This window comes from Oscillibacter valericigenes (genome assembly GCF_021531915.1).
Lineage (GTDB): Bacteria > Bacillota > Clostridia > Oscillospirales > Oscillospiraceae > Oscillibacter > Oscillibacter valericigenes_A.
Genome location: NZ_JAFBIV010000001.1, coordinates 287,583 through 337,880, shown reverse-complemented (window position 1 = coordinate 337,880; position 50,298 = coordinate 287,583). Strand labels below are relative to the sequence as shown.

Below are 50,298 nucleotides of genomic sequence, written 5' to 3'. Positions count from 1 at the left end.
GCAACGCTAAAGGGCTTGCCGCCTGCACTTCACAGACAACAAGCCCTCTCGGTTGCTTGAACAATTTTTGATTGCAATTATTGTCTAACTTTTCGGGGTCACTTCACCGGGAGCGGACGCGTCATTTTCCTACATCTGGGGGTATTTATCTACTGTCCGTTTTTACTGGTCCCGTTCAATTGCTTCAGGGTTTTCTCCCTTTGGCGCACAAAAGGCACTGCGATTTTCAGGATATCTTTGGCGATCCAGGACCCGCATCACACGGGCAGCAGGCCCAGCACGATGCAGGAAACGATGGCCGCGGCCACCAGAACACCGCAGAAAATGGCCGGGACAGCGCTTTTCAGCCGCAGGTCCATGAGCGCCGCCACCAGCGCTCCCGTCCAGGCGCCGGTCCCCGGCAGCGGAATGGCCACCAGGACCAGCAGGCCCCAGAACTCATACTTCAGGACCAGCTTCTTTTTGGATTCCGCCTTTTTTTCCAGCCTGGAGATGAACCCCCCCAACGCCGGAATATGGCGCCGCAGCCACGCGAAGACCCGCCGGGTGAACAGGATCAAAAACGGGATGGGCAGCATATTTCCAACGATGGATGCCAGCACCGCCAACGGCAGCGGCAGCCCGATACCGACACCGAAGGGGATCCCGCCCCGCAGCTCCACCACGGGGAGCATGGAGACCAGTCCCGTAAACACCAGTTCTCCCCCGAGGGTCTGATTCAGCCAAATCTGTAACTCTGTCATCTGTATCTATCCGTCATCCTCCGCGTTTGGTCCAGGTTTTCATACACATGCCGGGGTGTGGTGCGATCCGGGATCAGACCGCTCCTATTTTGTCACTCCGATAGAAAGGTTTGTTTATTGTACCACGAAAATCCGGATCGTTCAAGGTTCCGGGCGTTTTCTCCCGGCGGTCTGCGCAGAAAAACCGCCAGCCCATTGCGCTGCAACGGGCTGGCGGTTTTTACTTTAGCCGTGATCAAATCAGGGGGGCAAACATGCGCCGCTGTTATCCCTTGTACTCCACATACAGCTCCCGGACCGCGTTGGGGTCGGCGGGGGCTGCTGCCTTGGGAGCTTCGGCGGGCTTAGCAGCGGGGGCCTCGTCGTGGGGGCCGTCCCGCCAGGCCAGGAACTTGGGCGCCACCTGGGGGAACAGGGCCAGGGAGAGCACATCCTCGTCGCTCTTGGCGATGTCCTTGAACTCCTCCCGGTACTTCTCCACCTCCGGCTCCAGCAGGTCCGCCGGACGGCAGGTGATGACATCTTCCGGCTTGATACCGGCCTTGGCCCGGATCTCCTCGTTGACGGTGCCGGGCAGCTGGCCGTACTCGCCCCGGAGCATGGCCTTGGACTCCTTGGTGAAGGTCTTGTACCGCTCGCCCATGATGACGTTCATGACGGCCTGGGTGCCCACGATCTGGCTGGAGGGCGTCACCAGCGGGGGATAGCCGTAGTCCTCGCGGACCCGGGGGATCTCCGCCAGCACGTCGTAATACTTGTCCTCCTTCCCCGCCTGCTTCAGCTGGGAAATAAGGTTACTCAGCATGCCGCCGGGCACCTGATACAGCAGGGTGTTGGTGTCCACGTTCAGCACCTTGGGGTCCAGGCTGCCCTGGTCCTTCAGCTTCTGGGCCACCTTGCGGAAATGGGCGGCGGCCTCGCTCATTTTGTTCAGGTCCAGTCCGGTATCCCGGCCGGTGCCCTGAAGCGTCGCCACCAGGGACTCCGTGGCGGGCTGGGAGGTGCCGTTGGCCAGGGGGCTGAGGGCGGTGTCCACGATGTCCACGCCGGCCATGGCGGCCATGAGATACACCATGTCGCCGGTACCGGTGGTGTTGTGGGTATGCAGATGGATGGGGACGCTGACCGTCTCCTTCAGCCGCTTTACCAGGGAATAGGCGGCGGAGGGCAGCAGCAGATTGGCCATATCCTTGATGCAGATGACGTCAGCGCCCATCTGCTCCAGTTCCTTCGCCAGCTTGACGAAGTATTCCTCATTATGGATGGGAGAGATGGTGTAGCTCATGGCTGCCTCCACCATGCCGCCGTACTTCTTGGTGGACTTGATGGCCTGCTCCAGATTGCGCACGTCGTTCAGGGCGTCGAAAATGCGGATGATGTCGATGCCGTTCTCAATGGACTTGCGGCAGAAGGCGTCCACCACGTCGTCGGCGTAGTGCTTGTAGCCCAGGATGTTCTGGCCACGGAACAGCATCTGCAGCTTGGTGTGAGGCAGGGCCTTGCGGAGCTTCCGCAGCCGCTCCCAGGGGTCCTCGTTGAGGAAGCGCATGCAGGAGTCGAAGGTAGCGCCGCCCCAGCACTCCAGGGACCAGTAGCCGATGGAGTCCAGCACCTCGCAGGCGGGGAGCATGTCCTCCACCCGCATGCGGGTGGCCGCCTGGGACTGGTGGGCGTCCCGGAGGATGGTATCCGTGATATACAGGGGCTTGTTAGACAAAAATTCCATAGAAAACCTCCAGCTTGCCACCAGGGTATCGTTGCCGGGCGCAAAGCCTGCGCAATTTCAGGCCTAGTGGCGCGTTAAAGTTCTTTTTGGTCCTTTTTCTTTCAAGAAAAAGGATCAGCCAAAGAGGGAGATCAGGACGCCTGCCGCGATGGCGGAGCCGATGACACCGGCCACGTTGGGACCCATGGCGTGCATCAGCAGGAAGTTGCCGGGATTGGCCTCCTGTCCAACCTTCTGGGACACGCGGGCGGCCATGGGCACGGCGGACACGCCGGCAGAGCCGATGAGGGGATTGATCTTCTCCTTCAGGAACAGGTTCATGAACTTGGCAAGCAGCACGCCGCCGGCGGTGCCGCAGCCGAAGGCCACGATGCCCATGACCATGATCTTGATGGTCTGGAGGGACAGGAAGGTGGCGCCGGTGGCGGTGGCGCCCACGGACACGCCCAGGAAGATGGTGACGATGTTGATCAGCTCGTTCTGGACGGTCTTGCTGAGCCGCTCGGTAACGCCGCACTCCCGGAACAGGTTACCCAGCATTAGGCAGGCGATCAGGGGACCGGCAGAGGGCACCAGCAGGGCCACGAAGATGGTGACCACGATTGGGAAGATGATTTTTTCCTTCTTGGAGACCTGGCGCAGGGGCTTCATGACGATCTGCCGCTCCTTCTCGGTGGTCAGCAGCTTCATGATGGGGGGCTGGATGACAGGCACCAGGGCCATGTAGGAGTAAGCCGCCACGGCGATGGGACCCAGCAGGGCCGGGGCCAGCATAGCGGTGACGAAGATGGCGGTGGGGCCGTCGGCGCCGCCGATGATGCCGATGGAGCTGGCCTCCGGGCCGGTAAAGCCCATGAGACGGCAGCCGGCATAGGTCAGGAAGATGCCCACCTGGGCGGCAGCGCCCAGCAGCAGGCTCTTGGGATTGGCAATCAGGGGGCCGAAGTCGGTCATGGCGCCCACGCCCATGAAGATCAGGCAGGGATAGATGCCCAGCTTCACGCCTAAGTACAGGATGTCGATGAGGCCGGTGGAGACCGTGACGTCGGACATGGTCACGCCGTAGTAGGCAGCCGCTTGCTCTGCCTGGACCAACGCCTGGAGCTGCACCTCAAGGGTGCTCAGTGCGCTGCCGGCGGAGGCGGTGATCTCCGTCATGGCACTCTCAAGGGCTTCCGGGGAGAATACGGCCTGCGCCGCTGCCATCAGCTGCTCCACATAGGGAGCGAGGACGTTCTGGGATACGCCCAGCTCCTGCATCTCGGCCAGGAACTCCGCGGTAACGGGAGCACCGCCGATCAGGTCCCAGTGGATGTGTCCGCCGGCAAAGAAGATCTCATGGAACATGCCGGCGCCGGGCAGGTTGGTCATCAGCATGCCGAAGGCAATGGTGACCATCAGCAGAGGCTCGAACTTCTTGCCGATACCCAGATACAGCAGGAAGCAGGCAATGCACAGCATCACCAGGTTCTTCCAGCCGCCGGCCTGCAGAAACAGGACGAAGCCGGTATCGTTGATAAAATTCAGGATAGCTTCCATTGTTTGTCCTCCAGTCCCTTACTGGATGACGCACAGCAGGGTGCCGGACTCCACGGACGAACCCTTGGAGGTGTTGACGGAGGTGACCTTGCCGTCGCAGGGGCACATGATCTCGTTTTCCATCTTCATGGCCTCCAGGATCATCAGGACCTGGCCGCGCTTCACGGTGTCACCGGCGGCCACGTTGATGGACAGGATGGTGCCGGGCATGGGGGAAGTCACCTGCTCACCACCGGCAGGGGCAGCAGCAGGGGCAGCCGCGGGGGCAGGAGCAGGCGCTGCAGCGGCAGGAGCGGGGGCGGCTCCGGTCAGCTCCTCCAGTTCGATCTCATAGGCGGTGCCGTTGACGGTCACTCTGTACTTTTTCATAGGTATGTTCTCCTTATTCGTTCTGTGTTGGATGGCTTACAGTTTTTTGATGGACAGGATGCGAATGCCGGTGATATCGGTGCCGAGCTCTTCCGCGATGGCGGCGGAAACGGCGGCGATCAGTTCCTGCTGGTTGACGGCAGGTGCGGCTGCCGGAGCGGGAATAGCCGCTGCCGGGGCTGCCTGCTGCTTCCGGCTGCAGAGCCGGCCCAGCAGTGTCGTCAGCACGATCAGGCAGATCAGGCCGAAAAACACCGTTCCCATTCCCATCAGACAGACAAAGATGGTGGAATAGTCCATAGCTTCCTCCTATTCTAAATTTTAATAAATCTCAGAATCATATGTTTTCTCAGGTTTTTACTGGAAAACGCATCACACAGCAATATCCTCCGCGTATTTTTCACGCAGGAGGCAGCCAGCCCAGGCACGGTACGCTGCCTGCTGTCCCGAAGAGGTACCTCCTATAAGATACCACACATTCAATGGAAAAAACAGAGCAAACATTCTATTGTGAAAAAAAGAGGATCTTTCAAGCTCCTGCAATATTCAGGCTCCTCCGGTCACTCCAGGATGCCGCTTTGGCCGGTGCTTTATTTAGTGCTTTAAAGCGGGCCGTTGAGACTTTAAGGAGTATAGCACGGACGCAATAAATTGTCCACAGGTTTTGCCATTTTTTCACGCAAAGCGCAAGGAAACAGGCGGATGACGTTCTTTTGTTCCATAGGAATAAAAGAACGTCGGAGCAAAGCGGACTTTGCTCCGACGTGGTGCGGGCATGGGGACTCGAACCCCAACGCATTGCTGCACGAGAACCTAAATCTCGCATGTCTACCAATTCCATCATGCCCGCCAATATGAACGCAGGTACATCCTGCCGCTGTTTATGATCCAAAACCTTTGCTGAGGTGACACCACCTAACTCCTATGCGTCTTCCAATCCCGCCATATCAGCGGAACAAGTGCAGTATAACACAACTTCCGTCCTTGAACAACAGGAAAATCTGCGGTACAATCAATTTATATCTGAAACCGATGAAACGAGGACTGATCCCATGCTGACACCCCGCGTTGCCGCCATCCACGATATGTCCGGCTTTGGCCGCTGTTCCCTGACGGTCGCCATCCCCATTCTGTCCGCCATGGGCCTGCAGTGCTGCCCTCTGCCCACCGCCTTCCTCTCCACCCACACTGGTGGCTTTGAGGGCTTCACCTTTCTGGATATGACGGACGAAATGCCGAAGGTCGCCCGCCACTGGAAGTCCCTGGACCTGGACTTTCAGGCCATTTACAGCGGCTTTCTGGGCAGTGAGCGCCAGATCGGCATGGTAGCGGACTTCATCCGGGACTTCCGGAGCCCGGAGACCATCGTGGTAATCGACCCAGTCATGGGAGACCATGGGAAGGTCTATCAGACCTACACCCCCGCCATGTGCGAAGGCACCGCACGCCTGGCCATGCAGGCCGATGTCATCACCCCCAATCTGACGGAGGCCGCCCTGCTGCTGGACATGCCTTACGAGGCGCTCCCCTCCGGCGAGGCCGGCTGCCGGGAGATCGTGGAACGGCTGAGCCTGGAGGGACAGCGTTCCGTGGTGCTGACGGGAGCCTCCTGCGAACCGGACCTGACCGGCGCCATGTGCTTTGACGCCCGGACCGGCTGCACCGAGGCGGTCCAGACCTGCCGGGTGCCCCAGGAATTTCACGGCACCGGAGACGTGTTCACCAGCGTGCTGACCGGCGCTCTGGTACAGGGGGCATCCCTGCCCGAGGCCGCCCGTCAGGCGGTGGACTTCGTCCGGGCCTGCGCGGAGCGGACGGCCCTGGAGGCGCTCCCCATGCGGGAGGGTGTGGACTTTGAACCCCTTCTCGGTCTTTTGGCCAGTAAACCCTGAACCCTCACACACGAAAGGAACACCGCCATGCAAGCGGAATACCAACTGTGCATGGACGGTCAGTGGGTCCCCCAGACCGACGGCTGCGTCCAGGGCCAGATCGACGACGCCGTGGCACAGGGCGCCAGGGTCATCGCCGGCGGCGTCAAGGAGAGCGGCGTAGGCCGGGAGTGCGGCCGCTGCTCCATGGACGACTATACGGAGCTGAAATGGCTGACCTTCCAGACTAAGGGCCGCTGGTAACATCTGCAAGGGTCCCCGGAGTATCTCCCGGGGGCCCCTATCTTACCTTTTCGGCGGCTGGCGGAAGTTTTTTCAAAATTTCCCTTGACCTTCCCCCTGCTGGAAGGCTTATGATGACAGCATGAAACCGATGCGCTCCTCCGGGGCGGGAAAGGAATGCTTATGAAACTTTGGAAACGCGGAAGCGCCCTGCTGCTGGCGCTGGTCCTGGCTCTGAGCCTGTCGGTCTCCTCCATGGCGGAGGAAGCGGTGCCCTCTCCGGAGGAAACCGCCCAGGCCGCCGCCCAGGGGGCCCTGACCTACGGTGCCGCCGACAGCGTCCAGTACGCCCTGTGGCAGGACGGCCAGGTGGTCCTCACCGGCAGCTGCGGCAATTACTCCCGGACGGAGAACCGGGCCCTGACCGACGATATTCTCTACGGCATCGGCTCCGTCAGCAAGATCTACACCACCGTGGCGGTGATGCAGCTGGCGGAGGCGGGACGGGTGTCTCTGGACGCCCCGGTGACCCGGTATCTGAAAAACTTCAAAATGGCGGACGAACGGTACAAGCAGATCACCGTGCGGATGCTGCTGAACCACTCCTCCGGGCTCATGGGCTCCCACTTTGAAAGTGCCATGCTGTTCGATGACACCGATCCCGTGGCCGCTGACAGCCTGCTGGAGCAGCTCTCCACCCAGCACCTCAAGGCCGATCCCGGCGCGTACAGCGTCTACTGCAACGACGGCTTCACTCTGGCGGAGCTGGTGGTGGAGGCCGTCACCGGCATGGAGTTCATGGACTATGTGCGCGCCCGCATCTTAAAGCCCGCAGGGCTGGAAAACACCTTTGCCCCCGGCGATGATTTCGATACGGAGCGGCTGGCAAAAACCTATCACGGCGCGGACACCCGGGCCCTGCCCCAGGACTGCCTGAACCTGGTGGGCACCGGCGGCATCTACGCCACCGCCAGTGACCTGGCGTCTTTGGGCGGCGCCCTGACCGGGACAAAGCTGCTGCGGCAGTCCTCCCTGAAGGCCATGGCGGCACCGGAGTATGACCGGGGCATCTGGCCCGACACGGACGCCCCCGACGCCTTGAGCTACGGCCTGGGCTGGGACGCCGTGGAATGGCTCCCCTTCAGCCAGAGCGGCATCCAGGCCCTGGTGAAGGGCGGCGATACCCTGCGGTATCACGCGGGGCTGGTGGTGATCCCGGAGTATCACATGGCGGCTGCTGTCCTGTCCTCCGGCGGCTCCTCCGCCTATAACGAGATGGCCGCCGCCCAGATGCTGGCAGCCGCGTTGAAGGTCCAGGGCGTGGCGCTGGACGAAAGCGTCCCCCTCCTGCCCGAGGCCGCCCCCGCCGCCATGCCAGAAGAACTGACAAAACACAGCGGATACTATGGCTCCACCGCCGCCCAGTACCGGGTGGACGTGACCGCCGACGGCACCCTGACCATGCACGTCCTCACCATGCCCAGCATCCCCGCCATGACCTTCACCTACCGGGACGACGGCACCTTCCGGGATTCCACCGGGCAGGCCGCCATGCGCTTCGTAACGGAGTCCAACGGCCAGACCTATCTCTATCAGCAGGGAGCGGGGCAGCTGCCCGGCCTGGGCATCCTGCCCACCGCCAACTATGCGGCGGTAAAGCTGCCGGAGAATCCCATCGCTCCGGAGGTTCAGACAGACTGGGACCGGTATCTCTCCATGTCCTTCCTGCCCATGGGAGAAAAATACTCCTCCCAGACGTATCTGGCTCTGGCGGACAGCGCCGCCCAGGAACGGGCGGAGATGGTCCCCGGCTATGCCGGCGGCAGCCGCATCGTGGACAGTACCTCCGCCCGGTATGAGCTGCAGCTCCCCGGCGCGGGCGGCCGGGACGGCCAGGAGATCAATGTCTTTGAGCAGGACGGCATCACCTGGATGGAGTCCAATAACGCTCTGTACATGTCGATGGAGGGGGCCCCTGTGCTTTACACCGGCGCCGGCTGGTCCTATTCCACTGTTCAGGCGGACGGCTATGCCCGCTGGTATCAGGTGGGCCGGCACGCCGGAACGACCATGACCGTGCAGATGCCGGAGGATGCCGGCTTCTGGGTCTACGACGGCAGCGGCCAGGTGACCGCCTCCTCGGTGCTGTGGGGAGACACCGCAGCAGTGCTGCCCCAGGACGGCTTCGTGGTCTTCGCCGGAGACCCGGGTGCCCGGTTCCATCTGCGCTTTCAATAAAGAAAATTGCCCCGGACCCATGCGGGTCCGGGGCGTTCTTCACTTCATCAGGTTTTCCACGTAGGCCTGCATCTCCTGCTTGGAGCGGACGGCATGGGTGCCGTCGATGATGGCCTGCTGCTCCGCTTCCGATAATGCGGCAAAGCGGGCCATGGCCTCCGGATGCTGGGCCAGGGCCATGCCGAAGCCCAAGGGCAAATCCTCCATGTTCATCACCTCGGCCTTAGTGTGCGCCGGGGATGAAAAATCAATACACGGGAAACAGGTTCAGTAGCCGCACCAGGTCTATGGCGGGCAGATAGGTGGTGCCCTTTTCGAAATAACAGTTACCCGTGAGCCATGTTTCGCCGTCGGCAGTGCGGGCCACATCCTGTCCCGGCAGGACGGAGAACACCAGGTTTTCCCCGTCGGTCACCACAGCGCCCTGGCCGGGGACCCAGTTCACCGTATACCCGGCGGCCTCCGCCACGGCCCGGATGGGCAGCAGGACCTCTTCCTCCGTCTCCTTGGCCGCCACCGTCAGATAGCCGTTGGGCGTCTTGGGAAAGCCCTCTCCGGGCATATCGATGCCGCCGTAGCCGTCATACCGCAGCCAGGTCCGGTAGGCGTAAGGGAACAGCAGAACTCGTGTCACCTGGCCATGGCTGTCTGTCCAGGCCAGGAATTGGGAGCCCGGCTGCAGGTCCTCCATCTGTACGATCTGGCGGGTTTTCCAGGGGAGGAGCTCCGCCTGAACGGTGATCCGCAGGCCCGGCTCCTCGATCTTCAGCCCCAGTCCGCTGGTGACGGCTACCTCCACAGCGATCAGTGGGCTGCTTTTGTCGGCGTACATCCTTGTTTTGATCTGCGCCACCTGGTAATACTGGGGCGCGCCGAAATCCGCCGGAATGTTGGCAACCACCACCTCGGCAGTAGCCTGGGGCGGCAGGCTCAAGGTCATGGCAGGGCCCACCCAGGCGTAGACGGTCTCCCCGTTCCGCAGCTCCCGGTCCAGGGGCAGGCCGGTGACGGCGTCCACCACGGGGGTGGTCTCCGCCAGATGGAGGATGACCTCATGATATGGGTCATTTTCATTGGAATTCTTCAGCAGGACGGCGCCATTTTCCAGCCGTGTGACGACACCCCACACCCGGACGGGAGCCAGATAGGCGGGCGCTTCGGGGGCGGCGGTCTCTTCCTCCGCGGCGAAGGCAGGCAGGGCGCACACCACAGCGGCGCACAAAGTCAGCGCAAAGACGCGGGCGATCATCTTCTTCACGGAAATTCCTCCTCTTCGGATTTCTATGGTCCTATCATAGCATCTGCTGATCAAGACGGCAAGGGAAACAAAAAAGTTCCCAAAGCAGGAAAAAGCCCCGGAAAACTCCGGGGCTCAGGCTGTCGAAAAAAGTCCAGTGGACTTTTTCGACAGCCTTCACAATGCCTCGCTTTTCTGACCGCACTGCGGCCCGAAAAGCTGCCGCTACGCGGCGCAAACGCCTGCTGACGCAGGCTTTTTGCAGGCATTCGATTCAACACGAGGGGGCTTCCGCCCCCTCGTACTCCCCCTGCAAAATTGAGTTCTTTTTCTTCAAACCGGGGTTTTTCGACAGTCGAAAGCCCCGGAAAAGCTTCCGGGGCTTTCTGGGAAAACTTACTTCTTGCCATGCAGCGCCTTCATGCGCTTCTCGTGGTCCAGAATGCTCTTGCGCATCCGCAGGCTCTTGGGCGTGACTTCCAGCAGCTCGTCGTCCGCCAGGAACTCCAGGCACTGCTCCAGGCTCATCTGCCGGGGAGGCACCAGGCGCAGGGCCTCGTCGGAGCCGGAGGCGCGGGTGTTGGTCAGCTGCTTCTTCTTGCAGACGTTGACGGTCATATCCTCGCTGCGGGGGCTGACGCCGATGACCATGCCGCCGTAGACGGGCACGCCGGCGCCGATGAACAGGGTACCGCGCTCCTGGGCGTTGAACAGGCCGTAGGTGATGGACTCGCCGGTCTCAAAGGAGATCATGGAGCCGTTGCCCCGGCGGGAGATATCGCCCTTGTAGGGGGCGTAGGAATCAAAGACGGAAGCCATGATGCCCTCGCCCTTGGTGTCGGTGAGGAAGTCGTTGCGGTAGCCGAAGAGACCCCGGGCGGGCACCAGGAACTCCACCTTCATGCGGTCGCCCACGGGGGTCATCTCCACCAGGTCCGCCTTGCGCTGGCCCAGCTTCTCGATGACGCTGCCCACGCAGTCGCTGGGCACGTCCACCACCAGGCGCTCGATGGGCTCGCACTTGACGCCGTCGATCTCCTTGTACAGCACGCGGGCGGGAGACACCTGGAACTCATAGCCCTCCCGGCGCATGGTCTCGATCAGGATGGACAGGCTCATCTCGCCGCGGCCCGCCACGTTGAAGGCGGTGTCCCGGTCCGTGTCGGTGACCCGCAGGGACACGTCCTTCAGGGTCTCCCGGTACAGCCGCTCCCGGATCTGGCGGGAAGTGACGAACTTGCCCTCCCGGCCGGCAAAGGGGGAGTCGTTGACGGAGAAGGTCATCTCCATGGTGGGGGCGCTGATCTGCACGAAGGGCAGGGCCTCCACAGCGGAGGGGTCGCAGATGGTATCGCCGATGGTGATGTCGGGGATGCCGCTCATGGCGATGATGTTGCCGGCGGTGGACTCGTTGACCGCCTTGCGGGCCAGACCCTCAAACTCATAGATGGCGGTGGCCTTGGCCTTCCGCAGCACGGCGTCGGGGGCGTGGTAGTTCACCACGGAGATCTCCTGGTTCTGCTTCAGAGTGCCCCGCTCGATGCGGCCGATGGCGATACGGCCCACGAACTCGTTGTAGTCGATGGAGCTGACCAGCATCTGGAAGGGTTCGTCCACGTTGGCCTCGGGGGCGGGGATATATTCCAGAATGGTCTCGAACAGGGGGGTCAGGTCGGTGCCCACCACCTCGGGAGAGTAAGAAGCGGTACCCTGACGGCCGGAGCAGAACAGCATGGGGGAATCCAGCTGCTCGGGGGTGGCGTCCAGGTCCATCAGCAACTCCAGCACCTCGTCCACCACCTCGTGGATGCGCTGGTCGGGGCGGTCGATCTTGTTGACCACCACGATGACCCGGTGGCCCAGCTCCAGGGCCTTGGAGAGCACGAAGCGGGTCTGGGGCATGGGGCCCTCGGCGGCGTCCACCAGCAGGATGACGCCGTTGACCATCTTCAGGATGCGCTCCACCTCGCCGCCGAAGTCGGCGTGGCCCGGGGTGTCCACCACGTTGATCTTGGTGTCCTTGTAGCGGACGGCGGTGTTCTTGGCCAGGATGGTGATGCCGCGCTCACGCTCCAGGTCGCCGGAGTCCATGACGCGCTCCACGGTCTCCTGGTTTTCCCGGTAAACGCCGCCCTGCTTCAGCATCTCGTCCACCAAGGTGGTCTTGCCGTGGTCGACGTGGGCGATGATGGCTACGTTTCTCAGCTTTTCATTCTGCATATGGAACGTCCTTTCTTTCTGACGTAAGATTCAAACACAGCATAATATTATAGTTATATTTTTCCCGCATTTCAAGGTGGAAATCTACATTTTTTCGGTTTTTTATGAGATTTTCTCCGGCAATTCTCCCATATTTGATGCAGCCGCAGAGATACTACCTTTTTCACCAAAGTTTTCGCTTCTCCGGCAGCTTTTTTGGGGACTCTCTCCATTGTTCTTTTCCGGTGCCAACCCTATAATGAAACTGCTGCGGCGGAAGCGGTGCCAGCATCGCACGTTCCCCCGCAAGTATCGTGGTCCGCTGGGACCACCCAGGAGGCATTTCGCCATGTATCACATCAAAACACTGAACAAAATTTCTCCCATGGGCCTGAACCGCTTCGATCCGGAGCACTATGTGGTCTCCGACAATGAGACCAACGAGGACGGCATCGTGGTCCGGTCCGCCAAGCTGCTGGACTACCAGTTCCCCTCCAACCTGCTGGCCATCTCCCGTGCAGGCGTGGGCGTCAACAACATCCCCATCGACCGCTGCTCCGAGGCGGGCATCGCCGTGTTCAGCACCCCCGGTGCCAACGCCAACGCCGTGAAGGAGCTGGTGCTGTGCGCCATGCTGATGGGCTCCCGGGACGTGGACGGCTCCATCCGCTGGGTGCGGGAACAGGTGGAGGCCGGCGTGGACGTGACCACGGTGGTGGAGAAGGGCAAGTCCGCCTTTGTGGGCCCGGAGCTCTATAAAAAATCCCTGGGCGTCATCGGCCTGGGCGCCATCGGCTCTCTGGTGGCCAACATGGCCCTGTCCCTGGGCATGGACGTCTATGGCTACGACCCCTATCTGTCCGTGGATTCCGCCCTGCGGCTGGACCGGCACATCCATGTGGTGAAAGACATCAACGAGCTGTATAAGCGGGCCGATTACATCACCATCCACATCCATTACACGGCCCAGACCAAGGGCATGATCGACGCCAAGGCCATCGCCGCCATGAAGCGGGGCGTCCGGTTCATCAACCTGGCCCGGGGCGAGGTCGTGGACGACGAGGCCATGCTGGCCGCTCTGGACACCGGCTGGGTCGCCACTTACATCACGGACTTCCCCAACAACCGGCTGGTGCAGGCCCCCCACGTGGTGGCCATGCCCCACCTGGGCGCCTCCACCCCGGAGAGCGAGCAGAACTGCGCCGTCATGGCGGTGGACGAGCTGAAGGACTATCTGGAAAACGGCAACATCCGCAACTCCGTGAACCTGCCCGCCGTCTCTATGGAGCGCAGCGGCGTCATGCGCATGTGCATCATCCACAAGAACGTGCCCGCCATGCTGGCAAACATCACCACGCTGCTGTCCAAGGACGGCGTCAACGTGGAAAACCTGAGCAACAAGTCCAAGGGCGATTTGGCCTATACCATGGTGGATCTGGGCACCAAGGTGGACGCCGCCGTCATCGAGGATGTCCGCAAGCTGGCCAACGTGATCCGGGTCCGGGTCATCGAGTAATCCGCCCCCATTTGAATTGACAGAACGGCTCAAATCGGGTACAATACCGCTTGTACCTTGTCTCCGTAGCTCAGCAGGATAGAGCATCCGCCTCCTAAGAAGGATGCTGTCATTCGCCATTTTTAAAAAATCGTCCTCTTTTTGGGCATGATTTTGGGGCATTTTTGCCCACTTTTTCTAAAATTGGCGGTATGATCAATTGTTTATTTTGGGTTCTGAGTTCGAATCCGTTGGCCAATTTTTTAGCCTGATTTCTAATAAATTTTGCGGTGCAACACGCGCCAATTGGGATTTTGTTTCGCCGCGTTTTCGGCCTTGCCACTTAAAAATTCGCGCGCGATCACCCACCCAGAGGGTGGGCGATCGCGCGGCAGCAATTAAGAAATTGCTTGCCGCGCTTCACGCCTTTTCTTCTTTTGATAGTACCGGAAAACCTTGATATTTCAGCGTTTTCTGTTATTATATCACTTGGCTTGTAAGAATCCTGGTAGTACTCTCTGGTCTTTTCCGGATTGACTTCCTTGGCTCTTCTTGTTGCCATGCATCGGCTTGCGAAAACATCTCAGCAAGCTAAAAATAATCTAATACGTCTCTGTAGCTCAGCAGGATAGAGCGTCCGCCTCCTAAGCGGAAGGCCGCTGGTTCGAATCCAGTCAGGGACGCCAGCGCACTATCGCGGAAGATTTTTTACGAAATCTTCCGCGTTTCTTCTAATAAAAAAGAAGCTTCATTGATGAAGTGCTAAAAAAACAGGGCTTTTATCTAATGAGGAAAAACACCCCGAAACGGTGATTCCGCTAAAAATGGCGCATGTTTCCGTGTTCACCGGTGTATCTGGGTGTAAATCTATAAAAAATCGGTCCTGACAGCAATAAAATGCCGATATTTAGCCTGAGGCTGATGTGATGGAAGAACCGGTTAAGATGCATATTTCTAAACGCATTAGAAATTCAGATTGCGATATTTTAGATTTCTAAAAACAAGCGCCAATATTGAAGAAATCTTTAAAGATGGAGGTAGGAAAACCATGACAGTACGAGAATTGGCAATGCGGCTTAAAGAGATGTATGAGAATAGCAGCAATGAAAAGACAACCATGATTCACTTGTTTGGCATTATGTATGCTGAAGAAATCAAGGGATGTGGATCTACTCCCAAAGAGATTTTGAAGCTTGCCAATATGCCTGAATCTTATCAGACCGAGATAAGCAAAGGTGTCAGGTTATCAAAATATGTTGATGTAAAAGAACGATACTCCAATTTATAAAGACTAACGATATTTTACATAGCCCTGTGGTGACGAAAAATCATCACAGGGCTTTTGTCGTCTCCGGACTTCCCCGGCGGCGGATCAAAACTATGGAGGATATCGTGATGAGAAAAAAAGCGAGACGCAAAACCATTCTGATCGACGGGATCAGATACTACGATGACAAGCCGGATACCTGCCGCAAGTGCTTCTTCTGGAAGAACCGCAAGGTCGGCTGTGTCCTTGGAACGCAGAACTGCTACTACCTGGCTGAGGCGGTAAAGACCGAGCAGGAAAAGAAATGTGAGGGCTGCTGTTACGCCAAAGGACATCCCTGTGTCAGCGCTGTCTGCTACAAGGAGCTGGACGCATGGCTCAGAGCAAAGCGGTCTAACCGCGCAAAGGAAGCAGGTGCGGCAAATGAGTAAGAAGGATGATGTCTTCCGCAGATATGAGAAGCTGGCGAAGGCTGCAAAGAGAGAAAAGCTCGAGAGCGCATCGGACCACAAGCCCGGAAGCTGCGCTCACTGCCTCTACTATCGTCCGGATTTCAAGTATCGTCGGTGCCAGTTCACCAGATGCCCCTATGGCAAGGATAAGGATGTGTTTCGCAAGAAGCCTCTGAAGCGCGATAAATTCTCCTGAAAGCAGGTGGTGACTATGAGTGTTTGATTATTTCTACGGAGCCCAGGCAGAACAGTTTGCCTTCTACCGGGTTCCCAAGGTGCTTTTTACGAATGACCGGTTCAAATATCTGTCTGCTGAGGCGAAAACTTTGTACGGCATCTTACTGGACCGCGTTCCCCTCTCTGCAAAAAACGGATGGATCGATGAACAGGGCCGCGTGTATATCATCTGCACGATTGAAGAAATCATGGCGGACATGAACTGCGGAAACAAAAAAGCGATCCAGTTGTTATCGGATTTGGAGGACAAGGTCGGTCTCATTGAGAGAAAGCGTCAGGGGCTGGGAAAACCAAACCTGATCTATGTGAAGAACTTCATATCGGTGGACAGCCCTGTGGAGAGACATTTCTTGAAATGTCAAAATGACACTTCTGGAAGTGTCGAAATCACATCTCTTGAAGTGTCAAAAGGACACGGAAATAAGACTGATATTATTAATACTGAGTATAGTGATACCGATTCCTTCTATTCCGACAGAAATGTCGGGAAAGGAAGCGAAGCGATGGGGATCCGAGCTCAATATGAGGATTATTTCAGAGAATCTCTCGAGCTGGATTATCTTTCCCGGGATAGGACACTTGATCAGGATACCATTCAGGCTATGGTCGATCTCATGGTTGATGTATGCTGCTCCACAAGAAAAAGCATTCGTATCAATCGGGAAGATATGCCGATCGAAGTCGTAAAAAGTCGATTTATGAAGCTGGATGCAGAGCATATCAAATATGCCCTGATGACACTGGCAAACAACACAACCCGCGTTAAGGACATGAAGCAGTACATGCTGGCAGTCCTCTACAACGCGCCAACTACCATCAGTTCTTACTATCAGAACTGGGTACAGCACGACATGGCCAATGGCTTGATCTAGGAGGTGATCATTATGTCGAGAGCCACAATCATGGCTGTTGTAAATCAGAAAGGCGGAACCGGTAAGACTACCACCTGCGAAAATCTGGGCATTGGCCTTGCCAATGAGGGAAAAAGAGTGCTGCTCGTGGACACGGATCCGCAGGCGTCCCTAACCATTGCCCTTGGACATCCCAGACCGGATGATCTTCCGGTCACGCTGACCGACCTGATGGCGAAGGTCATGCAAGATCAGCCCATCGCACCTAAGGAGGGTATCCTGTCACATGAAGAAGGCGTAGATCTTGTTCCTGCAAATATCACGCTGTCCGGTATGGAGGTGTCGCTGGTCAACGCCATGAGCCGCGAAACTGTTTTAAGGCAGGTTTTAGATGCTTTGAAATTTCAGTACGACTATATTCTACTGGACTGTATGCCCTCCCTGGGCATGCTGACCGTCAATGCGCTTGCCGCATCGGATCAGGTTCTCATTCCTGTCCAGGCAAACTATCTGTCGGCAAAGGGCCTGGAGCAGCTGCTTCAGACGGTGAACAAGGTCAAACGTCAGATCAATCCCAAGCTTCGAATCGAAGGAATTCTGCTGACCATGGTGGACCTTCGTACCAACTTTGCAAAGGAGATCAGTACGCTGATCCGTGATACCTACGGCAGCAAGCTGAAGGTCTATGACGCAGACATCCCTCGCTCCGTCCGTGCTGCGGAAATCAGCGCGGAGGGCGTGAGCATTTTCAAACACGATCCGGGCGGTAAGGTTGCTGAAGCCTACCAGGGTCTGACAAAGGAGGTGTTAGCGAATGCCGAAAAGAGGCGGAAACATCAGCTTGACCAGCTACGATGATATCTTTGAAACGGATGAAAGTCGTGCAGAGAGTCAGCTGGAACGAGTGCAGAATATCAGCATCAGCGAGCTGGTGCCCTTTAAGGATCATCCCTTCAAGGTCGTGGATGATGAAGCCATGCTTCGAACAACGGAGAGCATTGCACAGTACGGTGTGCTGACGCCTCTGATTGCCAGGCCGCTGGAAGGCGGCGATTATGAGATCATCTCCGGACATCGCCGTGCCCATGCTGCTGAGCTGGCAGGGCTTACGGAGGTTCCGGTTCTGGTAAGGCAGATGGATGATGATGCCGCCACGGTGCTCATGGTCGATTCCAATCTTCAGAGAGAAAACATACTGCCCAGTGAGAGGGCTTATGCGTACAAAATGAAGTTGGAAGCGATGAAAAGGCAGGCTGGTAGACCATCTAAAGAAAATGCGTGCCAAGTTGGCACACATTTACGTTCAGATCAAGAATTAGGAGAACAAGTCGGTGACAGCGCGCGTCAAGTCCAGCGCTACATCCGTCTCACCAACCTCATTTCCGAACTTCTGGAAATGGTCGATCAGAAGCAGATTTCCTTCAATCCGGCGGTTGAACTATCCTATCTTGCTCCGGAGGAACAGGCGGTTTTCATGCAGGCTATGGATGAGGTGCAGGCTTCCCCTTCTCTTTCCCAGGCTCAGCGCCTGAAGAAGCTGGCGCAGGAAGGCGATTTCACCATGGACGCCGCCAGAGAGATCATGAATGAAGTGAAGAAAGGGGATCTTGAACGGGTCACCTTCCGAAATGAACAGCTGAGGAAGTATTTCCCCAGGTCCTACACTACACAGCAGATGCAGGACACCATTATCAAGCTTCTGGATCAGTGGCAGAAAAAGAAAGCCCGCGATCAGGAACGATAATTTTATACCAATACCCGAGCACTGTCAGAAGGACAACTTTTGATGGTGCTTTCTTTTTACCCAAAACACGAAAAGGAGTATCAATCAATGACTGAAAAAGAAATGATGAATCAGATGCAGAATCCTCTTGGTATCCGGAAGAAGCCTTCCGAAAAAGAGGCTGCAGCGATTGCGCTTGCAGATTCTGTAGACGAACTGGCAGAAATGTTCTGTGACAGTGCCATTGTTCTTTCCCGAATTGCCAGCCTGCTTCAGGGAAAGAAGAATCCCTGGGACACTAAGAATTTCGAAGACGCGGACGACTGGGACGAGGATGATATGGCCTGTATGGACGCTACCGTCCTTTTTGCGGTGCCCGGAAAACCGGTACAGCTGATGACGGAAGAAGACGCCCTGTCAAAGTTTCCGGGTTTTGATGATGAGCAGACGTTTTATTGCGTTGAGATCGGCGATCATCTGTTTCTTCACTATATGGAGCACAGCTGGGAAAGTGAAGATGATATCACCATTACGGCTCCGGTTTATATTGCCAGAGTCAATGACGATGAAACCGAATGCGAGGAGCTTACCGCTATGGACTTTCTTGCTGCAATGATCTTTTTGAATGAGCACTTCGTGGCCATTACCGGTGAAGACGGAAAGACCATCTGTGGTTACTGGCTGCCGAAAGAGAAAAAGGAGGACTAACACATGGATTTTGATCAGTTTAAGATTCAGGTTGTCGATGAGATGCGTGAGCGCTTCCCCGATCTGGATATCGGCATTCAGGCTGTATCGAAGCTGCAGGGTGAATCCTATACCGGTCTGGCTGTCAGCCCTGCAGACAGTAATGTTGCTGCTACGATGAATCTGGACTATGCTTTCAAACGTGTTGAGGACGGTATGCCTATGGAGACTGCCCTTCACAACATTGAAAAGCAGGTGGCAGAGATTGCCGGAAGTATGCCGCAGTTCGATACCCGAGCGCTGATGGATTACGGTCAGATGAAGGAAAAGCTGACCCTTCAGATGATTCCCATTGCCGGAAACGAGGAAAGGCTTTCCGAGATTCCTCACAGAGCTGTGGAGGACATGGCTCTTGTTTACCGCTTCGAGATGGAGAGTAATGAACAGGGCTCTGCCAGCATTCTCGTAACCAACAACATGCTTCAGACCTATGATATTACAGCTGATCAGCTTCATTCGGATGCTTTGGAAGCTGCTGTGCAGAACCATCCTGCGACCCTTCGCAACATGAACGACGTCATGCGTGACATGATGGGCGATGCTGCCGGTATGTTTCTGCCGGATGAGCCTTCTCCCATCTGGGTTGCTACGGTAGAGGGCGGTCAGAACGGTGCCTGCACCATTCAGTATCCGGATTTTCTGGATCAGGCGGCTGAAACGATGGGCGGCGATTTCTACGTTCTCCCTTCTTCAATCCATGAAGTTCTGTTCATTGCCGATGACGGAAGTATGGAGCTCAGCCATCTGGAAGAAATGGTGCGAAGCATCAATGAGGCGGAGGTTGCCCCTGCGGACCGGCTCTCCGACAATGTATTCCACTACGACAGTGAAGCGCATATCTTTGAAAATGCCCGTACCTTTGAGGCCCGCGAGGCTGCCAGAGTAGAAGCAATGCTTGCCGATGAGCCCGCCGGATTTATGGAGGCAGATACGATTACCATGCTTCTTGTCGAACCCAATGAGCACCCGAAGGTCATTGAAGCCAAAACCGGCCTTGAGGATCTTCAGCAGCTGGTAGGCGGTTTTATTGAGGTGGTTTATCCCTTCGAGGATCCTGTTGGCCTGATCGTAAATGAGGAAGGCAAAATCAACGGTTTGCCTCTCAACCGTGCTCTTCGTGATGAGAACAATGAGGTCTATGATGTGATTGCCGGTTCCTTCCTGGTGACCGGTCTTACGGAGGACAGCTTCGGTTCCCTCACTCCGGAGCAGATCGGCAAGTTTGAAGAGTTGTTCCACCAGCCGGAGGCCTTCGTGAAAATGGGGCACAGCATCATGGCGATCCCGATTCCCGACGAGGCCCTCCAGTCACGCGAAGCGGCAAAAGCCGCCGAAGAGATCGGCGGTAAGCCGAAGCACAAAAGGCCTGAGCATGACGGCCACTGATGATGTTGAAAGAAGGAGGTACACATGGTTAGACCACTGGCGTATATCACTGCAAACTGGAGTGATAACGAATTTGAAGCAAAAAGCACAGCCCTGCGTTATTGCCGAAAGGTGTATGATGCAGGGTTTTCTCCTATCTGTCCGAGACTCATGTATGAAGGGCTCTTACGGGACGAGATCCCCCAGGAGCACAAGGACAGGATTGAAATGGCATCGGAGCTCCTCCGAAGATCCCGCATTCTCGTGGTTTGCGGCGATTCGATGGATGGCCAGGTCAAAGACGATATCGGTCTGGCAAAGAGGCTCCGTATTGCCGCTACAACTCTTGACGGCATTATGAAGGTGGAGGGATCCGCCGGAAAAAAGGCATGATGCCGGAAAAACGAACTGAAGGAGGTGGTGAGCATTGCAGGAGGAAGTAGAAAACAGGACAGTGAATTTGGCCATCAGCACGACCAAGCTTACGGCTCGCAGTATTGTCCGACTTGGCCTGAAGGGGATCGCTTATATCAAGCGAAAATCTCAGGAAGCGGCAATGAAAAATGAAAAGCCCACCGGCAAGCAGACCATTCAGGAGCTGATCGGCCAGAATCAGGGCGTAACCAATATCGACATCTCCAAAACAGACCTGAAGGGCTTTGAAAAGTATGCCCGGAAATACGGTGTTGATTATGCAATCACCAAGGATAAATCCGTACTTCCACCGAAGTACCTGGTGTTCTTTAAGGCCAGAGATGCGGATGCCATGACGGCGGCATTCAATGACTACTCTGCAGAGATACTGGCAAAGAACAATCGTCCGAGCGTTCTGAAAACGCTGCATAAGCTGATCGATGCGGTGAGAGATATCCCTGCGAAGGTGGTAAGCAGGGACAAGCAGAGGGAGCAGTCACGATGAGCCTGGATACCGTTAAGCTGAAAAAGCTTCTGATCCGGGCCCTCCCTTATATCCTGATTAGTCTGGTCTGTACCAATCTGGGAGAAGCCTGGCGAATAGCGGAGGGCGCGAATGCTTCTGAAAAGCTGCTGTCATTCTTTACAACGATGGGCATTGCTTTCGGAAATCCCCTTCCGAGCTTTCATCCCATTGACTTGATGGTGGGCCTGATCTGCGGGGCAGGTCTGAGGGCTGCCGTCTACATCCGGGGAAAGAATGCCAAAAATTTTAAGCATAACCTTGAGTATGGTTCTGCCCGATGGGGTGGCCCGAAGGACATCGAGCCTTTCATCGATCCGGTCTTTGAGAACAATGTGATCCTCACAAAGACAGAACGACTGATGATGAGCAACCGCCCAAAGAATCCTGCCAACGCCAGAAATAAGAATGTTCTGATTGTCGGCGGCTCCGGTTCCGGTAAAACCCGGTTCTGGATTAAGCCAAACCTGTTGCAGCTTCATTCTTCCTATGTTCTGACAGATCCGAAGGGCACGACCCTGCTCGAGGTTGGAAATGCATTTGTCCATGCGAATTACCGGATCAAAATCTTCAACACAATCAATTTTCACAAGTCCATGCACTATAATCCTTTCGCCTATATCCACAGCGAAAAGGATATCCTGAAGCTGACGACCACACTTATGGCGAATACCAAGGGTGATGGTAAGGGCGGCGATCCGTTCTGGGACAAGGCCGAGACCCTTCTTTACTGTGCTCTCATCGGCTACATCCATTATGAGGCACCGAAGGAGGAACAGAACTTTGCCACGCTCATCGAATTCATCAATGCCATGGAGGTCCGTGAGGATGATGAGGATTTCCAGAATCCGGTGGATCTGATGTTTGAAGACCTGAAAAAGAAAAAGCCGGATCATTTCGCAGTCCGGCAATATGCCAAGTTCAAGCTGGCTGCGGGTGTTGTATGCTCTAAAAGACTTCTTAATCAAGCGGTTGGGAAGTCTCTTAGAACACATAACCTAAAACCGAAGAAAGGAGCGCAAGTTATGAGAAAAAACGAGAAAATCACAGCTCTGTACGAACGACTGAGCCGTGATGACTTTGGCAAAGATGATGACCAACAGCGTGAGAGCAACTCCATATCCAATCAAAAGGCAATGTTGGAGGAGTTCGCCGCACGGCAGGGCTTTACAAACATTGTCCATTTCACGGACGATGGCATTAGCGGCACCTGCTTTGACCGTCCCGGATTTTTGGCAATGATGAAAGAAGTGGAAGCCGGGAATGTGGAGTATCTGTGTATCAAGGACATGAGCCGCATGGGTCGTGACTATCTGAAAGTAGGTCAGATTATGGAAATCCTGCGTCAGCGTGGCGTTCGCCTTATCGCCATCAATGACGGCGTGGACAGTGCCAGAGGTGACGATGATTTTACCCCTTTCCGCAACATTATGAACGAGTATTACGCCAGAGACACCAGCCGTAAAATCCGTTCCACTTTCCAGTCCAAAGGCAAGTCCGGCAAGCACCTCACAGGCACGGTCATTTACGGCTATCTCTGGAACGAAGCCAGAGACCAATGGTTGGTTGACCCCGAAGCCGCTGATGTGGTCAAGCGCATCTTTGCCATGACGATTGAGGGCTACGGTCCGTATCAGATCGCCAGCAAGCTGAAAGAAGAAAAAATCCTCATTCCGTCCGCTTACCTTGCCCAGCACGGCGAGGGTGTGAATAAAAACAAGACTTTCAAAGATGTGTACGGCTGGGGTTCTTCCACCATCTGCAACATTCTTGAAAAGCGTGAATATCTGGGACACACCATCAACTTCAAGACTCGAAAGCACTTCAAGGACAAGAAAAGCCATTATGTCCCGGAGGACGAATGGACGATTTTCGAGAATACCCATGAAGCTATCATTGACCAGCAGACCTTTGACCTTGTGCAGAAAATCCGTGGGAATGTCAGACGCTACCCGGACGGCTGGGGCGAAGCAGCTCCCCTCACAGGCTTGCTTTATTGTGCCGATTGCGGCGGCAAGATGTATGTCCACCGTACCAACAACGGCAAGCGTATTTCTCAATATACCTGTTCCCAATACAGCAAAGTCCCAGTTGGAAAGCTCTGCACGACACAGCACCGTATCAATGAAGATGTGGTACTGTCCCTTGTTTCCGAAATGCTCAAAGCTATTGCCGAGTATGCCAAGCATGACCGAGCCGAGTTTGTCCGTGTGGTGCAGGAAGCGCAGTCCAGCCAGCAGACGGCAGAGGTCAGAAAACAGCGCACACGCCTTGCCACAGCAAAGCAGAGAGTTTCCGAGCTGGAAGTCCTGCTCTGCAAAATCTATGAGGACAACATTTTAGGCAAGCTGTCCGACAGCAGATACGCCACTCTGGACGCTCAATACGAAAAGGAACAGTCCGAGCTTACCGCTGAAATCTCTGTTCTGGAAAAGGCTGTCAAGAGCTATGAGAAGCACGAAAAGGACGCTGACCGTTTTATCGCTCTGATTGACAAATATGAGAACTTCGACAAGCTGACCATTGCCATGCTCAACGAGTTTATCGAGAAAATCCTTGTGCATGAGCGTGACCGCAAGGGCAGTATACAGACCACACAGGAGGTCGAGATTTACTTCAATTTTGTCGGGCGATTCGTTCCTCCGGCGTTTGGAGAAGTGGAGCTTACCCCAGAGGAATTAGAGGAAATCCGCAAGCGTGAGGAACGCAAGGACAGGCTTCATCAGAACTACTTGAAGCGGAAAGCCAGCGGAGCGCAGAAGCGATACGAGGACAAAATCAAGAAGCGGAAAAAGGCAGAAATTGAAGCTAAGAAAGCCGCCATTCGTGCGGAGGACATTGCAAAGGGCGTGTTCGTCCCTGTCAGCAGTTTACCGCAGAGAGAGCCGATGAAAGGAGTACAAACAGCATGAATATCACTTACGCACAGAACGGAGATTATCTTATCCCGAACATCGTTATCCGCAAGACCAAGCCCCTCGGACACTACGGCAGACTTCGCAAGGCGTATCTGAAAATGCACCGTCCGATACTGTTCAATGAACTGGTACTATCCGACAAGCTCTTTGAACATTGCGCCGAGATTGAAGAAGCGGCACGAAAACGCATGGAGCTGATCGTGCCGAAGCTGGCAAAGCAGTACGGCGTGACCGAGCAACTGAAAGCCGATAATCAAATGGAATGGGTGCGGCAGATGAACGCTTGCAAGGCACAGGCAGAGGAGATTGTGAAAGCGGAATTGATTTATGATTGAGCGAGGAAGTCCGGGCAGAAAACTGTTCGGACTTTTCTCATATAGTCCAAAGTTGCGGTAGAACTGTTCACAAGTTTTATGGTATAATTTGAATACGAAAAGTGAGCAACAAATCGGAATTTGACGAGGTGTTATAAATGATTGATTACGGATTAAAAGATAGGGTGGCTATAATTACAGGAGCAAATAATCCATGGGGGATTGGAGCAACAACAGCCATTGCCTTTGCTCGCGAAGGTGCGAAAGTGGTTTTAGTATATAAGAAGGTAGATAGGCCATTTGATGCATCAAAAATGGATAGAAATGGCGTAGATAGATATTATGGAGCAAATGCAGGAAATGCAGACGCTGTAGAATCTAAACTCAAAGAAATGGGTGCAGATTACATTATTTTAGAAAGTGATATTTCTAATGAAGACGCTATAAAAGAAATCTATTGTACAGTTCTTGAAAAATATGGACGAGTTGATATTTTATTTAATAATGCGGCAACAGATGATGAAACGGGTTGTGATACTATAGAAACAATTACGCAGGATGTGATTGATAATACATTTGCAGTCAATGTTCGTGGAAGTATTTTGATGACAAGAGAATTTATTAAACATCATAGTGATTATGGAAGAATCATCAATATTTCTACAGATGCATCCCAAATCTTTGCTGGTCAAATTACTTATGGAGCAAGTAAAGCAACTTTAGAAGCTCTTACTCGTAGTATTGCCCTTGAGGTAGCACCGTATGGAATAACTGTGAATTGTGTTTCTCCTGGTCCAACTCAAACAGGATGGATAGATGATGAGTTTGAAAAAGTAGTCGTTCCCTTAATTCCAATGGGAAAATTAATTCAGCCAGAGGATATAGCAGAAACTGTTTTGTTCCTTGCAAGTGAGCAGGCAAGAATGATTACAGGACAAGTAATTAAAGTGTCTGGTGGAAAGGCTTTGTAAATTCCAATTTGGCGAACTGATAAAATCCCTTTAGGAACTAAAGGGCGCACTTCTATACTCTCTGTCGAGAGTAGTGCGTCCTGCGGAGCTTCATTCCCGGTCAGCAGAAGAAAACTGCTCGACCGAGCATGTTTCGTCACTTCGTTCCGTCAAGGTGGCTACACCCCCTTGCGCCGCTTATGCGGCTATCCCTTGTGGACTTGCCGTCCGCAAACAGCATAAAATGCTGTTCGCCGCCAGCAAGTAAAAACACAGCGTAAAGTTATGTTGCGGAAATGTAAACTTGAAGTGGTGGTGGCTGAAAGCGTTCATTGCTATAATGAAATCACCAAATCAAAGGAGGATTTCATTATGAAATTATCAGATAAGATTGTTAGGTTGAGAAAGTCCAATGGAATGTCACAGGAAGAGTTAGCTGATAAGCTGGGCGTATCAAGGCAAGCCATTTCCCGTTGGGAAATGGGAACGGCTATGCCAGATGCAACAAACATTCTTCAACTCAGTAGGCTGTTTCAGGTTACAACAGACTACTTGCTAAATGATGAATACCAAAGCGACAATGACCTGCCGAAAGTTAAGGAAGTCAAAACGGACGGCGTCCACCAGATCATGATTTTTTTGCTCACTCTTGAAGTGATGGTGTTGATAATTCAATTCATGTCTGTTGTTATCCTGCAAAACATTTTCTTTGGTGTCCTGAGTTTTATTCCTTTTATTGCTATGGTTGGAGGCTTTGAATACGCATATCAAAAAAAGGCAAATGAGCAGAATGAGAGAACAATACAATTCCGCAAGCGGTTTTATAAAGTCTCTGCATGGTTAGGCACATATTTCCCGATTAGACTGTTGGCAATGGCGTTAGTACATTTTTATCCTCGCCCTATCAATTCGCTTGCTTTGGAATGTGTCATAGCCGTCCTCTATCTAATGACTGCTACCCTCATAACATTAGAGATTGAAAAACGCCATCTTTCAAAGAACTGATTTTAGAACATAACGAATACCGAAAAACTGACCGTTGACTGGTCGCAATGTGCGAAAAGTTGACGGTCTTTTTTATCCCAAAAATCAAAAAAGGAGGTCAATAACAATGACAAAACCGAAAACCCTTGAACAGCTCCGAGCCGACAAGGAACGAGCCGAGACGCAGCTTGCACAGGAACAGCACAAGCTGGAGCGTCTGGAGAACCGAAAGAAGTATCTGGAGAAAGGCGAACGCACCAAGCGCACCCACCGCCTTTGCAATCTGGGCGGCACGATTGAGAGCCTTGCCCCGGAGGTCAAAGATCTCACACGCACCGAAATGACAGAGCTGATGGAACACATCTTTTCCCTGTCCGAAGTCCAGCGAGCCGTCCGTCACATGGCGATTACCCACATCAGCCAAGTAAACAGAGAAAAGGAGTGGAAAGCCGATGGCACTATTTCATCTGAGCGTCACGCAGACTAAGCGAAGCGCAGGACAATCCGCTATCGCTTCTGCCGCCTACCGTGCCGGGGAGCGATTGTATAGCGAGTATTACGGCGAGTACAGCGACTACACCCGCAAGGGCGGCGTGATCTGCTCCGACATTCTCCTGCCGTCCCATGCACCGCCCGAATACGCAGACCGCCAGACGCTATGGAACGCCGTGGAAAAAGCCGAGCGTGGAAAGAACGCCCAGCTTGCATACAGTTTTGACATTGCCTTGCAGAATGAATTTTCCCTTGAGGAAAACATCGCTCTTGCAAGGCAATTTTTGTTGGAGAACTTTGTGAGCCGTGGCATGGTGGTTGACTTCGCCGTACACCAGCCAGACCGGGAGGACGGCGGCATACCAAACCCGCATTTTCATGTGCTTTGCCCTATCCGCCCCATCGAGCAGAACGGCAAATGGGGACTAAAGCAACGCCGGGTGTATGAGCTGGACGAGGACGGCAACCGCATCCGAGACGCAGACGGAAAGTTTGTGTTCAACGCCGTTCCCACTACCGACTGGGGCAGTCCCGAAACGCTGGAACATTGGCGTGAAGCATGGGCGGAGCTATGCAATGCCAAGTTTGCGGAAAAAGGTATTGATGTTCGTATCGACCACCGGAGCTATGAGCGTCAGGGCGTGGAGCTTCTTCCCACCGTCCACGAGGGCGCAACCGTTCGGGCAATGGAGAAGAAAGGCATACGCACCGAGAAAGGCGAGTTCAACCGCTGGATCAAAGCCACCAATGCCGTTATCCGTGACATCAAGAAGAAAATCACTCTCCTGTTTGATTGGATTGCCGAAGCAAAAGCGGAGCTTGCCAAGCCGCAGGCACCCGACCTTGTTTCGCTGCTGAGTGCCTATTACACCCAGCGCAGAGCCGGGGCATATTCGCAGAAAGGCAAGGTCAGCAATCTAAAGGAGATGAACGAGACTTTCAATTATCTCCGGGCAAACGGCATTTACTCCCTTGAGGATTTGGAACGCCGTGTCAGCGAACACAGTGCTGCCACAGAGAGCTTGAAGAAAACGCTGGACGAACAGACCGCTCGAATGAAAGCAATTAAGCAACTCTATGACAGCTCTGCTGCTTTCCAGAGCTTGAAGCCTGTCTATGACGGCTTGCAGAAAATCAAGTTTGAGAAGCCCAGAGCCAAGTACAAGGCAGAGCATGAAACGGAACTGAAACAGTTCTACGCCGCCAGACGCAAGCTGACCGGAGAGTTCCCGGACGGCAAGGTGGATATGAAAAAGCTGACCGAAGAGTATGACGAGCTGGAACAGGCGCACAACACCACCTATGGCGAGTTTAAGACCGTCAGAGACGATTTACACCGTCTTTGGAAGGTCAAGTCATGTGTAGATACTGCCGACCGATTTAACGAGCGTACAGAGGAACAAATGCACCAAAATCGACCCCAAACACGACAGAAAAAGGAGGATATATCCCGATGAAAAAATACGACTGGAAGAACGAATACAATCCCATCCGCAGAACGGCAAAACGCCTTTTGAGCGGAGAACCTTTGAGCGATGGCAGACCGCTTTCCGACCTAATTGAGCTGGACGAACACGCCCGGAAATGCCTTGCCTTTGAAGCTACCCTCACCGACCGCCAGATTGATATGTTGCAGGAGTTGGGATATCTGCCTGTTATCACAAGGCAGTACGGCAAGGAATGTGCGAACTGCCCCTACACGCTGGACGAGCGTGAGCATGGCGTTTGCAGACGATGCGCTGTTTTCAAGAAGTAAGGAGGACGCCCATGCAGTACACCCAAGCACAGATTGACCGGGCAAACGCCGTCAGGCTGGAAGATTTTCTCCGTACACAGGGAGAGACGCTTATCAAAAGCGGACGGGAATACCGTTGGAAAGAACATGACAGCCTGACCGTCCGGGGAAACAAATGGTTTCGCCACAGCCAGAGCAAGGGCGGCTATCCCATTGATTTTGTCATGGAGTTTTACGGCAAGTCCTTTCCCGAAGCCGTCCAACTCCTGACCGGCGAAAGCGGCGAGGGGCAGAGCGAAGCCAGCACAGCACCGCCCACAGCGTTTCACTTGCCCTTGCACAACAGAACAGCCGACAGAGCAATCCAATATCTCACAGAAAGCCGAGGTCTCAACAAAACGCTTGTTGAGACTTTTCTTCTTTCCGGGGATATTTACGAGGACGCAAAGCGGCACAATGTTGTGTTTGTCGGCAGAGACCGAAGCGGTACGCCGAGATACGCCCATGTGCGAGGAACGGCAGACCCATTCAGACAGGACATTGCCGGGTCTGACAAATCCTATCCGTTCCGCTATGAGGGAAACGGCAACCAGCTCTTTGTCTTTGAAGCACCGATAGACCTTTTATCCTTTATCTGCCTATATCCGCAAGACTGGCAGACAAGGAGCTATCTTGCCCTGGGCGGCGTTTCTGGCAAAGCACTTGACCGTTTCCTTTCTGAACGCAAGGACACCCGAAAAGTGTTCCTCTGCCTTGACAGCGACACCGCAGGAAGCGAAGCCTGTACCCGACTGGCACAGTCCATTCCCGGCGAGATCGCCGTCATTCGCCTTGTCCCGGCAAGGAAAGACTGGAACGATGTTCTCCGTCAGCAAGGGGACATTCCCAGCCGCAAATTCATAGCCGAGACAATCACGCTGCGAGAGCTGCCCACCGCCCAGCCTGTCCCCATGCTCCGCATGGCAGATGTGGAGCTGACGAGCGTGGATTGGCTATGGTTTCCGTATATCCCCTTTGGAAAGCTGACCATCATACAGGGCAACCCCGGCGAGGGCAAGACCTACTTTGCCATGCGTCTTGCGGCGGCTTGCACCAACCGAAAGCCTTTACCCGGTATGGAGACCCTTGAGCCTTTCAACATCATCTACCAGACCGCAGAGGACGGTCTGGGCGATACCGTCAAGCCCCGACTGATGGAAGCGGAAGCAGACCTTGAAAGAGTGCTTGTCATTGACGATAGGGACACACCGCTGACCCTTGCCGATGAGCGCATAGCAAGGGCAATCAGGGAAAACAACGCAAGGCTTGTTATCATTGACCCGGTACAGGCGTTTCTGGGCGCAGATGTGGACATGAACAGAGCAAACGAGGTGCGCCCGATATTCCGCAGTCTGGGAGACATTGCACAGGCTACCGGGTGCGCTATCGTGCTGATCGGACACCTGAACAAAGCCGTAGGAACGCAAAGCACCTACCGGGGATTGGGGTCTATCGACATTACGGCGGCAGTCCGCAGTCTGCTTTTTATCGGCAAGCTGAAGGACAGCCCCACAACGAGGGTGCTTATCCATGAGAAAAGCTCCCTTGCGCCGCCCGGACAGTCCCTTGCCTTTTCTCTGGGAGATGAGAAAGGTTTTGAGTGGATAGGGGCTTATGACATTACCGCTGACGAGCTTCTTGCCGGGACAGACACCGCCAAGACCGAGAGCAAGACCGCACAGGCGCAAATGCTCATTCTGGAACTGCTTGCGGACGGAAAGCGTATGCCGAGCGCAGAGTTGGAAAAGGCAGTCAATGAGCGTGGAATTTCTTCACGCACCATGAGAACGGCAAAGAGCCGTATCGGGGACAGACTTGTGACCGAGAAAGACGGCACAGCATGGGTCTGCTATCTTCGAAACTGACAACAGGAACACGGCAAGCGTGGCAAAGACGGCAAGGTTTTTATAGATACCTTAATGTTGCCGCCTTGCCTTGTTCCATCATACCGACACCGCCCGATGATGAACAGTTACCGGGCATTTTTCATTTACAGGAGGATTTTGAATGAACAATACCGCAACCAACACCGCCCCTTGTCCGACTGTCAGAAAGCAGATTGGCAAGACCACCTATATCGTCCGTGTCCATTTCAGCGAGACCGCCAAGGAGACGATGGAGGACAAAATCAAGCGTATGCTCCGTGAGGAAGTCCGCAAAATGTGACTTCTTTTTGAATTTGATGAAAAAGTCCTTGACTTTTCGTCTCTGGCAAGACCCTGAAAAGTATTCTGGTGTCTGCCGGTGCCCGTCTCGCTCCCTTTGACATTCAGGAGGTTCGTGAGATTACCATGTATGACGAGCTGGAGCTGGATACTCTGGGAGATGAAAAAACTGCCCTGTTCCTGATGATGTCGGATACGGACGGCAGCTTCAATTTCCTGATCAGTATGATCTACACACAGCTGTTCAACCTGCTGTGTGAAAAAGCGGATGATGTCTATGGCGGCAGACTCCCGGTCCATGTGCGGTGCCTGATCGATGAGGCGGCAAACATCGGCCAGATCCCAAACCTGGAAAAGCTGGTCGCCACCATCCGTTCCCGTGAGATCAGTGCCTGTCTGGTGCTGCAGGCCCGGTCTCAGCTGAAGGCTATTTACAAGGACAATGCCGATACCATCATCGGCAACATGGACAGCCAGGTCTTCCTGGGCGGCTCTGAACCTACCACTCTGAAAGAACTCTCCGAAGCCCTCGGCAAGGAAACGATCGATACCTTCAATACCTCGGATACACGAGGCAATAGTCCAAGCTACGGAACCAACTACCAGAAACTGGGCAAGGAGCTCATGAGTCGTGATGAACTGGCTGTTATGGACGGCAGCAAATGTGTCCTTCAGCTGAGAGGCGTCCGTCCCTTCCTGTCGGATAAGTACGATCTGACACAGCACCCGAACTACAAATACACAGCCGATTATGATAAGAAACTCACCTTCGACATTGAGAAGTACCTGAGTACCAGGGCAAAGCTTCATCCGAAGGATGAGTTTTTTGTTATAGAAGCAGAAAAATAAGGAGGTAAGCCGCAATGGCAGATGAAAGAAATCCGTTGCCGATGGATGTTCCCGACTTCGTAAGAGAAGCGGAGGAAGCCATGGCGCGTGGCGAAACCTTTGGTCAGCCGCTGGCCGAGGTAACGATCAAATTCGGTAAGGGGCTCGTGGGTGAGCCCTTTACTTCGAAAAGCGGTAAGGAGCTGGTGGAAGTCAGTATTCCAAATCCGGATAAATCAGATACCCGCCCCTGGGAATCCTTTGTGATTTCCCCAAAGATGATTCACGATAATCAGTTCGGAAAAGGTGTCTGGATGAAGCTCCCCGAGGAGGGAACGACCCGACTTTCCCGTTCGGTGAAGACCGGCATGGATGAAACCGGAAGATCCATCTGGGGTCGTGAGACCAGAGAAGTGACCAACACGGAACTGAAGGCCCTGATGGAGTCCTATAAAGATAAATCCAGAGGCTCTGTCCTCTCGGACTTGTCTGACCGGAAGGAAGAAACAGCGGCAGCCAGCCCTTCCGGTAAGGCTTCTAAGAAGCAGGAAGCGACCAGGTAGGAGGCAAAATGGCGACATTCGTATACACCGGTGAGGAGTATATTAATGCAGATCACATCATCAGCATTGATGCCAGCCCGGGTACAGCAACCATCTGGATCCGGTTGGATACCGGAGACAAATATGCCAGGAGTAAGAAATACCTGGAAGAGATCCTCGATATCTTAGGCTACTATGACAGCCGGAAGGTCGAGATCAAATTTTAATCACTATCGTTTGTAAGTCTTCTGTGAGAAAACAGAAGGCTTTTATTTTGCCCTGATGAGGTTCTGCGTTCTGTGGCAAACCGACGCGGTTAGCGAAAAAACAAATCAGGCCAAAAAGGACACGGCGAACATAATGGCAGCAACTATCATTATTTCAGCCCAAAGCGGCAAGGAGGATTTTATTATGGCATTTTTCAACAGCGCAGTCACTGTTCTGCAGACTCTCGTAGTAGCACTCGGTGCAGGTCTTGGTATCTGGGGTGCGATCAACCTTCTGGAAGGTTACGGTAACGATAACCCTGGTGCAAAGTCTCAGGGTATGAAGCAGCTTATGGCTGGCGGCGGCGTTGCCCTCATCGGTATCACTCTGGTACCTCTGCTTTCCGGTCTCTTCGGTTAATCCGAATAGAGTCTGACTGCTTGCCGGAGCAGTGATCCGGCCGGGCGGCGCAAGCTGCCCGTTACATATAAGTTTTTATAAATTGGCATATTCTTTGATTGACTTTTTTATGTTTGAGTTTTATGATGTAATGATTTAGAATAAATCTAAATGGGAGGCTCGGGGAAAGAAAGGGAAAGTCATATGGCTGAATTTGAATATGTTCACAAAAAAGAATATTACCCTGTAAAACACGAGCAGAAAACAATCCTTGATAGAGTTGTTTCTATTATGCAAAGAGAATACGATTTGCCTGGTGTCCGCTATCGATTGATTGGAAGTGGTGACCGTCATCTTGTGACTCGCATAAAGGGTGGTAACAAAGGCTTCGACTTGGATTACAATATTATTCTTCCTCCACTTAAAGAAGGTTGGAGCTATAAGCCAAAGGTTATAGCAGATCAATTCATGCAGGCATTTCAAAAAGCATGTCGTGGAACATCCTATTCTTTTCCAAAGCATAGAACATCTGTAATCCAGCTGAAGCATATAGACAAAGATCATAGCAAGGTGATTTACGGGGGAGATTTTGCCATTATCTATTATGGAGACGATGAATCTGAAGGGTACTATTATTTGAAACACTGGGATGATGGCCATTATACTTTTGAGAAAAGAAGTCAATCAAGAAATGTAGGCTGGAAGCTTGAGGAGATCTTTGAATATAACGACGAGCAAGGCTGGAATTGGATTCGTGAAGAGTACTTGAAGTTAAAGAATCGCAACAACGATCCAAACAAGCGCTCTTGCGTGCTGTATTTGGAAGCAGTACACAATGTTTATAATCAAATCCAGCAATATCAGGATTAAAGTATCGGGGAGAAATTACACAATGATTGAAGAATATACGGCTAGAATGGTCTGTAAATCAGATATTGAATTGAAAAACGGAATTCCTGTGCCACCAGAACCAGCAAACAACGGAGAAATAAGTTTAATCAATCTGCTGAATCTTCAACCACGAAGTGGAATGGAATATGGATTCATGTTTTATGAGAAAAATGGTACTGAAAATATATGCCACATCCATTTTGAAAATAAGCGGCGTGAATTTGAGATTTCCTACGGCACAGAAATTGATTTCAGAAGAAAAGGCTATATGCAAGAAGCATTAGCGTTCTTTGTAAATTGGATTTTTACAAATACGAAAGTGCCTTATTTATATGCTCTGATAAGCAACAACGACGAGTCCCAACACATTTTAGAGAAACAGGGGTTCTGTTTTGAAACACATGACCAATATGGCTCATGGTTCATTTTAACTAGACAATAATACATAGCCAGGAACTGACTTGATCAGCTACCTGGCTATTTTTATGCCCTTCTGCCCGCAGGTGCACATGCGGGCAGAGGGGCATTGTTGTTTATCAACCATATGATCAGCCCGCAGGTCCATCAAACTATATTCGGGATCCGGGCAAGGAGGAAATTACTATGGCATTTTTCAATAGTGCAGTCGGTGTACTGCAGACTCTCGTTGTAGCTCTCGGTGCAGGTCTTGGTATCTGGGGCGCGATCAACCTTCTGGAGGGCTACGGCAACGATAACCCCGGTGCAAAGTCTCAGGGTATGAAGCAGCTGATGGCCGGTGGCGGCGTGGCCCTCATCGGTATCACTCTGGTTCCCCTGCTCTCCGGACTCTTCGGCTAAGAAAGGAGTGTTAATCGTTGGACAGCGTACTCGATCAGATTGGTGAATGGCTGAAGGAACTGCTTGTTTCCGGAATCATGAACCAGCTGACGGGACTGTTTGATTCGGTAAACACTCAGGTTGGCGATATTGCGACGCAGGTGGGGACGACTCCGGCGAACTTCTCGCCGGGCGTCTTCGCCATGATCCGGAATGTTTCCGAATCAGTGATTATCCCGGTCGCAGGCTTGATATTGACCTTCATTGCCTGCTACGAGCTGATTCAGATGATCATTGACCACAATAACCTTGCCAACTTTGAAACCTGGATCTTCTTCAAATGGGTCTTCAAGACCTTTGTAGCCGTGACACTCATCACCAATACCTTCAATATTGTGATGGCGGTCTTTGATGTGACGCAGCATGTGATCAATAATGCAGGCGGGCTCATTGCCGGGAATACGGCGGTGGATGCTGCAGCCTTAGAGACCATGCAGGATACGCTGGAGGCCATGGAAATCGGACCGCTGTTTGCACTGTTCCTGCAGTGCATGGTCGTTCAGTTTACCATCAAGGCACTCAGTGTTGTGATTTTCGTCATCGTCTATGGACGAATGATCGAAATCTACCTGATGACCAGTATGGCACCGATCCCGTTCTCGACCTTTGGAAACCGGGAACAGAGCATGGTGGGACAGAACTATCTCAGATCTCTGTTTGCACTTGGCTTCCAGGGCTTTCTGATCATGATCTGTGTCGGCATCTATGCCGTGCTGATCCAGAGCGTCTCCGTCTCGGATGACATTATCGGATCCATCTGGGGCATCCTCGGATACACGGTGCTGCTGTGCTTCACATTATTCAAGACCGGTGCTCTTGCAAAAAGCGTCTTCTCGGCACACTAAGGAAGGAGGTTCAGTAAATAGTGGCAGCTTATATTCCTGTCCCTCGCGATCTTACGAGGGTCAAATCAAAAATCCTATTCAACCTGACAAAACGTCAGCTTCTCTGCTTTGGGGCGGGTGCACTTATCGGTGTTCCGTCTTTCTTTTTGCTCAAGGCGGGCGGCAATACCAGCATGGCATCCATCTGTATGATCATCATCATGCTGCCGTTCTTCTTTCTCGGAATGTATGAACGGGACGGCCAGCCGCTGGAAAAGATCGCAAAGCAGTTAATTCAGGCCAAGTTTGTAAGGCCGAAGGTCCGTCCCTATCAGACGAACAACTATTATGCCGTCCTGATCCGTCAGGCACAGGCAGAAATGGAGGTAAATCACATTGTTTACGGTGAAAAATCTGTTCCGAAAAACAGAAAAAAGAAACCTGAACATGCCGAAGAATCTGACTAAGGCTCAGGCAAGGCAGGTTCAGGAGATCATCGACCGCGCAAGGCGTGATGACGGCATTCCCCGCACCGCGCAGCAGTCGATCCCGTTCCAGCGTATGTTCCCGGATGGCATCTGCCGCGTCAGCGACAAGTATTATACCAAGACCATCCAGTATCAGGACATCAACTATCAGCTGGCTCAGCAGGAGGACAAGACCGCGATCTTTGAAGAGTGGTGCTCCTTCCTGAATTTTTTCGACAGCTCCATCCACTTCGAGCTGTCTTTCATGAATATGGCGACGGATGCCGAAGTCTTTGAGAAGAACATTCGCATTCCGTACCGCAATGACAACTTCAACAATGTCCGCAGCGAGTACAGTCAGATGCTGAAGATGCAGCTGGCTCAGGGCAATAACGGTCTGACAAAGACCAAATATATCACCTTCGGCATTGAAGCCGAGTCCATGCGCGAGGCAAAGCCCCGCCTAGAGCATGTGCAGACCAACCTGATGAATAACTTCAAGCGCCTCGGCGTATCCGCCAGGGTGCTCAATGGGAAGGAACGTCTGCAGCTGATGCATGCCATGTTTCACATGGGCGATACTGACCGTTTTTACTTCGACTGGAGCTGGCTGGCAGGCTCCGGACTATCCGTGAAGGACTTCATTGCTCCCACATCCTTTTCCTTCCCGGGCGGAAAGACCTTTACCATGGGCAGCCTGTACGGAGCCATGAGTTATCTGCAGATCACAGCATCGGATCTTTCCGACCAGCTTCTGAAGGATTTTCTGGATATGGAGTCCAGCGAGATCGTCACCATGCACATCCAGTCGGTAGACCAGACCACTGCCATCAAGCAGATCAAGCACACCATTACCGAGCTTGACCGCAGCAAGATTGAGGAGCAGAAAAAGGCAGTCCGTTCCGGTTATGACATGGACATTATCCCTTCCGACCTGGCCACCTACGGTAAGGATGCAAAGGCCCTTCTGAAGGAGCTGCAGTCCCAGAATGAGCGTATGTTTCTGATCACTTTCCTGATCATGAATACCGGCAAGACCCAGCAGGAGCTTGAGAACAACGTGTTTCAGGCATCCTCCATTGCTCAGAAGCACAACTGCAACCTTCGAAGACTGGATTTTCAGCAGGAGCAGGGGCTCATGAGCAGTCTCCCTCTTGCCAATAACCTGATTGAGATCCAGCGTGCTCTGACCACCAGCTCCACGGCGATCTTCATTCCTTTTACCACACAGGAACTGTTCCAGAATGGCGATGATGCCTTATATTACGGCCTGAATGCCCTTTCCAACAACCTGATCATGGTGGATCGGAAGAAGCTGAAGAATCCGAATGGTCTGATCCTCGGTACGCCCGGTTCCGGTAAATCCTTTTCGGCAAAGCGAGAGATCACCAATGCCTTCCTGGTTACCGACGATGATATCATCATCTGCGATCCTGAAGCCGAGTACACGGCACTGGTCAACTGTCTGGAGGGCCAAGTCATCAAGATCAGTCCGACCAGCACCCACTATATCAACCCCATGGATATCAATGAGTCCTACTCCGAGGATGACAATCCGCTGGCACTGAAGGCGGACTTCATTCTTTCCCTCTGTGAGCTGATCGTTGGGGGTAAGGATGGTCTGCAGCCCATCGAAAAGACGGTAATTGACCGTTGTGTGCACCAGATCTATCAGCACTACTTCGAGGATCCTAAACCGGAAAACATGCCGCTTCTGGAGGACCTTTACAATGCGCTCTTACAGCAGGAGGAAAAGGAAGCCCATCGTGTGGCAACGGCGCTCGAAATCTATGTTAAGGGCTCCCTGAACCTTTTCAACCACAGAACCAACGTCGATATCCGGAACCGTTTCGTCTGCTATGACATTAAGGAACTGGGGAAGCAGCTGAAAAAGCTGGGTATGCTGATTGTTCAGGATCAGGTCTGGGGCCGCGTCACGGCCAACCGTTCTGCCGGTAAGACGACCCGCTACTATATGGACGAGTTCCATCTTCTTCTGAAGGAGGAGCAGACCGCTTCCTACTCCGTTGAGATCTGGAAGCGCTTCCGTAAATGGGGCGGCATTCCCACCGGTATCACGCAGAACGTAAAGGATCTACTTTCCAGCCGCGAGGTGGAGAACATCTTCGAAAACTCAGACTTCGTGTATATGCTGAACCAGGCTGCCGGTGACCGCCAGATTCTGGCGCAGCAGCTGAATATTTCTCCCCATCAGCTTTCCTATGTGACCCACTCCGGCGAAGGCGAAGGTCTCCTGTTCTACGGCAATGTCATCCTGCCCTTCGTGGATCATTTCCCGACGGATCTGGAGCTCTACCGTATCATGACCACAAAGCTGTCCGAGGTGGCAGAAGCAAAGGCGGTGTGATATGGCGAAGAAAGCGACCAGGCTCCATTTCACAGAGGATGAGCTTGCAAATCCCAGGGTCAAAAAGGCTGCGTCCAAAGCCGAACGGGCGGCGGACAAAGCGGATCGGGCGGCAGCAAAAACGCCGAAGAAGAGAAAGCTGAAGCTGGATGCGGACAAGGCAGCCGGACGAAAGGCGCACCTCACCTTTGAAAAGCAGGAGATCCCTGTCGGTGAACTGACCGGCAGGGGCAACCGTTTCACCAGATCGGCGGTTCATTCCACGACTGCAGCCGTGTCCGGAACAATTCACGGACAGATTTCTGCCAATAACCAGGACGATAATACGGCAGTCCAGGCTGTCGATACCTCTGCAGAAGCAGCTGAGGTCAGTGCACATGCCATTGATCATGCTGTCTACAGTAAGAAGCTGAAGTCCTATGAAAAGGCGGAATATCTGCAGACCAAATCCGATGCCGCCAATGTGGAAGCCATCTATCAGCAGCGTATGGCGGAGCATCCGGAGGAATTCTCCAACCCGGTATCCCGCTGGCAGCAGAAAAAGGCGATCCAAAAAGAATATGCGGCAGCCAGACGAGCTGAAGAAACAGCGGCAAATGCAAGTGCGGCAGCCAAGGAAGGTGCTGCCGGGGTAAAAACCCTTGGGCAGAGGCTTGTTGACTTCAAGGACAAGGCCTTTGAGTATGTGACCGAGCATCCGCAGGTATTTCTGGCCATTGGAGCATTGGCGGTTCTGATCATGATCGTTTTGTCATCGCTGTCTTCCTGCTCTGCTTTCCTTCCGGGAGGTTCCGGAGCCATTGTGGCAACCACGTTTACAGCAGAGGATGAAGATATCATCGGTGCAAACAACGACTACAAGGCGCTGGAAGCAGAGCTGCAGCGGAAGGTCAATAACATCGAATCCACCTATCCCGGCTATGACGAATACAACTACTATCTGGATGAGATCGGCCATGACCCCTATCAGCTGGCAGCCTATCTGACGGTTCAATTCGAGGATTACACCAGAAGTGAGGTCCAGTCCACTTTGCGTTCCCTCTTTGATCGTCAGTATGAGCTAAAGCTTGAGGAAGAGATTGAGATCCGATACCGAACAGAGACCAGAACAGGCGCCACCACTTCCACGGATCCGGAGACCGGCGAAGTAACGGAAGAGGAATACGAATATGAGGTTGAGGTCCCTTATGAGTACTACATCCTCAATGTCACACTGACCAATAAGAACCTGGGCCATGTGATCACAGAGTCCGGCGGTATGAATGAGGATCAGGCGGAGCGTTATGCTATCCTGCTTCAGACCAAGGGCAATAAGGAATATCTTTTTGCGGATGATCCTTATGTCACGACCAGCAGTGAGTATCTGAAATACGACATTCCGGGTGAAGCGCTGACGGATGAGCGATTTGCCAACATGATCCGTGAGGCGGAGAAATACCTGGGATATCCCTATGTCTGGGGAGGTTCTTCCCCTTCCACCAGCTTTGACTGCTCCGGTTTTGTTTCATGGGTAATCAATCACTGTGGAAATGGTTGGAACGTGGGCCGACTGACGGCAAGCGGTTTGATGAATCACTGCTCAATTATCCGACCCAGTGAGGCAAAGCCCGGTGACCTGATTTTCTTCCAGGGAACCTACAACACATCGGGAGCCAGTCATGTCGGTATCTATGTCGGCAACGGCATGATGATCCACTGCGGAAACCCGATTTCCTATGCATCTATCAACACGTCCTACTGGCAGCAGCACTTCTACTGCTATGGACGAATTCCTGATTAAAGGAGGAACGCAATTGACAAAGCTTGAAAAGATCGGCGCTGACCTGAAGCGTGCCCGCATAAAGCAGGCCGAATGGAATCAGCGCGTGAAGGATCTGGAGAACCGCTATCGCGAGGAGGAAAACAGTGTGATTCATTCCATGGTTCACGCTGCCAATCTGACTCCGGAGCAGCTTGCCCAGATCATCGAACTGGCAGCCAAAGGAGCTGTCGGTGTTTATCCGGAACAGGTCGATGTGCCTGAAATCAGTAACGAGGAGGACAGAGAAAATGATTATTAAGAGAATGATGGTAGGACTCATGGCAGGTATCCTGATGATGGGAACCCTTTCCACGACCTGCTTTGCAGCTGCGGCAGACAGCGACAGCACAGAAAAGCAGCCCGAGGTAATTTCAGAAAATGCGACTACCACCCCTGATGTGGCTGGCACAGAGGAAACGGAGGAGGAAAAGCTCCCTTACGATGTGAGCGTTGATGAGGACGGCAATTACACCTTCTCCTTCGGGGACTGGGAATGGTCCACCGAAGACATGGAAACGGATGGAACCGACGCGACGGTCAACAACAAGGTCAGAAGTTATCTGAATCTTCGCTCCGGTTCCGGCATGGAATATGAGATCATCGGCCATTTGCTTCCCGGCGAAAAGGTCCAGGTGATCAGCGAGGATGGCGACTGGTATCAGGTTGTGATCCCCGAGAGAACCGGCTATGTGTACAAGGACTATGTGGACATGCTGAAAAAGGAAGAAGAAAGCGGAACCATTGATGAAGAGTTCCTGGCAATGCTGCTTTATCTCATGATGAGCAGCATGAATCAAACAGACACTTCTCTTCCCCTTACCCCTGACGGTAACCTGACACTGGTTGATGATATCGGTCCCTCCACCGGGGCCGGTCAGCAGTTTATTACCATGGTGACTAAATCCGGAAACTATTTCTATCTGATCATCGACCGCAACGACAAGGGCGAAGAGAACGTACATCTCCTGAACTTGGTGGACGAAGCGGATCTCTTTGCACTCATGGATGAGGAGCAGGTAAAGGCGTTCCAGACGGCACAGGATGCCGCCAATGCCGAGGAAGAGGAACCAGAGGTCACTCCACCTGCACCCGATGAAGATGCAGAGTCTGAGAACCAGGAGCCTCAGGTGACGGAAAAGAAGCCTGTGAACATGCTGCCTATCGTTGGTGTGATCACCGTCCTGATTGCCTGCGGAGGCGGTTACTTCATGATGCAGACGAAAAAGAAAAAGGCCTCTGAACAGAGACCTGATCCGGATGCGGATTATACCGAGGATGACGACGATGAGTACGAGATACCGGAAGATGACAATGACGAAGATGAAAGCGAGTATCTGGGTGAGGACGATTCTGAAGAGGTTGAGGTCTCTCAGGAATAATGAATAAGGGCGTGTCCCGGGGCGGCACAAGCCGCCCTTTACATAGAGAACAGGTGCACAGAATATCGCGCACCTCGTTGCGCTTTTGTGAAAACAAATTGACATCCTTCGTTTGTCGGAATATGATAGAAATATATAGATTTTGGCAAAATATTCGAAAGGATATGACGCAAAGCTACAGGGCCTGTAAAATGGCAGCCAGCTGCAATTCGGATTGACGACATTGCTGATTTCTATATCGGCGATGTTTTTTTGTTTTTTGGAGGACAGAGAATGATCGAAGGATATATGAGCATTAAAGAAGCCGCAGAAATATGGAATGTAACACCTCGACGAGTTCAGACATATTGCGTCGAAGGTCGTATCGAGGGCGCGGCAAAATTAGGAAGAGAATGGGCGATACCGGCAAGTGCAGAAAAGCCTGGAGACAAACGGATTGTTAATGGTTCTTGTCGTAATTGGCGAAAGAAAAAAGAATGTAGCCTCTCCGGGAACAATAGTGAGAGTCCCACGTAACATTATCAGCTAATAGAACTTTTGGTAAAGGAGATCATTATGATAAGTGCAGAATTAAGCCATAATCCTTATCTACTGCTTACATCGGTAAAATTTAATGGACAGGCTCCAAGAATAAATAGTCAAATTGAGAAACATGAACATCAACCTTTAAAGGATTGGGTTCACTTGGTTCCTAGCATCTTCTACGACGAAATGAATGGGTATGATTTTGACTTCTTATTTACAGGAACATCCCCGGATTTTGAAGAGGTAAAACTTGCATTTAAGTTGGCAGGCGTTGCGGAAAGCGATGTGCGTCTCATTCACAAAAATGAAATTGAAGATGCAGACACAAAATGTCAAGAAGTTGAAGAGCTGGTAAATTGGCTTCGTGAAAATCCCAATCGCAAATTCAATTTTTCTTCATTCTGGAATGAGAACTTAGAACTGTTTGAAGGAGCGTACACATACATTGTGCTCGGTGGTCCAGCCCCAGAAAAATCAGATTCACATATTGAGTTTGAAACAATATCTAACGCAAAGGAATTGTCAACGACAGTCCTGACAAGTACGCCAATCTTGCTTTATATCAGCAGTGAAAATATAGATCAGCGAAGGAAAGATCTAAACATTCTATTGTCACGTAACGATGTTCGGCAAGAGCAATTATTCTTTATGATAAATCCTGCTATGAATCATCATCAAATCACAAGAATGATTGAGGATTTGGGCGTTAGTACTCCACAGGTGGTATCGGATTATTTTGATGAGGCAATCAAAAAATATATTAGGAATTACCCTGTAACCGAATATATTCGAGATGTTATTGCTGTATTTGAGGCAGTTGCAGAAGATATCGGTACTATATTGGAGGCTGAAAATGAAGAAAGCATAGCGATAAATGCAGGGATTCATGCCAAAATAGATTTACTTGAAGCCAGCCTTTTGCGTTTAAAAGAGACCGACAATTTCTTTGTGCAGCGAGATAATTATGTTGCGCCGCATTCGTTTGAAAGCGCAAAGGATGAATTAATTGATCAGATTCGAAAATGGCGTAATCGAAAAACGAAAATTGTTGGTGATGTAGAAGCGGAAAATGCAGCTATAGAGTATGATACCTATCTTTCAAGGGCATTTCAGAGTTTTATTGATAGAGTTACAGATATTACTCGAACAGCCGCAAGTGAAATCCAAAGTGATTTACACTCTGTTTATGAAGGAGGACAAATAGATACTTCATACTATCCCGAGGCAAATGACTTTACCTCTGCTTCAACTATTCTTTCTCCCTCGTTAAAAGATGAATTCATCGCCTTGAAGCAGATAACATTCGAAGAAGCGAAAGGTGATTTCTTTGGATTGTTCAAAAAGAGTCCAGACGTTGAACCAGAACAAATTCGAGTGGCAACAAGTTATTTAGAACAATGGAGATCCGTGGCTGAAGAAAAATTGCTTTATTTGGCAGAGCAATTCATTGCTGAAAACTCAGCTGCTCTAAATAAATATTATGCTCTTCAGGCGGAAGACTATCATAACCATTTAATTGGTTTATTAACAGAATTAGCAGCTGAAAAAGAACAGGTGGCTTCAACTCTTTCAGATGATGAAAAGAAACTTCAACAAGATAATGATTGGCTTGCTACATTTAGAGACAAGCTTTATACCATAGAAAGGGGTTAATCATGGAGACAACATTGGCAAGTAGGGACTCTGTAGAAATCATAGACCCACAACAGATAACGATAGAAAACAGACTAGAGATAATTGATGAGGGTGTAAGGAAAAAGTATTTGGCGCGTTTATCTGAGATGCCAATTGCTCCGATTACAGATCTTATCCCGCTCGAGGAGGACATTATCAGTAATATTCGTCTGTATAGGATAACAGAAATGGTTTATCAAAAAGGAGAACCCGTTACAGATAAATTTACTACCGTATTTAATACTCTTGCCACATATAATGCCTCTGTTTTTGTGCTTATCGATTCGGATGGTAAAGAGACAAAGTTTTACCTTGGCGTGAGAAATAATGAGCCGGATGGATCTCCATTCAAGCGTTCCACAGTTACTCTTGGAGATACACTGAAACAGACTCTCATTGGGCATTTCCCCGGTATAAAAGTACAAAACGAAAATAGGAAAACCATTGCAGAACTTTCAAAGAAGTTGTCGGCATTGAACAATGTTGCTTCAGTTAGTGTTGTCGGCAACAGTAAAACACAAAAGGATCTTCCAAATGAGCAATTTGTGCAGGGCTTAGAGAAGCTTTCTCTCGCTATGAGCGGTCGCGCCTTTACTGGTTTGATTATTGCAGATAACCAGTCACCACAAAGCATTCAAATGATGCGAAAAAGTTATCAGGATTTGTATACGCGCTTGTCTCCCCTTCAAAAAACGCAGATATCGGACACTACGGGATCTTCTTCGTCAAAAAGCAAATCCTTTTCAGAAATGAATGGTAAACAGAAGGCTGCTATGATTGGTGGAGCTGCTGCATCTATTGCAGGAGTGGCAATTGGTGCATTAAAAGGGGCTCCCGTTCAAGGAATTGGCGCTGTAGGTGGTGCTATGTTGGGCGGACAAGTTGCCGGACAATTAAATGGGTTTATTAACTCACTTGCCCCTAATGAGCAGATAACTGCGAGCTCATCACAAACAACATCATCTACTATCGAGAACAAAGCGGTAACAGACATGATGTCGCTGGTTGATGATTTGCTCAAGAAGACCAGTGAGTATGATAGTTATGGACTGTGGCATGTTGCGGGGTACTTTATTTCTGATGATATGTCTGCAGCTGAAATTGCAGCAAGCAACTATCGCTCACTAATGAATGGTGAGAATTCCGGGCGTGAGGTATCCGCTATTAATTCATGGCGAAGCAATAATTCTGAAAACCTTGGGGATTTTGAAGATCTAACAACATATTTATCTCGATTTGTACATCCGCAGTTTATTTATGGTGGAGATATTCGTGTAAATGCAGCTACCGCAGTTAGTGGCAAAGAGTTAGGGCTCCATTTGGGCCTTCCGCGGGCAACAGTTCCTGGTCTCCCTGTAATTGAACATGCGGAATTTGGAAAGGAAGTAACTTCTTACCAGTTGTTTTCCACTGCTAATAGTGCAGCTCCAGAAGACCGCATGACAATAGGTCGCATATTTGACTTGGGACATCCGACAGACAAGGTTGTTGAATTAAATAACAGAAGCCTCAATATGCATACTTTTATTACGGGCTCGACTGGATCTGGTAAAAGTAATGCGGTATATCAAATGCTTTCGGAACTACGGCAAGACAAAATTCCGTTCCTTGTGGTAGAGCCCGCTAAAGGTGAGTATAAGGATGTTTTTGGAAACTTGCCGGATGTAAATGTTTATTCCACAAATCCTAACATTGCACCGCTAATTAACTTGAATCCGTTTATGTTTCCGGACTCCATTCATGTACTGGAGCATGTTGATGGTTTGGTTGAAATATTCAGTGTTTGTTGGCCCATGTATGATGCTATGCCGGCATTCTTTAAGGACGCAATATTAAAATCATACGAGGTTATTGGTTGGGATTTGGGCTCCTCTACTTTTGAAGGGGATGAATTGGAATATCCGGATTTCGAGGTGCTCACAGAACAATTAGACGAACTTATCGGGAATTCAGAGTATGCATCTGATATTAAGTCAAATTACAGAGGTGCTTTGCTAACAAGAGTAAAATCTCTTACAGTGGGTCTCAACAAATATATCTTTACCAATGAGCAGACTTCGTATGAGAAACTCTTTGATCAGAACTGTATTCTCGATATTAGTCGTGTGAAATCAACGGAAACCAAGGCTCTAATTATGGGTCTTATGGTTTATATCTTGAATGAATACCGAATGGATCAAAAAAAGGGTAACAATAGCGGGCTTCGGCATATTACGGTTCTTGAAGAAGCACATAATTTATTAAAAAATACCACTAATGCTTCTTCTGAGCTGGTAGGAAAATCAGTCGAGATGCTTACTAATACAATTGCCGAAATCCGCACTTATGGCGAAGGCTTTATTATTGTGGATCAGTCGCCTTCATCAGTTGATATTGCGGCTATCAAGAATACAAATACTAAAATCGTGTTGCGTACTCCTGAGGCACATGACAGAGAAGCGGTTGGCAGATCTATTGGCTTAACTAACGATCAGGTTGAGGAAATTGCTAAACTCCCGAGCGGTGTTGCAGTAGTATATCAGAATAATTGGATAAGCCCAGTCTTGACCCTTATCCATAAAGCAAATGTCACCGAAGAAGCATATCAGCCTGGGGTTTTGCCAGTAATAAGAACAGCAAAAACTGCGCGAAATAAGATTGTTAGAATGCTGATGCAGCCATGGATAAGCGGAAATCCTATTGATAGAACCACTTTAGAAGAATCTCTGAAGGTTCTGGATCTTACACGTGGTACACGAAAGAAAATCTCACATCTGATTGATGACTACATCGTCTTCGGTGGTCATTTGATTTGGAAACAGGAAAGATTAGCTGAATTACAAGATTTGCTAAAAGAAGTACTCGGCATAAGCAACACGACACTTGGCAACATTTCTTCTCCCGGAGAACTCAGACAGATGGTTGGAACCAAGGTTGCAGGGTTGAATGCAAAAAACATTGAAGAAATATGCTTCTTGCTCTCGTCCACTGAGGAGGTAATGAAATGACACTAGATAGTTTAGATACAAAAGGCCTCCAAGTTGAACAGTTGGATTTGCGTGCGCATCTTGAGATTTTACACCGTGGTTTTGATACAAATGTGCAACCCCGGGATGGCTTCTATCAGAGTATTGATCCAGCGGTGGATGAGAGTATTGCTAGAACAATCGGAATAGACGACACTGCGACTGTAGCTGCTTTACGTCCAACGATAATGGAGTCAACACGCCAATTGCTGTATGGTATAGAGAAAAATGGCTTCCACACGCTAGGCCTTGAAGAAATCAGCAGTTGGAAGATCAATCCTGAATATGCAGTCCAAAACATCAAACAGCAATCCGGTTATGCAGCTGAGGTTGTTTCAACCTGGAAAGAAAATATGATAGCTCAAACTGAGGGAACTGGAATTAAAACAGTTCGTGCTGATGACCTTCCGGAATTATTCAAGCGAAATGACCAGTTTGTAGATAAAGTTCGTGTGGATGCTAATGGACAGATTGTTGAACGTATTCAAACCAAATTCGTTGGTGCCAATGGAAAAGAATGGGTATCAAAGATGATGTCCAAAGATTTCGACAAATACTTTGATGGGTCTGTCGACAAAATTGAATGTCCTAAAGATTATTACGATGACGCTTTAGTAGCAATCAAAGATAGACGTGCCAGTCTTCAACAGCAATTGGAACGAGTTTCCGCAGATGGCAAAACTGATGTTGTACAGTCTTTAGAACGGCGAATTGACAAATTGAATCAGTTGGAACAAATGGCTGAAAAAAGCACGGTCTCAACAGATGAGGCTGTTTATGCACGGATGCATCCTAAAGCGTATGCCGCTAAAATGTATACCAGTGAGGTTGCAAAAGTCAGTAATGCTGAAGGGCTTAAGAGCGGTGCATTGGCTGCGGGTATTACTGCAGTGGTATCTACAGTTGATAATGTTTCTTCATATTTTGAGGGAGAAATAACGGCTACAGAGATGGTTGTTGATGTAGTTGAAGATACTGCAGCTGCAGGCGCATTGGGTTATGGAACTGCATTCGTAAGCACTGCTGTTGCTCAAACTATGCGTGCTTCATCAAATCAACTGATTCAAAGCATAGGCGGTTCTTGTCTTCCTGCCGCAGCGGTATCTTTTGCAGTTCAGTCATATGAGGATATCTCTGATTATGCGCAAGGAAAAATAGATGGATTAGAATTAGCGTATAATTTGGGAGGAAATGCTGCAATGGTTGCCGGTGGCATTGAAGGTGCGCAAATAGGCGCTGCTATAGGAACAGTGGCAGGACCTGTTGGTACAGTTGCTGGCGGTATTGTTGGAGGAGTTGTCGGTTGTGTTGTTGCGACTGAAGCCTATGAGACTGTAGTCGAGTTAGGATCAGAAGGGGCAGAGTTTCTGGCAACTAAAGCAAATGAGTTTGCTAACCAGACGATAGATGCGGTTGCGCAGTCCGCTCCTGAAAAACTGGAAGAAGTCAAAGGAGCATTTAAGGAGTTTGCTTCAACCGTCAAATTGCCATTTAATATTTAATCTTCTTACATACCCCTCCCTTCCTCATCGGATCGGAGGGGTTATTCTATGTAAGGAGGAAACCCACAATGAAACTCGTACTTGCCGAGAAACCCTCGGTTGCCCGGTCCCTGGCTAAGGTTCTGGGTGCAAACAAACGATGCGACGGTTATTTGGAAGGCAATGACTATATCGTCAGCTGGTGCGTTGGGCACCTGGTAGAGCTCTCGCCGCCGGAGGCCTACGATGAGACCTATGCCAAATGGCGACTTACAGACCTTCCTATTCTGCCAGCCACCTGGAAGTATCAGGTCTCAGCTTCTACCAAGAAGCAGTTCGGCATCCTGAAAAAGCTGATGAAGCGCGATGATGTCGAAAGCCTTGTCTGTGCAACGGATGCCGGACGTGAAGGAGAACTCATCTTCCGTTTGGTCTATCATCAGGCAGGCTGCAGGAAGCCCTTCGAAAGGCTCTGGATCTCCAGTATGGAGGATCAGGCCATCAAGGATGGATTTGTCCATCTGGAACCGTCAAGCAAATATGATGCTTTGTATGAAGCAGCCCTTTGCCGGGAGCGTGCCGACTGGATTGTCGGAATGAACGCCACCCGGCTTTTTTCATGCCTGTATCACCAGACCCTGAACGTTGGCCGCGTAATGACACCGACTCTGGCAATGGTCGTCATGCGTGATGCCGAGATCGCCGCCTTCCAGCCGAAGCCCTTCTACACCGTGCAGCTTGGGCTGAACGGTATCATTGCAACCAGCAGGCGTTTTGATGAAAAAGGCGATGCACAGCAGCTGCTTGCCAAATGTAAGGAGACCATGAAAGCCGTGATCAAGTCCTTGAACCGAAAGGAGAAAACGGAGCGAGCCCCGCTTCTCTATGACCTGACCAGCCTGCAGCGTGATGCCAACCGTATCCTCGGCTTTACCGCACAGCAGACGCTGGACTACACCCAGGCGCTTTATGAAAAGAAGTTTGTGACCTATCCCCGTACCGACAGCAGATATCTGACAGATGACATGAAGCCGATGCTTCCTCCTCTCATTTCTCAGGTGGCGGGGAAAATCGGTGTTGATGCATCTGCATTGAAATCTGACGACAACACAGAAATCGCTGTAGATGTGATGTGTGATAGCCGGAAGGTCAGCGATCACCACGCCATTATTCCGACAAAAACCATGTGCGCTGCCAATCTTACCGCGCTTCCCTCCGGTGAGAAGGCAATTCTTCAGCTGATTGCGGTCAGGCTGCTTTGTGCCGCAGCTCCCGACCATCGCTATGCGGAGGATACCATTGTCCTGACCTGCGGCGGCGAAGAGTTTTCGAAAAAGATCAAGACAGTCCTCTTTGGGGGCTGGAAAGATATCTGGCAGCGGTTCTATCCGGTGAAGGATAAGGAAAAGGAAGCCTATACCGGTCCAACCCTTTCGCCGGATGCCATTATTTCTTTATCCCAGGCAGAAATCAAAGAAGGGAAAACAACTGCGCCGAAGCGTTTTACTGAGGATACCCTCCTCTCTGCCATGGAGACCGCCGGTGCCGAGGATATTCCGGAGGATGCTGAACGAAAAGGCCTTGGTACCCCTGCCACTCGCGCAGGCACGATTGAAAAGCTGGTTCAGAAGGGCTTCATGGAGCGCAAAAGCGACAAGAAAACACGCTATCTTGTTTCCACCGATAAGGGCAATTCTCTGATTACGGTCATGCCGGAGCAGATTCAGTCTGCTTCTATGACGGCAGACTGGGAGCAAAAGCTTCTCCGGATGGAGCGTGGTGATTATGAGGCCAGGGACTTCATGCGGGAGATCACGGACATGATTTCCGGGCTGGTTCAAAACTACGAGGCTGTGAAAGGAGCAGAAACACTTATGTCAGATCACAAACGAGTCGGAGCCTGTCCCTGCTGTCAGGCGGATGTGCTGGAAAAACAGAAGGGCTGGTTCTGTAGCAAAAAGGAATGTCGCTTTGTTCTCTGGAAGGACAATGCTTTTTTCAAGAGTATCGGGAAGCATCTATCCTCCGGAATGGTTGAGAAGCTGCTTTTGGATGGCCGCATTCGCCTGAAGGACTGCAAGAGTCAGAAATCCGGAAAGAACTACAACGCCACTTTGCTTCTCACCACGGAAGAGAACGGACGGGCCAACTTCCATCTGGAATTTGAAAATAGCCGCAGCGGCATCAAGGGAGGTGGAGAAAAATGATTTCCG

The 50,298-nt window shown here is 51.8% G+C and carries 49 protein-coding genes, 2 tRNA genes, 2 pseudogenes and 1 riboswitch (1 of these 54 cut by a window edge); of the genes and pseudogenes, 44 read left to right on the top strand and 9 right to left on the bottom strand.

Annotated features, from left to right (window positions below; all coding sequences use genetic code 11):
* Positions 1-257: 257 nt before the first annotated feature.
* The 6 genes from JQM66_RS01575 to JQM66_RS01550 form a co-directional block, all read right to left on the bottom strand.
* Positions 258-743 carry a COG2426 family protein gene (locus tag JQM66_RS01575; protein WP_235228055.1) on the bottom strand — a complete coding sequence of 162 codons (486 nt, stop codon included), beginning with the start codon at positions 741-743 and terminating at the stop codon, positions 258-260.
* A gap of 265 nt (positions 744-1,008) precedes the next feature.
* The gene (locus JQM66_RS01570; protein WP_235228054.1) at positions 1,009-2,469 is read right to left on the bottom strand and encodes an oxaloacetate decarboxylase subunit alpha; all 1,461 of its coding nucleotides are present in this window, start codon (positions 2,467-2,469) and stop codon (positions 1,009-1,011) included.
* A 114-nt stretch (positions 2,470-2,583) separates the two neighbouring features.
* On the bottom strand, positions 2,584-4,008 hold the full coding sequence (locus JQM66_RS01565; RefSeq protein ID WP_235228053.1) for a sodium ion-translocating decarboxylase subunit beta: 1,425 nt from the start codon (positions 4,006-4,008) through the stop codon (positions 2,584-2,586).
* 18 nt (positions 4,009-4,026) lie between these two features.
* Entirely contained in the window at positions 4,027-4,377 is a 351-nt protein-coding gene (locus tag JQM66_RS01560; RefSeq protein WP_235228052.1) for an acetyl-CoA carboxylase biotin carboxyl carrier protein subunit, read from the bottom strand.
* A 36-nt stretch (positions 4,378-4,413) separates the two neighbouring features.
* Positions 4,414-4,677, bottom strand: coding sequence for an OadG family protein (locus JQM66_RS01555; RefSeq protein ID WP_235228051.1), 264 nt, complete (start codon positions 4,675-4,677; stop codon positions 4,414-4,416).
* 465 nt (positions 4,678-5,142) lie between these two features.
* A tRNA-Leu gene (locus JQM66_RS01550) sits at positions 5,143-5,227 on the bottom strand.
* A 202-nt stretch (positions 5,228-5,429) separates the two neighbouring features.
* Here JQM66_RS01550 and JQM66_RS01545 point away from each other — a divergent pair.
* From JQM66_RS01545 to JQM66_RS01535, 3 genes are all read left to right on the top strand, one after another.
* Complete coding sequence (locus tag JQM66_RS01545) at positions 5,430-6,269, top strand: pyridoxamine kinase (RefSeq protein WP_235228050.1); 840 nt, start codon at positions 5,430-5,432, stop codon at positions 6,267-6,269.
* A gap of 27 nt (positions 6,270-6,296) precedes the next feature.
* Complete coding sequence (locus JQM66_RS01540; protein ID WP_235228049.1) at positions 6,297-6,512, top strand: hypothetical protein; 216 nt, start codon at positions 6,297-6,299, stop codon at positions 6,510-6,512.
* A gap of 162 nt (positions 6,513-6,674) precedes the next feature.
* Entirely contained in the window at positions 6,675-8,729 is a 2,055-nt protein-coding gene (locus JQM66_RS01535) for a serine hydrolase domain-containing protein (RefSeq protein WP_235228048.1), read from the top strand.
* Positions 8,730-8,768: 39 nt separating this feature from the next.
* Here JQM66_RS01535 and JQM66_RS01530 read toward each other — a convergent pair whose 3' ends face one another.
* The 3 genes from JQM66_RS01530 to typA all read right to left on the bottom strand — a co-directional run bounded on the left by JQM66_RS01530 (position 8,769) and on the right by typA (position 12,186).
* Positions 8,769-8,936, bottom strand: a complete 168-nt coding sequence (locus JQM66_RS01530; protein ID WP_235228047.1) for a hypothetical protein — start codon at positions 8,934-8,936, stop codon at positions 8,769-8,771.
* 40 nt (positions 8,937-8,976) lie between these two features.
* Positions 8,977-9,978 (bottom strand): stalk domain-containing protein, encoded by a 1,002-nt coding sequence (locus JQM66_RS01525; protein WP_235228064.1) that lies wholly within the window; start codon positions 9,976-9,978, stop codon positions 8,977-8,979.
* Between the two features lie 384 nt (positions 9,979-10,362).
* Positions 10,363-12,186 carry a translational GTPase TypA gene (gene typA, locus JQM66_RS01520; protein WP_235228046.1) on the bottom strand — a complete coding sequence of 608 codons (1,824 nt, stop codon included), beginning with the start codon at positions 12,184-12,186 and terminating at the stop codon, positions 10,363-10,365.
* 328 nt (positions 12,187-12,514) lie between these two features.
* Here typA and JQM66_RS01515 point away from each other — a divergent pair, with 328 nt between their 5' ends.
* The 41 genes and pseudogenes from JQM66_RS01515 to JQM66_RS01320 all read left to right on the top strand — a co-directional run.
* Positions 12,515-13,681 carry a phosphoglycerate dehydrogenase gene (locus JQM66_RS01515; RefSeq protein WP_235228045.1) on the top strand — a complete coding sequence of 389 codons (1,167 nt, stop codon included), beginning with the start codon at positions 12,515-12,517 and terminating at the stop codon, positions 13,679-13,681.
* 588 nt (positions 13,682-14,269) lie between these two features.
* A tRNA-Arg gene (locus tag JQM66_RS01510) sits at positions 14,270-14,346 on the top strand.
* A 362-nt stretch (positions 14,347-14,708) separates the two neighbouring features.
* A complete protein-coding gene (locus JQM66_RS01505; RefSeq protein WP_235228044.1) occupies positions 14,709-14,948 on the top strand; it encodes an HTH-like domain-containing protein in 240 nt (79 codons plus the stop codon).
* Between the two features lie 107 nt (positions 14,949-15,055).
* Positions 15,056-15,358 carry a hypothetical protein gene (locus JQM66_RS01500; protein WP_235228043.1) on the top strand — a complete coding sequence of 101 codons (303 nt, stop codon included), beginning with the start codon at positions 15,056-15,058 and terminating at the stop codon, positions 15,356-15,358.
* On the top strand, positions 15,351-15,575 hold the full coding sequence (locus JQM66_RS01495; RefSeq protein ID WP_235228042.1) for a hypothetical protein: 225 nt from the start codon (positions 15,351-15,353) through the stop codon (positions 15,573-15,575). The genes JQM66_RS01500 and JQM66_RS01495 overlap by 8 nt, the downstream gene beginning before the upstream one ends.
* A 19-nt stretch (positions 15,576-15,594) precedes the next feature.
* Positions 15,595-16,488 (top strand): DUF6017 domain-containing protein, encoded by an 894-nt coding sequence (locus JQM66_RS01490; protein ID WP_235228041.1) that lies wholly within the window; start codon positions 15,595-15,597, stop codon positions 16,486-16,488.
* 12 nt (positions 16,489-16,500) lie between these two features.
* Positions 16,501-17,325, top strand: a complete 825-nt coding sequence (locus JQM66_RS01485; RefSeq protein WP_235228040.1) for a ParA family protein — start codon at positions 16,501-16,503, stop codon at positions 17,323-17,325.
* Positions 17,282-18,211, top strand: coding sequence for a ParB/RepB/Spo0J family partition protein (locus tag JQM66_RS01480; protein WP_235228039.1), 930 nt, complete (start codon positions 17,282-17,284; stop codon positions 18,209-18,211). The genes JQM66_RS01485 and JQM66_RS01480 overlap by 44 nt, the downstream gene beginning before the upstream one ends.
* 87 nt (positions 18,212-18,298) lie before the next feature.
* Complete coding sequence (locus JQM66_RS01475) at positions 18,299-18,898, top strand: hypothetical protein (RefSeq protein ID WP_235228038.1); 600 nt, start codon at positions 18,299-18,301, stop codon at positions 18,896-18,898.
* A gap of 3 nt (positions 18,899-18,901) precedes the next feature.
* Positions 18,902-20,323: a DUF5688 family protein gene (locus tag JQM66_RS01470; protein WP_235228037.1), complete on the top strand. Its 1,422-nt coding sequence runs from the start codon at positions 18,902-18,904 to the stop codon at positions 20,321-20,323.
* 24 nt (positions 20,324-20,347) lie between these two features.
* Positions 20,348-20,695 (top strand): DUF7768 domain-containing protein, encoded by a 348-nt coding sequence (locus tag JQM66_RS01465; RefSeq protein ID WP_055175085.1) that lies wholly within the window; start codon positions 20,348-20,350, stop codon positions 20,693-20,695.
* Positions 20,696-20,729: 34 nt separating this feature from the next.
* A complete protein-coding gene (locus tag JQM66_RS01460; protein WP_235228036.1) occupies positions 20,730-21,221 on the top strand; it encodes a PcfB family protein in 492 nt (163 codons plus the stop codon).
* Positions 21,218-22,204 (top strand): annotated as a pseudogene (locus JQM66_RS12755) (type IV secretory system conjugative DNA transfer family protein); the annotation flags it as partial. The gene JQM66_RS01460 and the pseudogene JQM66_RS12755, both read left to right, overlap by 4 nt.
* Positions 22,205-22,264: 60 nt before the next feature.
* The gene (locus JQM66_RS12750; protein WP_407945995.1) at positions 22,265-24,151 is read left to right on the top strand and encodes a DUF4368 domain-containing protein; all 1,887 of its coding nucleotides are present in this window, start codon (positions 22,265-22,267) and stop codon (positions 24,149-24,151) included.
* Entirely contained in the window at positions 24,148-24,492 is a 345-nt protein-coding gene (locus JQM66_RS01450; RefSeq protein WP_235228034.1) for a TnpV protein, read from the top strand. The genes JQM66_RS12750 and JQM66_RS01450 overlap by 4 nt, the downstream gene beginning before the upstream one ends.
* Before the next feature lie 137 nt (positions 24,493-24,629).
* Complete coding sequence (locus JQM66_RS01445; protein ID WP_235228033.1) at positions 24,630-25,442, top strand: SDR family NAD(P)-dependent oxidoreductase; 813 nt, start codon at positions 24,630-24,632, stop codon at positions 25,440-25,442.
* A 351-nt stretch (positions 25,443-25,793) separates the two neighbouring features.
* Positions 25,794-26,426 (top strand): helix-turn-helix domain-containing protein, encoded by a 633-nt coding sequence (locus tag JQM66_RS01440; protein ID WP_235228032.1) that lies wholly within the window; start codon positions 25,794-25,796, stop codon positions 26,424-26,426.
* 106 nt (positions 26,427-26,532) lie between these two features.
* The gene (locus JQM66_RS01435) at positions 26,533-26,892 is read left to right on the top strand and encodes a DUF3847 domain-containing protein (RefSeq protein WP_235228031.1); all 360 of its coding nucleotides are present in this window, start codon (positions 26,533-26,535) and stop codon (positions 26,890-26,892) included.
* A complete protein-coding gene (mobQ, locus tag JQM66_RS01430; protein ID WP_065217785.1) occupies positions 26,858-28,354 on the top strand; it encodes a MobQ family relaxase in 1,497 nt (498 codons plus the stop codon). Before JQM66_RS01435 ends, mobQ begins: the two co-directional genes overlap by 35 nt.
* The gene (locus JQM66_RS01425) at positions 28,351-28,653 is read left to right on the top strand and encodes a hypothetical protein (RefSeq protein ID WP_054752062.1); all 303 of its coding nucleotides are present in this window, start codon (positions 28,351-28,353) and stop codon (positions 28,651-28,653) included. The genes mobQ and JQM66_RS01425 overlap by 4 nt, the downstream gene beginning before the upstream one ends.
* An 11-nt stretch (positions 28,654-28,664) precedes the next feature.
* Positions 28,665-30,536 (top strand): AAA family ATPase, encoded by a 1,872-nt coding sequence (locus JQM66_RS01420; protein ID WP_235228030.1) that lies wholly within the window; start codon positions 28,665-28,667, stop codon positions 30,534-30,536.
* 142 nt (positions 30,537-30,678) lie between these two features.
* On the top strand, positions 30,679-30,837 hold the full coding sequence (locus JQM66_RS01415) for a transposon-encoded TnpW family protein (protein WP_082402108.1): 159 nt from the start codon (positions 30,679-30,681) through the stop codon (positions 30,835-30,837).
* Between the two features lie 41 nt (positions 30,838-30,878).
* A pseudogene (locus JQM66_RS01410) lies at positions 30,879-31,685 on the top strand (VirD4-like conjugal transfer protein, CD1115 family); the annotation flags it as partial.
* Between the two features lie 14 nt (positions 31,686-31,699).
* A complete protein-coding gene (locus tag JQM66_RS01405) occupies positions 31,700-32,227 on the top strand; it encodes a hypothetical protein (protein ID WP_235228029.1) in 528 nt (175 codons plus the stop codon).
* 8 nt (positions 32,228-32,235) lie between these two features.
* A complete protein-coding gene (locus JQM66_RS01400; RefSeq protein ID WP_235228028.1) occupies positions 32,236-32,433 on the top strand; it encodes a hypothetical protein in 198 nt (65 codons plus the stop codon).
* Positions 32,434-32,617: 184 nt separating this feature from the next.
* Positions 32,618-32,833, top strand: coding sequence for a Maff2 family mobile element protein (locus JQM66_RS01395; protein WP_087184127.1), 216 nt, complete (start codon positions 32,618-32,620; stop codon positions 32,831-32,833).
* A 183-nt stretch (positions 32,834-33,016) separates the two neighbouring features.
* Complete coding sequence (locus tag JQM66_RS01390; protein ID WP_235228027.1) at positions 33,017-33,682, top strand: hypothetical protein; 666 nt, start codon at positions 33,017-33,019, stop codon at positions 33,680-33,682.
* Between the two features lie 22 nt (positions 33,683-33,704).
* Positions 33,705-34,145 (top strand): GNAT family N-acetyltransferase, encoded by a 441-nt coding sequence (locus JQM66_RS01385; RefSeq protein ID WP_235228026.1) that lies wholly within the window; start codon positions 33,705-33,707, stop codon positions 34,143-34,145.
* Positions 34,146-34,306: 161 nt separating this feature from the next.
* Complete coding sequence (locus JQM66_RS01380) at positions 34,307-34,522, top strand: Maff2 family mobile element protein (RefSeq protein WP_021633195.1); 216 nt, start codon at positions 34,307-34,309, stop codon at positions 34,520-34,522.
* Between the two features lie 17 nt (positions 34,523-34,539).
* Positions 34,540-35,406, top strand: coding sequence for a VirB6/TrbL-like conjugal transfer protein, CD1112 family (locus JQM66_RS01375; protein ID WP_235228025.1), 867 nt, complete (start codon positions 34,540-34,542; stop codon positions 35,404-35,406).
* A 20-nt stretch (positions 35,407-35,426) separates the two neighbouring features.
* Complete coding sequence (locus tag JQM66_RS01370; protein WP_235228024.1) at positions 35,427-35,852, top strand: PrgI family protein; 426 nt, start codon at positions 35,427-35,429, stop codon at positions 35,850-35,852.
* On the top strand, positions 35,833-38,220 hold the full coding sequence (locus tag JQM66_RS01365; RefSeq protein WP_235228023.1) for a VirB4-like conjugal transfer ATPase, CD1110 family: 2,388 nt from the start codon (positions 35,833-35,835) through the stop codon (positions 38,218-38,220). Before JQM66_RS01370 ends, JQM66_RS01365 begins: the two co-directional genes overlap by 20 nt.
* 1 nt (position 38,221) lies before the next feature.
* Positions 38,222-40,000: a C40 family peptidase gene (locus JQM66_RS01360; protein WP_235228022.1), complete on the top strand. Its 1,779-nt coding sequence runs from the start codon at positions 38,222-38,224 to the stop codon at positions 39,998-40,000.
* A gap of 13 nt (positions 40,001-40,013) precedes the next feature.
* On the top strand, positions 40,014-40,280 hold the full coding sequence (locus JQM66_RS01355) for a DUF4315 family protein (RefSeq protein WP_235228021.1): 267 nt from the start codon (positions 40,014-40,016) through the stop codon (positions 40,278-40,280).
* Positions 40,270-41,400: a CD1107 family mobile element protein gene (locus JQM66_RS01350; protein WP_235228020.1), complete on the top strand. Its 1,131-nt coding sequence runs from the start codon at positions 40,270-40,272 to the stop codon at positions 41,398-41,400. The genes JQM66_RS01355 and JQM66_RS01350 overlap by 11 nt, the downstream gene beginning before the upstream one ends.
* 134 nt (positions 41,401-41,534) lie before the next feature.
* Positions 41,535-41,610, top strand: a riboswitch (cyclic di-GMP riboswitch).
* 63 nt (positions 41,611-41,673) lie between these two features.
* Complete coding sequence (locus JQM66_RS01345; protein ID WP_235228019.1) at positions 41,674-41,916, top strand: helix-turn-helix domain-containing protein; 243 nt, start codon at positions 41,674-41,676, stop codon at positions 41,914-41,916.
* 39 nt (positions 41,917-41,955) lie between these two features.
* The gene (locus JQM66_RS01340; RefSeq protein WP_235228018.1) at positions 41,956-43,578 is read left to right on the top strand and encodes a hypothetical protein; all 1,623 of its coding nucleotides are present in this window, start codon (positions 41,956-41,958) and stop codon (positions 43,576-43,578) included.
* A 2-nt stretch (positions 43,579-43,580) separates the two neighbouring features.
* Entirely contained in the window at positions 43,581-46,586 is a 3,006-nt protein-coding gene (locus JQM66_RS01335) for a helicase HerA domain-containing protein (protein WP_235228017.1), read from the top strand.
* The gene (locus tag JQM66_RS01330) at positions 46,583-48,106 is read left to right on the top strand and encodes an ADP-ribosylglycohydrolase family protein (RefSeq protein ID WP_235228016.1); all 1,524 of its coding nucleotides are present in this window, start codon (positions 46,583-46,585) and stop codon (positions 48,104-48,106) included. Before JQM66_RS01335 ends, JQM66_RS01330 begins: the two co-directional genes overlap by 4 nt.
* Before the next feature lie 68 nt (positions 48,107-48,174).
* Complete coding sequence (locus JQM66_RS01325; RefSeq protein ID WP_235228015.1) at positions 48,175-50,292, top strand: DNA topoisomerase 3; 2,118 nt, start codon at positions 48,175-48,177, stop codon at positions 50,290-50,292.
* On the top strand, positions 50,289-50,298 hold the start of the coding sequence (locus JQM66_RS01320) for an LPD16 domain-containing protein (RefSeq protein ID WP_235228014.1). Its footprint extends 896 nt past the window's final position; only the first 10 of its 906 coding nucleotides appear in the window; the start codon lies at positions 50,289-50,291; the stop codon falls past the right edge of the window. Before JQM66_RS01325 ends, JQM66_RS01320 begins: the two co-directional genes overlap by 4 nt.

Coding starts and splice junctions, on each gene's coding strand:
- JQM66_RS01435 (WP_235228031.1), top strand. CDS start 26,533: ATGACAAAACCGAAAACCCTTGAACAGCTCCGAGCCGACAAGGAACGA.
- JQM66_RS01360 (WP_235228022.1), top strand. CDS start 38,222: ATGGCGAAGAAAGCGACCAGGCTCCATTTCACAGAGGATGAGCTTGCA.
- JQM66_RS01440 (WP_235228032.1), top strand. CDS start 25,794: ATGAAATTATCAGATAAGATTGTTAGGTTGAGAAAGTCCAATGGAATG.
- JQM66_RS01380 (WP_021633195.1), top strand. CDS start 34,307: ATGGCATTTTTCAATAGTGCAGTCGGTGTACTGCAGACTCTCGTTGTA.
- JQM66_RS01465 (WP_055175085.1), top strand. CDS start 20,348: ATGGTTAGACCACTGGCGTATATCACTGCAAACTGGAGTGATAACGAA.
- mobQ (WP_065217785.1), top strand. CDS start 26,858: ATGGCACTATTTCATCTGAGCGTCACGCAGACTAAGCGAAGCGCAGGA.
- JQM66_RS01325 (WP_235228015.1), top strand. CDS start 48,175: ATGAAACTCGTACTTGCCGAGAAACCCTCGGTTGCCCGGTCCCTGGCT.
- JQM66_RS01555 (WP_235228051.1), bottom strand. CDS start 4,677: ATGGACTATTCCACCATCTTTGTCTGTCTGATGGGAATGGGAACGGTG.
- typA (WP_235228046.1), bottom strand. CDS start 12,186: ATGCAGAATGAAAAGCTGAGAAACGTAGCCATCATCGCCCACGTCGAC.
- JQM66_RS01330 (WP_235228016.1), top strand. CDS start 46,583: ATGACACTAGATAGTTTAGATACAAAAGGCCTCCAAGTTGAACAGTTG.
- JQM66_RS01515 (WP_235228045.1), top strand. CDS start 12,515: ATGTATCACATCAAAACACTGAACAAAATTTCTCCCATGGGCCTGAAC.
- JQM66_RS01445 (WP_235228033.1), top strand. CDS start 24,630: ATGATTGATTACGGATTAAAAGATAGGGTGGCTATAATTACAGGAGCA.
- JQM66_RS01390 (WP_235228027.1), top strand. CDS start 33,017: ATGGCTGAATTTGAATATGTTCACAAAAAAGAATATTACCCTGTAAAA.
- JQM66_RS01525 (WP_235228064.1), bottom strand. CDS start 9,978: ATGATCGCCCGCGTCTTTGCGCTGACTTTGTGCGCCGCTGTGGTGTGC.
- JQM66_RS01420 (WP_235228030.1), top strand. CDS start 28,665: ATGCAGTACACCCAAGCACAGATTGACCGGGCAAACGCCGTCAGGCTG.
- JQM66_RS01400 (WP_235228028.1), top strand. CDS start 32,236: ATGGCGACATTCGTATACACCGGTGAGGAGTATATTAATGCAGATCAC.
- JQM66_RS12750 (WP_407945995.1), top strand. CDS start 22,265: ATGAGAAAAAACGAGAAAATCACAGCTCTGTACGAACGACTGAGCCGT.
- JQM66_RS01470 (WP_235228037.1), top strand. CDS start 18,902: ATGGATTTTGATCAGTTTAAGATTCAGGTTGTCGATGAGATGCGTGAG.
- JQM66_RS01500 (WP_235228043.1), top strand. CDS start 15,056: ATGAGAAAAAAAGCGAGACGCAAAACCATTCTGATCGACGGGATCAGA.
- JQM66_RS01425 (WP_054752062.1), top strand. CDS start 28,351: ATGAAAAAATACGACTGGAAGAACGAATACAATCCCATCCGCAGAACG.
- JQM66_RS01545 (WP_235228050.1), top strand. CDS start 5,430: ATGCTGACACCCCGCGTTGCCGCCATCCACGATATGTCCGGCTTTGGC.
- JQM66_RS01335 (WP_235228017.1), top strand. CDS start 43,581: ATGGAGACAACATTGGCAAGTAGGGACTCTGTAGAAATCATAGACCCA.
- JQM66_RS01385 (WP_235228026.1), top strand. CDS start 33,705: ATGATTGAAGAATATACGGCTAGAATGGTCTGTAAATCAGATATTGAA.
- JQM66_RS01350 (WP_235228020.1), top strand. CDS start 40,270: ATGATTATTAAGAGAATGATGGTAGGACTCATGGCAGGTATCCTGATG.
- JQM66_RS01395 (WP_087184127.1), top strand. CDS start 32,618: ATGGCATTTTTCAACAGCGCAGTCACTGTTCTGCAGACTCTCGTAGTA.
- JQM66_RS01475 (WP_235228038.1), top strand. CDS start 18,299: ATGACTGAAAAAGAAATGATGAATCAGATGCAGAATCCTCTTGGTATC.
- JQM66_RS01480 (WP_235228039.1), top strand. CDS start 17,282: ATGCCGAAAAGAGGCGGAAACATCAGCTTGACCAGCTACGATGATATC.
- JQM66_RS01495 (WP_235228042.1), top strand. CDS start 15,351: ATGAGTAAGAAGGATGATGTCTTCCGCAGATATGAGAAGCTGGCGAAG.
- JQM66_RS01340 (WP_235228018.1), top strand. CDS start 41,956: ATGATAAGTGCAGAATTAAGCCATAATCCTTATCTACTGCTTACATCG.
- JQM66_RS01505 (WP_235228044.1), top strand. CDS start 14,709: ATGACAGTACGAGAATTGGCAATGCGGCTTAAAGAGATGTATGAGAAT.
- JQM66_RS01485 (WP_235228040.1), top strand. CDS start 16,501: ATGTCGAGAGCCACAATCATGGCTGTTGTAAATCAGAAAGGCGGAACC.
- JQM66_RS01530 (WP_235228047.1), bottom strand. CDS start 8,936: ATGGAGGATTTGCCCTTGGGCTTCGGCATGGCCCTGGCCCAGCATCCG.
- JQM66_RS01570 (WP_235228054.1), bottom strand. CDS start 2,469: ATGGAATTTTTGTCTAACAAGCCCCTGTATATCACGGATACCATCCTC.
- JQM66_RS01450 (WP_235228034.1), top strand. CDS start 24,148: ATGAATATCACTTACGCACAGAACGGAGATTATCTTATCCCGAACATC.
- JQM66_RS01405 (WP_235228029.1), top strand. CDS start 31,700: ATGGCAGATGAAAGAAATCCGTTGCCGATGGATGTTCCCGACTTCGTA.
- JQM66_RS01565 (WP_235228053.1), bottom strand. CDS start 4,008: ATGGAAGCTATCCTGAATTTTATCAACGATACCGGCTTCGTCCTGTTT.
- JQM66_RS01415 (WP_082402108.1), top strand. CDS start 30,679: ATGAACAATACCGCAACCAACACCGCCCCTTGTCCGACTGTCAGAAAG.
- JQM66_RS01560 (WP_235228052.1), bottom strand. CDS start 4,377: ATGAAAAAGTACAGAGTGACCGTCAACGGCACCGCCTATGAGATCGAA.
- JQM66_RS01365 (WP_235228023.1), top strand. CDS start 35,833: ATGCCGAAGAATCTGACTAAGGCTCAGGCAAGGCAGGTTCAGGAGATC.
- JQM66_RS01540 (WP_235228049.1), top strand. CDS start 6,297: ATGCAAGCGGAATACCAACTGTGCATGGACGGTCAGTGGGTCCCCCAG.
- JQM66_RS01575 (WP_235228055.1), bottom strand. CDS start 743: ATGACAGAGTTACAGATTTGGCTGAATCAGACCCTCGGGGGAGAACTG.
- JQM66_RS01345 (WP_235228019.1), top strand. CDS start 41,674: ATGATCGAAGGATATATGAGCATTAAAGAAGCCGCAGAAATATGGAAT.
- JQM66_RS01535 (WP_235228048.1), top strand. CDS start 6,675: ATGAAACTTTGGAAACGCGGAAGCGCCCTGCTGCTGGCGCTGGTCCTG.